Source organism: Rhodospirillales bacterium (assembly GCA_016710335.1).
Lineage (GTDB): Bacteria > Pseudomonadota > Alphaproteobacteria > Rhodospirillales > Defluviicoccaceae > JADJXQ01.
In genome coordinates, this window is record JADJXQ010000010.1 from 1 (window position 1) to 56598 (window position 56598).

Sequence of the window (56598 nt, forward strand, 5' to 3'; positions counted from 1 at the left end):
GGGCATCCGAACACTTGGCGCGTGGGGGCGCTTCGCAAAGGCGACATGCGGGCGGCGCGCGTTCGGCGACTGCGGTCGCGAGCGCGTGATGCCGCTTCTGCGTTCGGCGATCAGGGGAGAGGAACATGCCGTCACAAGGATACAAGACCGTCTGGGAATTCAACGCCAGCATCATTTCCGACGCCGAGAGGCAGGCGTTCAACGCGTTCGTGGCCGGGAAGGACAACCATCCTGAACACTTCGCGGTGCAGTTCGACTTCGATAATCCGGCGCACTGGCTTTGGCTTCACAACAATTACCAGCACCCGACGATCAACAAAGCTAAGGAGCTTGTGTTTCGCCTTGATGATGACGATTTAAACCTTCATTCGCAGAGCCAGTTGTGGGCCAACGATACGGGGGCCGGTATCTGGAATCAAAGCGCAGAGACCGGCTACCGCCAAAGCCTCTACGATCATTCGTACGAATTCAGTTTCAAGATGTTCCTCCCCCGCGGCGCCAATGCCTGGCTCGGCGATACCCAGTGGTTGAACGTCCTTCAAATGCACAGGCTCGAGAGTGGATACGCGGGCCCGCCGCCCGTCGGCGTCTATATCGACAAGGACAAACCGGGCGGCGAAGCCGGCAAGGCGTACTTCCATCTGGAGGCGCGGGACGAGAGTTGGACCAGCGGGGAACCGAGGCAGGCGGATGTCTGGGCCGGGGCCGCGATCGAGACCAACAAATGGTACACGCATACGGTCAAGTATACCCAGGCGGAACAAGGGTTCCTGTCATGGCAACTGGACGGCAAGACCCTGTTCACCGGCACGATCGACCTGGGTTTTCAGGGGCCGGGTGAGACTTCCAAGCTGATGTTGCCGTCGTTCGGCGTCTACAATCATTCCATACCCGGCGCCGAGTCGACTTCTCCGGATTCTCGCGTCATTAAGTTCAAGGATATGTGGCTCGCCGAGATGGCCGTCGACGGTGGCGGCGGCGGTGGCGGCGGCGGTGGTGGTGGCGGCGGCGGCGGCGGTGGTGCTGACCCAGGGGCAGACATCGTCGGCACCGGCCGTGCGGATCTGCTCATCGGCACCGGCTCCGGCGAGAAGATCTTCGGCGGCAACGGGAAGGACACCCTCAAGGGCGAGGGCGGAGACGATCAGCTGTTCGGCGACAACGGCATCGACCGCCTGGAAGGCGGCACCGGCGATGACACCCTCAACGGCGGCGTCGGCAGCGACGACCTCTATGGAGAGTTCGGCGACGACACGTTCGTGATCGATACCTTGCGGGGGGTCGACAGGATCCACGATCTTGAACGGGGCGCCGACACCATCCAGTTGAAAAATCTGAACGGCATAGAGCCCGGCAACCTCGCACAGGTGCTGCGGGCTGTCGAAGTGGGTTCGGAGATCGTCATCCAGTACGACAGCAACGGTGCAAAGAAGGGCGGCTACAAGGACTTGGTGCGGGTGATGGATGTCGATCCCAACGCAGACTGGTCGATCAATGCGTTGATCGACGACGGCAGCATCTGGGCGACGTGACTCGCACGATGTGCTAGCACCAAGTAGCGCCGCGCGGCGGCATACTGCCGGGGGGAACCTTGCGGGTCGACGTTCGTTGATCCTGGGTTCCGGCAACCCCGGCAGTATGAGGCCAACATGGACCAGAAGTTCCCCCCGCAGCATCAGGACCGCCAGCCCGGGCGCGAGCATGAGATGCGCCCGGAGCCGGAGGTCATCCGTACGGCATACCGCGGCAGCGGCAAGCTCGCGAACAAGGTTGCCATCGTCACGGGCGGCGACAGCGGCATCGGACGCGCCGTTGCCGTGCATTTTGCACGGGAAGGCGCGGATGTCGCCGTAGCCTATCTTGAAGAGGACAAGGACGCCGAGGAAACGCGGCGGATGGTCACGGACGAAGGCCGCCGATGCGCTCTGTTTCGCGGCGATCTTGGCGATCCGTCCGCCTGCGAGGCGTTGGTCAAGGAGGCAATGGGAACGTTCGAGCGCATCGACGTGCTGGTCAACAACGGGGCGGAGCAGCACGATGTCGACACGCTGGAGGAGATCACCCCGGAGCATTGGGACCGAACCTTCCGCACCAACATTCACGCCTATTTCTATCTGACCCGCGCTGCCCTGCCCCACATGGGCGAGGGATCGAGCATCATCAACACCACCTCCGTCAACGCCTACAAGGGGAACGCCCACCTCATCGCCTACACGTCGACCAAGGGAGCCATCGTCGCCTTCACGCGGTCTGCGGCGCTGACCCTGGTCGAGCGCGGCATCAGGGTCAACGGCGTCGCCCCCGGGCCGGTGTGGACGCCCCTGATCCCGGCGACGTTCCCGGAAAAGAAGGTGAGTACGTTTGGTGGCCAGGTGCCGATGGATCGGGCCGGCCAGCCGTCGGAAATCGCGCCCAGCTACGTCTTCCTGGCGAGTGCCGATGCGTCGTACATGACGGGGCAGATCCTTCACCCCAACGGCGGCTACATCGTCAACGGCTGACCGTTCCTTGTCTCGACTGCCCCCGCCGGCATCGGCGAGGCCAAAGCGCGGGCGGCGGCTTCGGGATCCAGAGAGCGGAAGGCGTCGTACTGGCTGAGGAACACTTTGCCGGTGAAGCGCTCGAAGAAGTCGCAACGGCGAAGCCGGTCCATGACCGGGCCCTTGACCTCCGACAGATGAAAGGCAACGCCCGCGGCGTGGAGACGGTCGTTGATGGCCTCCAGGCTGTCCAGGGCGCTCGAATCGATGAAGTTGACCGCCGGGCACATCAGGATGACGTGCCGGAGGTCCGGGCGGTCCGCCACGAAGTCAAGGATGTGATCCTCCAAGTAGCGGGCGTTGGCGAAGTAAAGGCTCTCGTCGACCCGAACCGTCATCACCTTCGCGCTGGTGACGACCGCGTGGCGGAGTACGTTGCGGAAGTGCTCGCTGCCCGGCACCTGCCCGACGATGGCCATGTGCGGACGGCTGGTCCGCCACAGGAACAGGAGCAGCGAGGACAGGACGCCGGCGACGACGCCAGCCTCCACGCCCACGGTCGACACCACGATGATCGTCACCGCCATAGCGGCGAAGTCGCTCTTCGAATATCCCCAGGTGCGACGGATCGCCGCTACATCGACCAGCGCCAGAACGGCGACGATGATGGTCGCAGCCAGCACCGCCGTCGGCAGATAATGGAACAGCGGCGTCAGAAACAGCGCGGTCAGCCCGATGCCGGCGGCAGTCAGAACGCCCGCAAGTGGCGTCTCGGCGCCCGCGTCGAAGTTGACGACCGAGCGCGCGAAGCCGCCGGTCACCGGGTAGCCGCCGCTCAGCGCTGCCGCCACGTTGGCCGCCCCGAGGCCGAGCAACTCCTGGTCCGGGTCGATGCGCTGGCGCCGCCGCGCGGCGAGCGTTTGGGCCACCGAAACCGACTCGACGAAGCCGATGACGCTGATCAGGACTGCGGCCGGCAGCAGATCGAGCCACAACTCGGCATCGAGCGGCGGCACGGCCAGCGGCGGCAACCCCGGCGGTATGGCGCCGACGACGTCTACTCCCGCCGTAACCGGGCCGAGGGCGGCGACCGCCACCGTCGAGACGGCGACCGCGGCGACCGGACCGGCCCGCGTCAGCACAGTCGCCAGACGCGGGCCGGCACCGAAACGCAGCATTAGAGGCTTGAGCCCGCTCCGCACCCAGAACAGGAAGGCCAGCGAGAGGACGCCGATGACCAGGGTGGCCAAGTCGGCGGAATCGACCTCTGCGAGCAGAGCCGAGACGATTTCCGGAAGGGTATGGCCGGAGGCGCTCACGCCCAGGATGTGCTTCAGTTGGCTGGCGGCAATCAGCACTCCGGACGCCGTGATGAATCCGGAGATCACCGGGTGGCTCAGCAGGTTGGCGAGAAAGCCGAGCCGCAATACACCCATCGCGAGGAGAAACAGCCCCGACAGCAGCGCCAGGGCGATCGCCGCTGTCAGGTACTCCGGGCTGCCGGGGGTGGCGACCCGGCTGACGGCCGCCGCTGTCATCAGCGAGACGACGGCGACTGGACCCACCGCCAGGACGCGGCTGGAGCCAAATATGGCATAGCCGAGCAGCGGCAGGATGCTCGCATAGAGACCGACCTGAGGCGGCAACCCGGCGAGCAGCGCATAGGCCAGGCTCTGCGGGATCAGCATGATGGTGACGATGACCGCCGCCATAAGGTCGCTGCTGAGCATAGCCGCCGTATAGCCGCGCCCCCAGTTCAGCGCCGGCAAATATCTTGTTGAAGACGCGAGGCGCATCGCCCAGCGTCCCAGCGGGCGGGGCTCATCCATCGGGCGTCGATCAGAACACGTTGAGCGGGATCTTGAGGTAGCGGGTGCCGTTGCTCTCGGGCGGCGGCCACCGGCCGGCCCGCATGTTGACCTGCACCGACGGCAGGATGAGGCGCGGCATGTCGAGGGTCGCGTCGCGCCCGGTACGCATGGCGACGAACGATTCCTCGTCGATGCCGTCCCGCACATGGACGTTGTGGCGGCGCTGCTCGCCGACGGTGGTCTCCCACCGGTACATGTCCCGCCCCGGCGCCTTGTAGTCGTGGCATAGGAACAGCCGCGTTTCATCCGGCAAGGCGAGGATGCGGCGGATCGAGCGGTACAGCTGGCGCGCATCACCGCCCGGAAAGTCGCAGCGGGCAGTGCCGTAGTCGGGCATGAACAGGGTATCGCCGACGAAGCCGGCGTCGCCGATCAGGTAGGTCATGCAGGCGGGCGTGTGTCCGGGCACATGCATGGCGCGCCCATCAAGGGAGCCGAGGCTGAACGTCTCGCCGTCGGAAAACAGGCGCTCGAACTGGCTGCCGTCGGCGGCAAACGCGGGCTCCGCGTTGAACAGTCTCGCGAAGGTTTCCTGCACCGTCTTGATGTTGGCGCCGATGGCGATGCGCCCGCCGACCGCCGCCTGGATATGAGGAGCGGCGGTGAGATGGTCGGCATGGACATGAGTCTCGAGAATCCACTCGACCGCGAGGCCGCGCTCGCGAATGTCGGCGATGATGACATCGGCGGAACCGGTGCGGGTGCGCCCCGAGGCCGGATCGTAATCCAGCACCGGGTCGACGACCGCGCACCGCAAGGTGGCCGGGTCGCTGACCACATAGCTGACGGTGTAAGTGGCCTCGTCGAAAAACCCCCGCACGTCCGGCCGTCCGCCCACAGCCGGGGCCGCAGCGGGTGAACTCGCATCGGTGCCGACGGACATGAGCGTTCTCCCCCGGATCAAGGTCGCGATGGAGCCGGACGCCGGAGATCGCCCCACCGGGCCCCGACCCGGTTGGTCATGATCATGGCGCCCGCCATGAACGCGACGAAGACGATGGTTTCCGCGGCGCCGCCGGCGAGGCCAGCCAGTGCCGGGCCGGGACAGTAGCCGGCCAGTCCCCAACCGGCGCCGAACACGGCGGCGCCGAAGATCAGCTTCGCGTCGATGTCGCGGCGCGTCGGCACATGGAAGCCGGAGTCGAACAGCGGCCGCCGGCGGCGGAACACCAGGCCATACCCCGTCGCGGTGACGGCGACGGCGCCCAGCATGACGAACGCGAGCGACGGGTCCCAGTCCCCTGCCACGTCGAGAAATGCCAGGACCTTGGCCGGGTTGATCATTTGCGAGATGGCGAGGCCGGCCCCGAACAGGATGCCGGCAATCAGGGCGGCAAGAACGCGGGCCATGCTTCAGTCTCCTGCCAGATGGCGGACAATATAGACGGTGGCCGCCGCCGCCGCCATGAACGTCGCCGTCGCCGCGAACGACCGCGGTGAAAGCCGCGCAAGGCCGCACACGCCGTGGCCACTGGTGCAGCCGTGGCCGACCCGGGTGCCGATGCCGACCAGCGCCCCGGCGACGGCGAACGCCGGCAGCCCGACCGTGAAGGTTATGGGCGGCGGCGCGGCCGAGAGTGCGGCCACCGTGAGGGCTCCCAGCGGCAGTCCGATCACGAACGCCGCGCGCCACGGCCAGTCGTTCGCGACTCCAGGCGGCAGCACCCCGGAAAAGATGCCGCTGACGCCGGCGATGCGCCCATTGGTCGCCATCAACACGACGGCTGCCAAGCCGATCAAGGCCCCGCCCAGCGTGGCGGAGAGTGGCGTGAATTCTGTCATGGTCGTTGCCTTCCGTTAGACGTATCGCCGGAAGATGCGGAGAGCCAGGAAAGCGGCTCGCGACATATTCTACTAGCTTAATATAAGAAGACGCACATGTGCGTCAAGCACCCTGCATTTCGGGTCGCGACGCGCCGTGCAGGGCCGTGCTGATGAGCACATGGACCTTGCGATGCCCGATCACATGCCTGCTCCCTGACCTCGTCCGCACCGGGGAATGGGATGCACGTCGACCGCAAGCGCCTTCAGCGGCGAGATGTAGAGGGTACGCAGACCGGCCGCGGGATGCGCCGCGACGTCGATCATCGACGGCAGGAAACCGGCCAACGCCTTGCCGCCGCCGGTTGCGGTGATCAGCAGCACGTGCCGGCCGCCCTCGGCCGCAGAACGGTTCCGGTAGCAAGCCGGTCATGCCGACATAGATATGTCGTATCGACCCGCCGTCAGGAGCCCGATCGCATGTCCGGTCGTCTCAAAGGTCCATGCTTCAAGCCGAAGCGCGATGAGTTGACCGTGGATTGCGTGCTGATGTGCGCCCAACGCGGTTACGGCGAACGCTCGTCGTTCCACTCGGACCGCCGCTTCGGTCCGGTGCGGGCGGTGGCTCCGGGACTGGTGCTTGACATCGCATTCCATTCCCTGCATCGCTCGACGCGCCACAAATCGGGGGTCGCGATGCGGTTTCCGCGGGTGCATCGTATCCCCCGGGACAAGCCGACCGCCGAAGCCGACGAGCTTGATCGGCTGACCCGCCTGATCGACGATGAGAACCGGCACGCTCCGACCAGGGCTTGGCCGGCCGAGCTCATGCAACCAGCGAGATGATCATGCCTGCGTTCGATGTCGACCCCGTGCTGCTGGCGCGCATTCAGTTCGCGTTCACCATTTCGTTCCACATCGTCTTTCCGGCGATCTCGATCGGGCTGGCGAGCTACCTCGCCGTCCTCGAGGGCCTGTGGTTGTTGACGGGGCGGGACGTGTACCTGCGCCTGTTCAAATACTGGCTGAAGATCTTCGCCCTGGCCTTCGGCATGGGCGTTGTCTCCGGCATCGTGATGAGCTACCAGTTCGGCACCAACTGGAGCGTGTTCTCGGACAAGACAGGACCGGTGCTGGGCCCGCTGATGGGCTACGAGGTGCTGACCGCGTTTTTCCTCGAGGCCGGGTTCCTGGGGGTGATGCTGTTCGGCATGCAGCGCGTCGGCCGCGGGCTCCACTTCTTCGCGACCCTGATGGTGGCGTTCGGCACGTTGTTATCGGCGTTCTGGATCCTGTCCGCCAACAGCTGGATGCACACCCCCGCCGGCTTTGCGATCAACGAGTTCGGGCAGTTCGTGCCGGCGGACTGGTGGGCGGTGATCTTCAATCCGTCGTTCCCCTACCGCCTGGTGCACATGGTGCTGGCGGCGTATCTCAGCACCGCGTTCATCGTCGGTGCGGTCGGCGCCTGGCATCTGATGCGCGATCGCTTCAGCCAGCCGGCGCGCACCATGTTCTCCATGGCGATGTGGATGGCGGCGCTGGTGGCGCCGCTGCAGATCGTCGCCGGCGACCTCCACGGAATCAATACGCTGGAGCACCAGCCCGCCAAGATCGCCGCCATGGAGGGGCTGTTCGAGACCACCGCCGGCGCGCCCCTCATCCTGTTCGGCATCCCGGACATGGAGGCGGAGGAGACGCGCTACGCCATCGAGATCCCGAAGCTCGGCAGCCTGATCCTGACCCATGATCTCGACGGCGAGGTCAAGGGGCTCAAGGACTGGGTGCCGGCCGATCGGCCGAACGCCGAGATCGTGTTCTGGACATTTCGCGTCATGGTCGGCCTCGGCGTGCTGATGGTCGCCATCGGCGTCGCCAGCCTGGTTTTGCGCTGGCGGGGAAGCCTGTACGCAACCTCCTGGCTGCACTGGTGGGCGCTGGCGATGGGTCCGTCCGGGATCCTTGCGATACTTGCCGGCTGGATCACCACCGAGGTCGGGCGCCAGCCGTTCACGGTCTACGGCATGCTGCGGACGGCGGAATCGGCCTCGCCGATCGGTGCGCCGGGTGTCGCCGCCTCCCTCGCCGCCTTCGTCGTGGTCTACGTCATCGTGTTCGGCGCCGGGGCGATCTACATGCTGCGGATGATGGCGACGCCGCCTGACGAAGGCGACGAGGCGCCGAAGCATGGCCGGCCGATCCGCTCGGCGGGCGTCACGCCGGCGCCGGCCATGGAGCATGAATCGTGACCGCGGCGATGGGAGGGCGTTGAAATGGAAGCGAGCCTGCCGTTCATCTGGGCGTGCCTGATCGCCTTCGCGATCCTCGCCTACGTCGTCCTCGACGGATTCGACCTCGGCCTCGGCATTCTCTTCCCGTTCATCAGAGGCGCCCGCGATCGGGACACCGTCGTGAACTCGGTGGCCCCGGTGTGGGACGGCAACGAGACGTGGCTGATCCTCGGCGGCGGCGGGCTGCTGGCCGCGTTCCCGCTGGCCTACTCCGTCGTCCTCACCGCCCTCTATGCGCCGATCATCGCGATGCTCATCGGCCTGATCTTCCGCGGCGTCGCCTTCGAGTTCCGGTTCCGATCGGTCGAGAACCGGGCATTCTGGGACTTCGGCTTTGCCGCCGGCTCCTACGTCGCCACCTTCTGCCAGGGCATCGCCCTTGGCGCTTTCGTCCAGGGCATCGCCGTCGAAGGCCGGCACTACGCGGGCGGGTGGTTCGACTGGCTGACGCCGTTCAGCCTGATGACAGGCGCGGCCCTGGTCGTCGGCTACGCGTTGCTCGGCGCGTGCTGGCTGATCATGAAAACCGAAGGCCCGCTGCAAGAGCGGATGTATCGCAGCGCCCTTCCGCTCGGGGTCGGCGTCGTGGCGCTGATCGCCGTCGTCAGCATCTGGACGCCCTTCCTCGACCCGGAGATCGCGGACCGCTGGTTCTCATGGCCCAGCATCGCGCTGGTGTCGCCGGTTCCGCTGCTGGTCGCCGGTCTGGCAGCGACGCTGGCCTGGTCGCTGATGCAGCGGCGAACGGTCCTCCCGTTCCTCACCGCCCTCGGCCTTTTCGTGCTGTCCTATGTCGGGCTGGGGATCAGCCTTTATCCCTACATCATCCCGCGCAGCTACACCATCTGGCGCGCCGCCGCGCCGCCCGAAAGCCTCGGCTTCATGCTGGTCGGCGCCGCGGTGCTGCTGCCGATCATCCTCGGCTACACGGCCTATGCGTACTGGGTGTTCCGCGGCAAGGTCGGCCACGACGAGGGTTATCACTGATGGCCGCGTCCGGCGCGAGCGGACGCTCCCTCGCCAGCCGCCTCGCCTGGTTCGTCGGCCTGTGGGCGGCCGGCGTCGCCGCCCTCGGCGTCATCGGCCTCCTGATCCGCACCGCCCTGGCGTCGTAGGGGCGTCCAAGCCGGCTAGCGTCCCCCTTCCCTTGGAAGAGGTTCGTCCGAGTCCCTTGTGGCGGTCGACCGACAGCGGCTAGGTTCCTCCGACATGACGGACGGAGTGGGTGAATGGCGGACATCGTGGTTCTCGGATCGGTGGCCCGCGACGAGATCGTCAAGCTGCACGAACCGCTGCGTGAAGGAACGCATCTTTCCGGCGCGTGGCGAGGCCCCCGGTTGGGCGGCGGCGCCGCCTGCACCGGGGTGCCTCTGGTTCGGGCGGGGCATCACGTGACCATCGTCGGCTCGATCGGCCAGGACGAACTTGGCCGGGATCTGATGGCGGCGCTCGTCGAATCCGGCCTCGACACCTCCCAGATGCGGCCCGTCGATCAATCCTCGACCCGCTCCATCATTCTGGTCGACGGCGACGGCGAGCGGACGGTCATCAACGTGATGCGGAGCCACGAGGAGGAGCCGCCGAGAAGGCTTCTCGATCTCCAGGCGGACTGTGTCTACGTGCGAAGCCGCCGCCGTGATCTGGCGCCGCTCCTTCGCGAGAAGGCCGAGTCCTCCCTGCTCATCGCGCACGTCCCGCCGAGCATGTCCGGAGCCCGTCCGGCCCACATTCTCGTGGCCTCTGCGTCCGACGTGACCGGCGAGTTGCTTGCGGACCCATGGGCGGCCGGCAAGGAGGTCGGCGGCGACCTGCTGCAATGGATGATCGTGACCCACGGCGCCGACGGGGTCGCCGCCTATGCGGAGGACCAGGTGTTGCGGGTGCCCGCCCAGCCGGTCGTGCCCATCGACACCACCGGCGCCGGCGACTCATTCGCGGCCGGCCTGGTGCATGCCCTGATGTCCGGCGCGACCATGCCCGACGCATTGGAAACCGCAGTCGCCTGGGGCGCCGAGGCGACCCAGTACGAGAGCTCCATCCTTCCGGAAGCGGCGATCGCCCAGTTGCTCAGTAGCGGGCGTGCGAGCTGAACAGCCACTCGGTGAGGTGATCCACGTCCACCTGCGCCCACTGGTAAAGGAACTCCAGCGCCTCCCGGCGCGCGACGATGCCGATCAGCTTGCCGTCGTCGACCACCGGCGCATGGCGAATACCGCGCTCCGCCAGTCCCTTCAGCACATCTTCCAGCACGTCGTCGGCGCGACAGGTGAAGACGTCCGTGGTCATCACCTCCTCGACCTGCATCTTTGCCGCAGCCTCTTCATGCAGGCCGAGGGCGTGGGCGATGTCGCCCAACGAGATGATGCCGAGCAGCCGCTCGCTATCGTCGACGACAACCGAAACCGAGAAGCGTTTGCCGCCGGTAGGATGGCCGAACCGGCGCGCAGCCTCTGCGACCGAGGTGTCCGGTTTCACCGTGAACACCGGTCCGCCGTATTTTCCGAGATAGCGTTCGACCTTCACGTCATTCTCCCCCGCCTGTCCACAAAGCAGAAGCGTTGTAACGGATGAGGAAAAACGATGCAATCGCCGCACCGCCGACCTCCGGGCATTGGCAATGCTACTTCGCCATCCGCTCCCAGGCCGCGACGGCGTCCGGCCAGCGGGCGTCGACCTTGGCGCGGTCGATGGCGGAGATGGGATCGGCATTGGTGCGGTAGCCGTCGACCGTCGCCAAATACTGAGCCAGGCGGGGGCGCGTCGCCTCCCACGCCGGGAGGCCCAGCCGGGCGTGGATGTCGGCGAGCACCGCGACAGGATCCCGGCACAGGCGCTCATAGCTGACCTCGACGAGGTGCCGGGCGGAGAGACACCCGCGTTCTGCCTCGAACGCGTCCATCAGGCGGGTGAAGGTGGTGAGAACGAAATCGTCGATGTCGATCTCCGCGAACGGCTGCAAAGCCAGCTTGGGCAACAGGGTCCGGTAGTAGCGCCGCGTGGAGACGAACACCTCGTACGGGTTGCGGCGGATATGGATGAATTGCGCGCCAGGCCAGATCCCGCACAGCCGCGCGAGGCGGCCGGTGTAGACCGGGTTCTTGATGACGATCCGCGACGCGCCCTGGTGAATCGCGACCTTGTCCGCGAACTCCTTCGCCAGCCGCGCCCATCGGGCGATCTGCGGCTCGCCGACCCCATCCAGGAACACGCCGCGGTCGATCAGCGCCTGGAAGTGTCGGGGGAAGTAGACGGCGTGAAAAACCGAGAGGTTCTGCAGGTTGGCGAGCGGGATCTCGTCCTCCTGCGGCGAGGTCGGCGTCACCGCCACCCGATCCACCTCCCGATCCTCCGGCAGGGCCCGTTCGAGCAGCGGCCGCAACCATGTGCCTAGGGTCAGGAGCTCGTCGGGCAGGCCGCTCGCGATCGGGGAGATGTGCCCGAACGCGGGGGAACAGCCCATCAGGCCGTGCAGATGCGTGGTGCCGGTGCGCCAGTGGCCGATGATGAACAGCGGCGGCTCCGGCGGCGATCGCGAACGCCTGAGGCGCGCAAACCTGGCCGCCTCCCACAGCCGGAACGGCGATCGGGCGGCGGCGCTCAGCACCATCATCGCGACCAGCCGCCGATGCTCCGGCGCGACCGGCCCATAATCGCGGAGGACGCGGAGCAACGTCGTGAGACGCGCCCCCATCAGCGGATGCCGCAGGCTCGGGCGCGGCACCGTTGCTGCAGCGTCAGCGCCGTGCGGCGATGGCATGTCCGGCCAGCGTGGTGCCGAGGCTCCAAATCGATCCCGGGACCTTGTGGCAGTCGGCGATGACGTCATCGAACGCCGCGACCGTCCACGCCACGTCGGCCTCGTCGATCACCAGCGGCGGCAGCAGCTTGATCACATGCATGCCGTGGCCGGCCACCTGGGCGAGGATGCGATGCTTCGCGAACAGCGGCACCAGCACCATCTGGCTGAACAGCGACTTGTCCGCCTTCTCCAGCATCGCCCACGAGGCGCGCAGCTTGAGGCTCTGCGGCGGCCCGAACTCGAGCGCGATCATCAGGCCCTTGCCGCGCACGTCCTTGACGAACTCGTAGCGCTCGACGAACGGCGCCATGGCAGCCATGAGCCGCTCCCCCATGGCCTTGGCGTGGCTCACCAGCCGCTCCTCCTTCAGGACATGCAGGGTGGCGAGGCCGGCGGCCATGGCGGCGTTGTTCTGGCCGAACGTGGAGCCGTGAATGACCGCCCGCTCCATGCGGTCGAACACCGCGTTGTAGATCCGCTTCCGGCTCAGCACCGCGCCCACCGGGATCTGCCCGCCCGACAGCGCCTTGGCGGTCACCAGCATGTCGGGCTCGACGCCCCAGTGCTCGACAGCCCACATCGCTCCGGTGCGGCCGAGGCCGGTCTGGATCTCGTCCGCGATGAACACCGTGCCGTAGCGTTCGCAGAGCCGCTTCGCTTCCGGGAGGTACGAGTCGGACGGGATGTTGACGCCCTTGCCCTGGATCGGCTCCACCACGAACGCCGCCGCCGTGCGCCGACGAAGTGCGGCCTCGAGCGCCTCCAGGTCGTCGAACGGCACCATGTGGCAGTCCGGCAGCAGCGGCCCGAAGCCGTTGCGGAACGTTGCGTCGCCGTTCAACGACAGCGAGCCCATGGTGAGCCCGTGGAACCCGTGGTCGCAATGGATAAGGCCGTCGCGGCGGGTGGCGTAGCGGGCGAGCTTGATCGCCGCTTCCACCGCCTCGGTCCCCGAGTTGGCGAACAGCACCTTTTCGAGGCCGTCGCCCGGCGCCGTCGCGAGCAGGGCTTCGGCAAGCAACCCGCTCAGCGGCGAGACGTCCATCTGCACCAGGTTGGGAAGCTCGGCCTCCATCACCTCCTGCAACGCGCCGTTGACCACCGGATGGTTGCGGCCGAGCGCCAGCGCCCCCCACCCGCTCAGCAGATCGAGATATCTATCGCCGTGCTCGTCGAACAGGTAGGGTCCCACCCCGCGCGTATAGTGCCGATCGAACCCGATGGTCTTCAGAACACGCACCATCTGCGTGTTCATCAACTGCTCGTGGAGCTTGAACTTCTCCCCGCCGCGCGAGCGCAGCAGGTCCTCGATGAACCGCGACATTCCGTACCTGCCCTTCGGGGATCGTTCCGCCGGTCATGGCGTCCCACGGCATCGCCTTCCAGCCCGGTGCGGCGCGATGCTACGAACTATATACCCCGCCCGTGCCCGAGGGTCAGCCACCAAACCCGCGCCAGCGACCCACTCACGGGCGGGTCCGATCCCCGCGTCAGGATCGCCTGCGGCAAAGGCGCTCATGCCGGCGAGGCAGCGGCCGCGGGACCGATAGCGGCCACGCCCGCTACATTGCCTCGTTCGACGACGGGAGAAGGTCGAGCGCAGAGGGGGCTCGGGATTCCCGAGCCCCCTCAAAAACCTTTTCCACGCGTTTATTTATGTCAGCTGCCGTTCGCGGCGAGAGAATGATATTTTTCAACGCGCTTTGTCACCTGGTTCGCTTTTGTCACTCAACACCATAATAAAGCTTTCCAGAGCGGCGTTCTCTTCCGGCGTCAGCTTTTCGATCGGTTCCGACCGGGCTGCAAAACGCATGGCTTCCTGCTTGAACCGAACATCTTTGGCAATGGCCAGTCCGGCCAGCTGCGAAAGCTTCGTGTTCGGAACATCAAACGCTCGTGCGAGCTGATAGACCGTTCTCGGCTCCGGTTTGTGGTGCGCGTCATCTTCTATGCTGACAAGTTCGCCAAGATCGACATCCGCCGTTGCTGCCAGCTCCTCCACGCTTAGCTCTTTCTTTCTCCGCATCAGCCGAACGAACCGGCCAAATGCAATCTGAGCTTCTTCTCCATGGTGTGGCGCGGGGCTTTCCGCATTAGTGTCCAAGGCGAGAAGGCCAGCCCCGATCTCAGAATCTCCCTCGATCTGAGCCCTGGCCATGCACCACTCCTTTGTCACCTCCAGTTTCATGTGCTCCTTCCTTTCTCTTCTCCTGTCTCAATGAATGACCGTGCCTGTTTGGGGGTCATCTCAAAGTAGCGGAGGCCTTGATAGGCAGCATCCGGACCAAGATCCGTCATGCCGCATTTCCTTCCGTAAAAGTTGTTAGCCTGCGGCAGCGAGTGAAGACCGATCCGTCCCTGAAACTCTTCCTGCAGGCTCAGCTCGATCGCCGCTCTTATCAGCATACTTCCGACGCCCCGGTAACGGGCGGGGTTATAAAGCTCCGGCCTGTTCCACGGGGCATTCTCTAGGTAATCGACATAAACCAGTGGCTTCGCCCTTTGGCTTTCGATCCGGGACGTCCGTGTCAAATCAACCTGCATCATGCCCTGCGTTATCCCGTCACACACAATGCAGAAGGTCTGATGCGCAAGAAGGCCCCGGATGCGTTCCATTTTGGTTTGCCAGTTCCAGTGGGCGCTTTGTGGCCTTACTTGCCGCACCCCTTCGGCATCAAGCCGCAACAGCGCAATCCACAAAGCCGGTTGCCAATGGTCTTCCCAATCTCGGAGCTGGTCCTCCGATATCGCGTCACGCAGCTTTGCTTCTACGGCATATCCACTCTCTACTTCTAACAAATAGACAGTCGATGATTCTATCGTCACAGCAGCATAACCTCCGCTTTTTCCTTGGTCGTCTCGTTCTCGAAGAAGAACCTTTCTCCCGCCTCAACCCGAGTCTCGATGAGCTGGTAGAGCCTCAGGGCTTGGCGCAACACGGCCGTCTTGCTGAGGTCCTTTTTCGCCGACAAGTCTTCCAGAGCCCTCATTTCTGGCTCTGTCAGGTTGAGCGTCATGGTCCGTTTGCCATTCATGCGAGCCTCCTTATCCATGCTCAACATAGCAGCCGGATCGGAAAATGTCAACAAATAATAGCTATCGAATAGCTATTATTTAGCCACGCAATATTTATCATCGGGCGATATCAACATCATTGAGGATGTTATGTCTGGACGAAACCGACACGGGCCTTGCGGTCTAGCCCGAGCGCGGTCGATGGGCTTCGTCGGTGCGTGCAACGGCCAGTGTCCTACAGGCAGTGTCCGACCTATGGCCTGAAGTGCGTGAAGGGACGACGTTGGGCTGGGAGCCCGCCACATTCTTCCGGGAAGGAGTGATACGCCATGACCGGGGATATCGTTGTTGAGCCTCCCTCGAATTGGTGGCTGCCTTGCCGGGCTCCTTGGGGAGCAGGAAGGCGCTTGGTGACGAGATCGCGTCGGAGTTTCACGGCGACCGCTAAAACCCGTGACAGTCAGCCCCTTGGACTATTGCACGAGCTCCAGGCGGATCTCGGTGCTGCCCACATTGTTCGCATAGAACCGGTCGCGCGAGCTCCAGGGATTGATCGCGTCGTTGACATACAGAAAGACGGCGCCGGAGCGGGCCGCTTCGAACTCCGCGACGTAGACCAGATCGTGAGGATCGACGCGCTCGACCTCGAGTGCTTGACTATGGCTGAACAGCGTCCAGTCCGGCACGACCTTGACGATCGGCTGGAGCCAACGGTGCGCCGGCGAGCGGCGCAAGAAGGCGGCCGGCCGCAGGTACCAGGGCAATTTCTCGGATTCGAAACCAACGGGATCCGCCGCGATGCCTTCGTCCCGCCAAGCATCCCTGACAGTGAGTGTGACCCGGTACCGGAGTCCCTCGGTCACCGCGAGCCCGGTGGACCAGCAGCGGTCGCTGATGGTGAACAGCTCCGGCACGGTGACCGGCGCGGCAACGGGCTCCGCCGGGCCGAGCGTGCAGAATAGTTCCGATCTTTCGCCAACAGCGATCGAAACCCGGTGCGTCACGGTGAAGGGCACCGCCAGCAACAGAACCACTCCCATGCCCAGCACGAGCAAGCCAAACAAGAATGGAACCAGCCGCCATTTCAGGTACCGGAAAAATCTCTGGTAGACCGGATTCGCCCGAACCCGATAGGCGGCGCTCCGGCAGGGGTCACCCCGCGGCGCCGGCGGCATGCCGGGCCGCCCAAGGGATTTTGCCCAGAGCGCGCGCATCCGGTCGTGGATGCGCGTCTGCAGCCGCGTGCTGGTGGACAGCAGCAGCAATATGGCGATCACCAGCACCGCGAAGAGGCCGGGCCTTGCCGTGAAAGCCTCGATCCATATTTGGACGAAGCCGGGCAAAATCGTTCCGGCGGCCGAAATCACCGGAACCAGGAGGCATTGTGGACCCGCGCAAGCCGACGGCGGCAATACCGCGTTGATTACCGGCATAAGAGCGAGCAACAGGGACATGCTCACGGTCGTGAAATAGCTGATCCGTCTGCGCCAGACGACGTTCCACACCCATTCCTGCTGTCGGGCCCGTTCCCCGGCGTCGGTCTCGGGCGCGGGGACGATCCCGCCGTCGGCAAGGGCGACGCTATAAGCTTCAGGCAGAACGATGGGGGCATACGCGTCCGTCCCGGATCGGATCCGGTTGACCACGCTCTCGTGGACCACCACCGACTTGAGCTGCGCGCGCTGATCCCGAACCGGATCGACCATGATCAACGAGGTCGGGTCGGGCAGATCCTTGCGGGCCCGGATCTTGCGCGGCTGATACCGGTAATAGCTGGCGAGGCCGCGGCGGGAATCGTGCAACGGCCCGAACTCGTTGAGCGCCCCCTGGACCTCCATGACGGCTTCGGGCCTGAGGCGCAGGCCGGCTCCGGCCTCCTTCATCATCCAGTTCAGCGAGACGAACGCCAGCGCGTCGTCCGGATAGCCCCCCCCGACGTTCGAGTGCATGCCCGCGAACCAGACTTGGCGCATGCGGCCGGGCTGGATTTCGCCCGCGTCCTCAAGCCTCTCCTCCTCCTCTTCGTCCCAGAGCAGCGGATGAAAGGTGTCGCGCTCGTCATCCAGTGCCAGCGCATGACGCGCCTTCTGGACTTTCGGGGACAGCTTATAGTTCGGCATCGACAGCGGCCAGACCCAGCGATCGATGCCGCGGGACATCTCGGTGATCGGCAAGCCATAAGCCGCCACGGTGTCCCAGAGGCCGACAAACGCAATTTTCCCGATGGGGATATTGTTCTCCCTCGAGTAGAGCGGTTTGCCGGTCAGATTGCGCCAAAGCCGGAGGATCGCGTCGCGGAGCCAGCGCAAACTGCGGAGGAAGAGCAACCTTAGGAACTGAGATCCCGGTGGATTGAAGCGCTTGCGGTAGGCACGATAGGCGTCGCGAGCATCGCGCTGGAGTTGCGCCTCGCCCGAGTACGGGACGAGTCCTTGCTGGACAACGATCCCGATCACCAGGCGAATGGTGAATGCGCCGCGACTGAACCCGAAGGCATATATGTCGTCGCCCTCCCGGTAATTTCGGCAGAGAAACGTGTAGAGGTCGAGGACATTGCGCTTCAAACCGACGCCAAAAACACCGCCGAGGAGCATCAGAGGGCGGAACGTCGACGTGCCGACGCCGTTGTCGTAATGGGCGATCTGCTCCGCCTCTCCCGCGGCCGCTTGGTCCGCGGTCACCGGATCCGTGTCGAGCGCCTTGTAGAGACGCCAGACATTCGTCTTGAACAGCTTGCCCGAACTGTTACCCGTGCCATCGGAAAAGATCGCGATGACCCGCCGACCCCGTTCGCCCGGGACTACAGCCGGTTCGTGTGCCCCGCCTTTTGCCATTGCCTTCCCCGTTCAAGGCCAGTCGGGAGGGGCGCCGGGCCGGAGGTGTCGGGCCGACGGACTTCTCGCCGATGCCTTTCGGGGCATCACCGCCACCTGGCAAAATAAAGCAAAGATACAAACGACGTCCCGAACTGTCTGGCCACCAGCGCCTCCCCGCCAAACCGGCTGGCTACGTTCTTTGCGAGGGCAGTTCTTGTTTATTATTCTCCCCCCTACTACCCCATACTACTGCGTCTGAGGCGCGCCAACAAGGGCCGGGAAGAGAAGTGGAAAGAAGATTATTGGTCCCGGAGCCGGTTTCACGAAACATGGTGGGAAACATGGCGGGAAACATGGTGGAGAGCCGAGTTGCCCGCAGATCGCGACATTCGGAGGAGGCGCGTACGAGGCGCCCTGATAGCGACGGACGTGGAACTTGACGCCGCTCTTCGCGTTGCTCCTTGCACACGATGAAGGAGAAACTCGATGGATGAAGACCGCACCAAAGGAAAAGCCAAGGACGTTATCGGCTCGGCCAAAGAAACGGTCGGCAAGGCGACCGGCGACAAGGAGACGCAGCGCAGCGGCAAGGCCGATCAGACCGAGGGCAAGGTCCAGAAAGGCGTAGGCAAGGCCAAGGACGCCCTCCGCGGCAAGAAGTGAGGGATCGGGATGCTCAAGTTCATTGGTGGCACCATTGGTGTTATCTTTCTGATCGGTCTGCTCGTCGTTATTGGCCTGCTCGTGCTTATTTTCTGAGCCGACCACATCTCACGGGCAAGAACGTCGCGACATTACCGACGACGCCCGCGCGGTCCTGAGCCACCCAGGGCTGTCCCCACGTCTGGAACAAGACTTCGACCAGCGCGATGACGGCGCGATGGCTGTGGCGGCTTCGGAAACGCGGATCAGAAGTCTGCGCTCACGATGACGAAGGCGCGCACATCCTTGTTGCCCTGATCGAAAACCGGGCGTGTGAGCGGCTTGGCGACGAGGATGTCGGTGCGCAGTCCGGGAAGGAGCGTGAAGCGGACGCCCGCTCCCGCGGAAGCGAGCGAGTCCCGTATCGTGCCCGCGCCGCGCACCTCGTTCCAGACCGCGCCGAAATCGTAGTACCCGTACACCTGGAAGGCCTCGAGCCAGGGTTCGCCGACGTCACGTCCGTACCTGAGTTCGACCGCTGCGGCCACGCCATGCTCGCCTGCGATTTCCGAGAAGTTGTAAGCACGGCCGAAACGGCTGCCACCCACCGCGAACTGCTCCGGGAAAAGCAGGGGGTGAAGGGAAATTTGGCCCGCAGCATCGAATTGCAGGCCGAAGTTCTCGCTTAACCCCTGTTGCCGCGTGACGCCGAAGTTGAACTTCGTGAAGTCGGGCCGACCACCCGCGCGGGATCGCAGCGCGGCATCCACCTCGCCGGCCCCCAGAATGCCGACCCCCTGACTGACCTGGGTCGTGAGAAACGTCGCGCCGCCAAACGAATCGACAAGATTGTAGTCTGCTCTCGCACTAAGAACCCGAACACGATCCTTGAGCACTGTCGCACCGTTCAGTTCCTGCTCCGAGTTGAGCAGGTCGAAATTCCCCGATAGCCACAGGTTTTGCCGCCGGGAGCGAATCAGCGGGTGCCAGATCCGGAACGACAGCAGCACCGCCCGGCTTTGCGGATCCGGCTGCAGTGCCGCGCTTTCGTTGACGTCGCTCAGGTACCCGAACAGCGAGAGGTTTGTCCCGTTGAAACCGACCGGCTTCTCGATCGACAGCGACCCGTACTTGAGTTCCCTAGGGTTGTCGGGCACGGTGAGTACCGTCGCTTGCAGCCTCTCGCGACGTCCGAGCACCGTATTGAGCCCGCCGCCGAACCAGGCTTGCAGTGGACCGACGCCTTCCGTCCCGCGATTGTCGAAGGAGGCGAATGCATCGACGGCGTCGTATTCGGTGGACAGGATCAGTTCGTAGATCCCGCGCGCCTCGTCCTTCGGCCTCAATCTCGCCGAGACCGTGATGCCGCCGATGTCATTGATCAGCAGAATGGCCCGTTCAAGGGCATCGAGGCGTAGGGGACGTTCTCTGACGATCCGCTCGGCATAGGGGCCGAGGAGGGCGTTTTCGCCGGCGCCTCCCTCGAACACCACGCTCTCCACATAGCCTTCGATAGCGACGATGCGCAGAATCCCCGCTTGCAGGTCCTGCGGAGGGGCCACCGCTCGCGACAAAAAATAGCCCTTCTCCCGGTAGAGCCCGGTCATTCGATCGAGGATTCCACTGACGTCCGCCGTGGTGACGCGGCGGCTCAAGAACTCGTCGTAAAGGGGCGCAAAATCTTCCGCCGTGAACACCGTTGCCCCCTCGATCGACACGGCCGCGAGAACAAATTCGATCGTCTCGAGTTCCTCCACGACGGCTGTAGGAGGAGATGGCAACTCGGGCTCGGGAGGCGGGACCGGCGCCTCCCGCTCGTTGATGCGCCGCACGATGTCGGCGGCATTCTCCGTGCGGAGCAACGGCGCGCTGATTTCTTGGCCAAAGCCGGAAACGCAACCAATCATCACCAGAAGCACAGAAACGCCGAGCCTTGTCGCACTCAGCCGGGCCATTTCGCCGGTTCTCACAAATCACCTGTCGTCATCACACAACACGAGCGATGCCGGCCTCACGGCATCTACGTTGATCAATTTCGTGTCAGGCAGGGCGTAGCCGTCGGGGGCCCGACTTTGGTGACCACGCCCAGAGCATCCGCGGAGGCGATGCCTAATATACCCCAAATGGGTTAATCAATGCCCGCATTCAACAAGAGCGTATCCGTGAGCGCGTGTCCGAAGCCTGGCCGTAAAGCGAACTGGCTCTATCGACCGATAGCGAAAAAAGACAGTTGCCACGTGTTTCGGCGATAATTTCAAGTAAACGCTTACAAATATCGAACGTATCATCAGCGATCTACAGAAGTCACCAGCTTGTAGCAGAATATGATCTTATAACAAAGCAATTTTAGCCAATTTTTTTGCAGTTTTCGTGCGTGTATATAAACGTTTATTTAAGTTCATGTGATGGCTGTCACAGAATTATACCCCCGACTGGTGGTATACCTTGACCGTGGAAGCTGCGTGCATCGGCGATGCGACTGCGATGGCCAAACCCAACCAGGGCGCACACGAGCCGGCTGTCAGCAGCGGGTTACGGAAAACAGGAGCCCCTCATGTCTCTGAAAATTCGGACCAAAGCGTCTTTGGTCTTCCTGGCGTTCGCAGCGACTGCCTTCGCGAGCGGAAGCGATCGCGCCAACGCCGGCCAATCCGATCCATGGGTCGTCTTGGACGTGCAGGGACAAGTGAGCGTCGAGCGTGCGCTGGAAAGATCCGGGTACCTCAGGAAAGGAGACCGAGTGGAACCCGGAAGCCGTCTCAGTTCCGGCCCGTCGGGGAGGGCAAAGTTTGCGAACAATGGGAGCACCGTGACGCTTGCGCCGGACAGCAGCATGGAGGTGCCGGTCAGCGGCAACGATGGTGCGCGGACGACCATCGTCCAAAGTCTCGGCGCCCTTTTCTTGAAAGTGGACAAGCGGCGGACCGAACACTTCGAGGTGCGAACGCCTTATCTCGCCGCAGTCGTCAAGGGTACGACGTTCAACGTCAGTGTCCGGGACGGCGCTGCTTCGGTGCATCTGGTCGAGGGCGCCGTGCGCGTCAGCGACTTCGCCAGCAATCAATCTCGACTCCTCCGGCCTGGCGAGACGGCCTTGGTATCGCCGCGTAAAGGCTCCGGCGTATCGATCGTCGGCGGGTCGCGCCAAACTTCGGACCAATCGGTGCCGAACGACAACCCCAGGGACACCGGCATCAACGAGGCGCAGAACAACGGCCAACAGACGCAGAAACCGCAAGCGGTCGGCAACGCCAAGGTATGGAAGCTGACGCGGACCCTCGGCGGAGCCGCCGTCGATGTCGCCGAACTCACGGACGGGCTTGTTCGCGACGCACGACCCGGCAGGTCGAGCGGGCGGATGGCGAACAAAGGCGACCGCGCCGGGTACGGCGTCGGTTTGGGCGCCGGCGGCAACCCGGGCAGCGGCAGCAACGGCCGGGGCTGGGGCGCGGGCGGCAACCCGGGCGGCAGCAACGGCCGGGGCTGGGGCGTCGGCGGCAACCCGAGCAGCGGCAGCAACGGTCGGGGCTGGGGCGCCGGCGGCAACCCGGCCAGCAACGGCCACGGCATCGTCAGGAGCCCCGGGGGCAATCCGCACAGCAACGGCAACGGCCAGGCCTACGGACCGAACGACAACCCCGGGAAAGGCAATGGCAAGGGCAATGGCAAGGGCAACGGCAAGGGGTAAGGGAAAGGGGGCCTGAAAAGCCCGTGGATGGCCGCGTCAGGCGCCTCGGACCGCGAACGGTCTGAGGCCTTGACGGGTTGAGCATCGAGTCTCGGAATTGCGCCGCAGCCCCGATCAGAACGTCGCAGCGCCCTGTCCTCTTCTCCGGAGTCCTCGTCTCCCAAGTCCGGTTCGGCATGAAGGGTCCCGGACTGGTCCGTGAGACCCGCACATTTGTGGCAACGGAGGCTCGCCTCGTGTTTTCACGGCGTCAGAGGCAAGCCGGTCGCCGCCGCGGGCAAGGCGAAGCGTCCACCGCGGCCAGCGGTGCGGCCCGTAACCGGGACGTGTCGGTCCTTGATCAGGATGGTACTGCTTCAACAGCAGGCGCGGCCGCGCGGCCAAAGCCCCAGGGAGAGTCCCGAAGCCAACATTGCAGTTGGTCCGCCGGAAGCGGTCGGCTGAACAGATAGCCTTGGCCGATGTCACAGCCGAGCGCCTGCAGCATTTGCACGTGCTCCCGTGTTTCGACACCTTCGGCGACCACCTTGAGCCCCAGGTTGTGAGCAAGATCGACGGTCGAACGCACGATCGTGGCATCGCCCTGGTCTTCGTGCATGTTCATGACGAACCCCTTGTCGATCTTCAACTCGTCCAATGGCAGGCGCTTCAGGTATGAAAGCGATGAATAGCCGGTGCCGAAGTCGTCGATCGAAAGCCGGACCCCGACGTCGCGAAGACCGTTGATGATGCGAAGCCGGTCTTCCGGATCATCCATCAAGAAGCTCTCGGTGATTTCCAGGGTCAGTCGACGCGCGTCCAGGCGCCCCGTTCGAATGCTGTCGGCGACCATCTGTGGCAGGGCATCATCCTGCAACACGCGAGGCGAGAAGTTGACCGCGAGGTCGAGCGCAAACCCTGCTTGCTGCAACGCGGACATCTCTCTCATTGCCGTCGCCAGCACCCACTCCGTGATCGGTCCAATCAGGCCGCTTACCTCTGCGTGTGGGATGAACTCGTCGGGCGGGATGGAGCCGTGCGTCGGATGCCGCCAGCGCGACAACACTTCCACGCCGCGAACGCGCTGCGTTTTCAGGTCGATCTTCGGCTGATAGACCAACGAAAGTTGCCCGTTATGGATCGCCCGGCGAAGTTCGCCGGTCAGCGTCAGGTTCCGGATGGTGTTCGCGTCTTGCTGGGCATCGTACACGGCGCTCCCGAGCTGTCGCCGCTTGGCCATGAACATGGCAACGTCCGCACACTGAAGGAGGCGCGCCGGCTCGGTGGCATGATCCGGAAACAAGGCGACACCGATGCTGACCCCGACTTCGAGCGAAAGGTCGGAAAGCTGGAACGGAGCCTTGAATGACTCCTGTATTCTGTTGCACACGGCCAGGGTGCCGGGCATGTCCATCACCGCCGGCAACAAGATGGCGAACTCGTTACTTCCCAGCCGCGCCACCGTGTCCGCCCGCCGGAGCGGCGCACACAATCGCTTCCCGACCTCGCAAAGAAGCTCATCACCCACATCGTGTCCCAGCGTGTCATTGATCGTCTTGAACCGGTTCAGATCCAACAAGAGCAATGACAGAGGTTTCCCGTCTCTGACGGCGGCATCCATCGCAAGGCGGAGGCGATCCATCAACAAGGTCCGGTTGGGAAGTCCGGTCAAGCCGTCGTGAAGGGCCTGGTGCCTGATCTGCGCCTCGTATGCCTTTCGCTTCGTGATGTCGCGCACCAGAACGACCCAGAACTGCTCTTCCCCCGCCCGCATCTCGCTGGTTGCCAATTCCACCGGGAAGGTCGTCCCGTCCGGCCGCCTCGCGCGAAACTCATGCACACCCACCTGCAACTCCGGAATATCGAGGTGAGACCGATCCTGCCCGACAAGATCCGGGATGAGCCGTCCGACACGGAGGTTCGTAAGCTCGTGGCCGGGAACCCCGAAGATCGCCGTTGCGGCAGGATTGGCCATCTCCATCGAGCCGTCGCGACGAATGATCAGAATGCCGTCGAAGGTGTTGTCGACGATGGTCTGCATCATGGCGCTCGTGCGCCGCAGCTGCAGCCCTTGGAAGAGGATGCGAACGGCTTGCTGGTCGATGCGTTTGATCAGCTCGATCGGAAACAGAAGCGCCAGAAATGCGATGGTCGGCATGACTTCCGGGATCAACGGTGCGGCCAACTGCAGCACGCTCGCCGCGGCGATGACGAGAAAGACGGCAGCGGCCGTGAAGAGCGCCGTGAAAGCCCAGGAGCGTCTTGCCAAATGCTGGCCGAAGCGGAGGGCAATGACTCCGATCGCGAGGGTCAACGGCAGGCCGCTGACGAACTGGAGCGTCCGTCCCTGCGTCAACGACTGATAGGCAAGGCTGTGAATGAAGACGCCGCTTATGGAACCGTGAACAGGGACTGGAAGTTGATCGCCCATCTCGATGGCGGTCGCCCCGACGATGATACGCTTGCCCCGAACCCGCTCCGCATCGAACCGCCCTGCCAGCACATCCGAATACGACAGCACCGGCATCGAAAGAGGATCGAAGGCGTAGTCGATGTAGAACCACGGCGGCGCTGAAGAATCTGCGCCGGCGAGGCTGGCGGAGATCGTCGGCAATCTTTCTCCGCGCCAGGTGTCGGAGGTCGGCATCTGTCGAATCACGCCGTCGTCATCGGGATAGACATTGGCGCTCGCCAGGTTGACGTAAGGCCTGAACGAGGCCAGCGGCTCCGTATGGACGAGTTCGACCCCGTCGCCCGTGCGGACGAGCTGCTTGTGGACGGTCAGGGTGACGCGTCCACTGGCTGAACGGAATGCTTCCTCCAGGATCTCGTCATCCCCGGGTGCTGAAGACGAGCTGAAATCGATGTCGAAAGCGATCTGTTCGGCGCCTGCAGCCAGGAGCTGTTCGATGATCTCGGCGTGGTAGCGGCGCGGCCATGGCCACACGTCCAACTCGCGCAGACTCTGCGGATCGATTGCGACGACGACGAGATCCCGATCGGCCGGTTGCGCAAACAACTTGAAGCGCAGGTCGATGAGCTCGCGCTCGACAAAATCTGACCAGCCCGTGACCGAAATGGCGATGGCAGCAACCAGCGCCAGAACGTGTAGCGCGCGCCAGGACAGGAGCGACCGGGTTTGGCGTGGTTCCGATAATGTTTGCACCGCCAATCGATCCCCTGCTCCGCTTTCCGGCATGTCATCTCGCGCCGGACGGCCGGGCGACCGGTCACCGGGAGTGTCTGCGATCTCGGTTTCTGTTGTATGAACCCCATCGGGCGCGGCGGCGCGGCCGCATGAAGGGGAAAGGGCTGGGCGCCTTCCTGCTCATGGATGCCCTGAACCGCATCCTGCTCGCGACGCAAACACTCGCGGTCCACGCGGTGATTGTCGATGCGAAAGACGATGCCGCCGCCGCGTTCCATCGCAAGTACGGGCTAATCCCGTTCGCGGGTGCGGGCCGGCGGCTGTTCCTGCCGATGGCGACGATCCGAGGGCCGGCGGAAGGGATGCATGGCGGATGACGCAACGAGGGGGGAGGCAGGCGCTTCATCCGCCACGATCGAGACTCTCTACTCCGGCTATGATTCCGTCGATTTCGCGGATACGCTCGTCGAAGTGCAGTCGATATTGCTCCTGACCCGTCTGCATCAAAAAATCGAAAACGGCGTTCACGAGGCGTCGCCCCTCCTTCACTCTTTCGACGTCTTTGTCGTGCTCTCCGAGAATGACGAGCGCATTGCCCAGGTTGTTCTGGGTCATCGCCCAGTCCTGCGGAAGCTGCTCGCGGGTTCTGACCTCGAGCGCGGCGCGGTACGCCGTCACCGCCTCCGCCAGAAGCGCCGCACCCTCCGCGCCCCCGGTCCGCGTGCCCTGCTCGGCAAGCGCGATGCCCAGGTTGTTCTGGGTCATCGCCCAGTCCTGCGGAAGCTGCTCGCGGGTTCTGACCTCAAGCGCGGCGCGGTACGCCGTCACCGCCTCCGCCAGAAGCGCCGCACCCTCCGCGCCCCCGGTCCGCGTGCCCTGCTCGGCAAGCGCGGCGCCCAGGTTGTTCTGGGTCATCGCCCACTGCTGCGGAAGCTGCTCGCGGGTTCTGACCTCGAGCGCGGCGCGGTACGCCGTCACCGCCTCCGCCAGAAGCGCCGCACCCTCCGCGCCCCCGGTCCGCGTGCCCTGGTTCCGAAGCGCGATGCCCAGGTTGTTCTGGGTCATCGCCCAGTCCTGCGGAAGCTGCTCGCGGGTGTAGACCTCGAGCGCGGCGCGGTACGCCGTCACCGCATCCGCCAGAAGCGCCGCACCCTCCGCGCCACCGGTCCGCGTGCCCTGCTCGGCAAGCGCGATGCCCAGGTTGTTCTGGGTCATCGCCCAGTCCTGCGGAAGCTGCTCGCGGGTTCTGACCTCGAGCGCGGCGCGGTACGCCGTCACCGCCTCCGCCAGAAGCGCCGCACCGTCCCCGCCCCCGGTCCGCGTGCCCTGGTTCCGGAGCGCGGCGCCCAGGTTGTTCTGGGTCATCGCCCAGTCCTGCGGAAGCTGTTCGCGGGTTCTGACCTCGAGCGCGGCGCGGTACGCCGTCACCGCCTCCGCCAAAAGCGCCGCACCCTCCCCGCCCCCGGTCCGCGTGCCCTGCTCGGCAAGCGCGGCGCCCAGGTTGTTCTGGGTCGCGGCCCACTGCTGCGGAAGATGTTCGCGGGTTCTGACCTCGAGCGCGGCGCGGTACCCGCCCCTGGTCCGCGTGCCCTGCTCGGCAAGCGCGATGCCCAGGTTGTTCTGGGTCATCGCCCAGTCCTGCGGAAGCTGCTCGCGGGACACCTCGCTGAGGGCTCGTCGTAAAATCGCGATCGAGTCTTGCAGGGCCGTTCCGTCTTTCTCGACTCCATGGCGTCGGAGCGCCCCGGCACACCGGTTGAGGTAATTCACCCGCGCCACACGAAGTGACGCTCCGATCACTTCGCTTGCTTTCTCGAAATGTTCGGCAGCCTGAAGGTAGCCTCGTTGCGCCAGCGCCAGTTCGCCGCGTTCAGCAAGGATCTCCGCGGCACTGTGGCGGCGGCGGCTGGCGGCGTCGCGGGCCTGACGTTCCAGTTCCTCAGCCTGATGGATCGCACCGAGTTCGAGCGCTTCTGCCTCTGCGAGAAACTGGTCGGCCCGATCATAATCGCCGCGGCCAATGGCCGACCGAGCCGCAAGCACGCGCTCGCGCGCCGCTTCATCCTCTGGATTCAGGACAGCCAGTCGCTGCAACAGCGCCTTGTGCCGTTCGGCAATATCGGCCAATGCGTCCAGGAGCTTGCCGGAAGGAACGTCTTCGGTGCCGAGAATCCGGAAGAAGTTTCGTGTCGCACTCTGCGTGGTGCCGAGATCGCGGCTGATCTCGGCAAGTTTCTCCACGAGGGGCCCTTCCTCGCTCCACCACGCACGAACAAGAGCGGCGATCTCCGCTTCGCTCAGCCCCCGTTTGATAATGATGTCCCGGACTTGCGAGTCTTTGATCCGCAGCATCGCAGAATCGGAAGCAGGTTCGCTGCCTGTTTCTACTTCCGCTCGGGTTTTCCCGGCGGCTGCCCTCCAGCCGAGACGTCTTCTGCTTCGATGTCGCCCTCGAATTTCGATCTCTTGATCGAGATCCCGGTTCCACTGGATGTGATGCGCTTCAGGCGAACGTTAACCGCCTCGACATCTTCCAGGGAGATGCCCGTCGCTGAACCCACGGAACCGCTTTCCTTCAGCGCTTCAACAAGGTGTTCCGCCAAACGGGCCAGTTCAGGGTCGTCCGCTTTGTTGGCCCCATCAAGCTCTTCCGCGACGATTCCCTTGCGAGCCGCGGAGTTCGGGTTCTCCTCCAGTTTCTCGACATCCCCCGATGAAACCACATGCGCCACCGCTTTCCTGAGCGCCAGATACGCATCCTTTCCCGCTTCACTCAGTGCGCCCTTTGCCAAGGCAGCGGCGCCAAGACTGAAGGCTGCCACGATTGCGCTCACATCCGTCCCCCTGTTACCCACCACAGCGCGTGAAAGAAACAGTATAAGCTGAACGAGTCATCAGCGGCATATTTTCGGCGGCGCGGAGAACCTCGGAAAGACGTGGCGCACGTCATCCAGGTCTGGAAAAAAAACTGGCCGTGCTCATAATCTTATGGCGCTGGCTGCAACGCGTCCGGGTGGTCGGCGAACGCTGCGGCACGGCGGGACTGCCGCCGGGAAAAGGCCATTTATTTCAAAAGCTTATCGGCGGCGTTGCATACATCGGAGTACATCCGCATACATTTCGGGCGCGGATTCGGACACAAAACGCGCAATATCAGTACGTTAGCGTCGTTCTGTGTGGCCGGATTCGCGCGCAACCGGGCCGGAATGGAGGCGAACCGCAATTACCGCAGGCGGCGGATGAGGCTCGACGTATCCCAGCGGCCGCCGCCCCGGTTCTGGATGTCCGCGTAGAACTGGTCGACCAGCGCCGCGACCGGCAGGAGCGCCCCGTTGGCGCGGGCCTCCTCCAGGCAGATGGCGAGGTCCTTCCGCATCCAGTTGACCGCAAAGCCGAAGTCGAAGGTGTCGTCGATCATGGTGCGGGCGCGGTTGTCCATCTGCCATGATTGCGCCGCGCCCTTGGAGATGACGTCGACCACCTTGTGGGCGTCGAGACCGGCGCGATCGGCGAACGCCAGCGCTTCGCTCAGGCCCTGCACCAGGCCGGCGATGGCGATCTGGTTGACCATCTTGGTGAGCTGGCCGCTGCCGGCAGGGCCCATCAGGGTCACCGCCCGCGCATAGGTGTCGATGACCGGCCGGGCGCGGGCGAAGTGGTCCTCGTGCCCGCCGACCATGACTGTCAACTGGCCGTTCTCCGCGCCGGCCTGGCCGCCCGACACCGGCGCATCCAGGAACCCGGCGCCGGCCTCGTCGGCGGCCTCGGCCAGTTCACGCGCAACCTTGGCGGAAGCGGTGGTGTGGTCGATCAGTATCGCGCCCGCGGAGACCCCGGCCAGGGCGCCGGTCTCTCCCAGCACGACGCTGCGGAGATCGTCGTCGTTGCCGACGCAGACGAACACCAGGTCCTGGTCGCGGGCGGCCGCGGCCGGCGTCTCCGCCGCTCTGCCGCCATGCTGTCCCACCCAATCATCGGCGCGCGACCGGGTGCGATTGTAGACCGTGACCTGATGTCCGGCGCCGGCCAGATGGCCGGCCATCGGATAGCCCATCACGCCGAGGCCGATGAACGCCGTTCGCAGATTGGACATGCCGCATCTCCCTTCGCTGCACTGGTTCCGCTCCGGTTCCCCTCAAGGGACACCGACTTGCGCCGCCTCGGCAAGCACGTCATGCAGCGCCGCCCAGCTTGCCGGGTCCGGCGCCATCAACAGTGTGTGGGGGACGATCCCGTCGCCGGCCCGGTAGGGCGCCCCCGTCTGCACGAGGCGGCTGACGCCGCCCGCCTCGGCATGGATCAGCACGCCGGCGGCATGATCCCACGGTTTGAGGCGCGTGTATTGGGCGAAATCGAGGATGCCCTGCCCCAGGTCCATGTAGTCGCGGCCGGTGCTGCCGCTGCGGACGGTGCGGAGCGGCGCCCTCCCCTTGAAACGCTCGCGGTGCGTCTTGAGGCGCTTGGCGAGGCGGTAGCCGACGGTTCCCGTCATCCCGGTCACCGCCTGGGTCGCGGCAGCGCGAACCGCCGCCGTCGCGCCGCCATTGTCGCGCCAGGCGCCGCCGCCGCGCACCGCCCAGACGACGCTTCCGCCGAGGGGGTCGAGAATCCAGCCGGCCAGCGTCTCGCCGCCGACGCAGTACGCGACGATGGTGGCGAAGCACGGCTTGCCGTGCGCGAAGTTGTTGGTGCCGTCGACGGGGTCGAGCAGCCACACGGGGGCGTCGCCGGCGAGCGCGCCGAGCCGCGCCGGTTCGGCCTCGACCCCCTCCTCCCCCACCACGGCGCTGCCGGGCGCAAGGTCGGTCAGCCGCTCCGTCAGGCGCTGTTCCGCCGCCAGGTCGGCCGTGGTCACCAGATCTGAGGGATGGCTCTTGGCGGAGATGTCGTCAGCGGCGAGCCGCCCGAATCGCGGGAGGATCTCGATCGCCGCGACCTCGCGCATGATGCGGATGACGCTGTCGCTATCGGGGACGATGTCCGGAGGCATGCATCACGTTGTGGCGGAAAGAGCGCTTCGCACAAACAAAAAAACGAAGACACGCGCCACGCCGCCCGTGTCATGGGTTCGATGTCATGGGTTCAGGGAGCGTAGAGATCGCGGTCGCGGTGATAGCTGACCGCGAAGTCCTCCAGCATCCGCGCCGCTTCCGGGCTGTAGGCGGCGCGCTGCATGAGTCCACGGGCGACGAAGCACGCGAACGCCACCGCTTCGCCTTTGCCGCGCAGGCGGTAGGCCCGCGCCAGTTCGTCAAGCGTGTCATGGGCATTGCGCCGCGCCATGACATTGAGCTGGCTTTTCAACAGGCGGTTCTTGTCGCGCCAGCGCTTCTGGGAGCGTGTTGTCGTCATGGCGCCTATTCTACTAGTAGAATAGGCGCTTGTCACCGCGGGCGATCGGGGCGGTCACCTTGCTGCTGCCATTGCGCGAAGCGCGCGGCGTTGGCGGGCCACATGCGCACCTTGAGTCGCACGGTCGCTTCTGCCTCGGTGCGCTCGAACACGTCGCCGTGGTCGTACAGCCACGCCAGTGCGGCGCCATCCTGATGGGGCAGAGTCACGTCGACCACGGTCATCGCCGCCGCAAGATGCTGATCGAGCATTTGGCAGAGACGCTCGCAGCCCTCGCCGGTCTTCGCCGACACGAGGACCGTCGGCCCGTCGCTGCGCTCCACCTGGTTCGCCAGCAGCGCCCGCTCCTCATTCGGCAGCAGGTCGATCTTGTTGAGCACTTCGACGTGCCCGGCGTCCAGCGCCTCCGACAGCCCGATCTGAGCAAGCACGCCAATCACATCCGCCTTCTGCTGCTCCCGATCCGGGTGCACGGCATCGCGAACGTGAACGACGATGTCGGCCTCCATAACTTCCTCGAGAGTGGCATGGAACGCCTCCACCAGTTCGTGCGGAAGGTCGGAAATGAACCCTACGGTGTCGGAAACGATGATCTTGTGCCCGGAAGGAAGGCGCAGTGCGCGCATGGTCGGATCGAGGGTGGCGAACAACTGGTCCTCGGCGGCGACCTCGGCCGCCGTCAGCCGGTTGAACAGGGTCGACTTGCCGGCGTTGGTGTAGCCGACGAGGGCGACGATCGGATAGGGCACCCGCCGCCTCGCGGTGCGGTGCAGGCCGCGGGTGCGCTTCACGTCCTTCAACTCGCGGCGCAGCCGGGCGATCCGCTCGCCGATCAGCCGCCGGTCGGCCTCCAACTGGGATTCGCCGGGGCCGCCGAGGAAGCCGAAGCCGCCGCGCTGGCGTTCCAGATGGGTCCAACTGCGAACCAGCCGGCTGCGCTGATAGGTGAGCGCTGCGAGTTCGACCTGCAACCGGCCTTCGGAGGTCCGCGCCCGCGCTCCGAAGATTTCCAGGATCAGGCCGGTGCGGTCGATGACCTTGCACTTCCAGGCCCGTTCCAGATTGCGCTGCTGAACCGGCGTCAGCGCGCCGTCGACGAGGGCGACCATCGGCGTTGCGCCGGCGCCGTCTGCGTCTGCGTGATCCGCCGCTGCGCGAATCGCCTCGCCGATACGCTCGACGTTACCCGCGCCGAACAGCGTCGCAGGACGTCCGCGAGCAACGTTCACCACCTCCGCATGGTCGATTCTGAGCCCGACCGCCTTGGCGAGGCCGACCGCCTCCAGCAAGCGCGCCTCCGGCGAACGCGCACCCTCCTCGTCGCGCCGCGGACGGTGCGGGTGCAGCACGAAGCACAGCGTCGTCTGCCGGTCCGCCCCGCCGTCCGCTGCGGAGACCGCGGATACGGTGCTCAACCTTCCGCAGCCGCTTCCTTGTCAGGCTCGAAAAGCTGCACCTGCACGGACGGCATCACGGTGGAGATCGCATGCTTGTAAACGAGCTGCGTGTGGCCGTCGCGCCGCAGAAGAAGCGAGAACTGATCGAACCACGTGACGATGCCCTGCAGTTTGACGCCGTTGACGAGAAAAACCGTCACCGGCGTCTTGTTCTTGCGGATGTGATTGAGGAAGACATCCTGTACATTCTGCGATTTCTCAGCAGCCATTTTTTTCTTTCCCCTTGATTATTGGCGGCTCTGCTTCCCCTGCCCCGCAAGCCGGTGTTACAGTGGCGCGCCGGCCACGACGAACAGTCTGACTCCGTGCGTGGAGTACCTCCCCCCCGACTGGGTCACACTGGTCTCGCAAGCTTATAGGCTTCTCAGCAACTTTAAAAGCGATAAGCAGTCACTGACGTGCGCCGCCGGCGGATGCGCCGCGAACTCCTCCGGCCCCGGCGCCTCGCGGCGCACCAGGATCGGCGTACATCCCGTGTTGCGCGCGCATTCCATGTCGATGTCGGCATCCCCCACGAACCACACCGACGCCGCGCATCCTGCGCTGCCGGCCAAAGCCATGGCTACCGGCTCGACGGCGGGCTTGTCGCGCGGCGCGTCGAAGGCGCCGACGATGCGGCCGAAGAAGCGGGAAAAATTCAGATGGTCGGCTTCGGCGCGAAGATAATCGCCCTGCTTGTTGCTGACCACACAGAGATAGATCCCTTCGGCGCGAAGCCCTTCGAGCAGCGCTTCGGCGCCCGACAGCGGCGACAGGTTGTCCATGTGCCGCGCCCGGAAGCGGGCGTAGAACACCTCGCCCGCCTCGCGCCAGCGGTCCCCGAACAGCTGGGGAAAGGTGTCGCGCATCGAGCCGCGCACGCGCTTCCGCGTCTCCTCCAAGGTCCATGTGGGCATGCCATAGTGGGCGAGGACGTAGTTCTGGGCGTCATGGATGGCGGCCCAGCTGTCAATCAGCGTGTTGTCCCAGTCGAACACGATGGCTTCCGGGCGCGTCAGTCGAGGTGGAGCTTGGGCGCTCATGCGTCGTCGGCTACGCCCAGATGACGCAGATATGCCTGAAGCAGACGATCCGTCACCGGCCCGATCCTGCCATCGCCGATCACGTGGTCGTCGATGCGGACCACCGGCTTGCACGTCGATGTGGTGCTGGTGAGGAAGGCTTCGGCGGCGGCGCGCGCCTCATCGACGGAGAAGGCGCGCTCGACCAGCGTGAGACGCCGGTCCGCTACGATCTCCAGAACGACGCGGCGGGTCACGCCGGCGAGGATCGACATGTCCGCCTGGCGGGTCACCACCTCCCTGTCGTTGGTCACGATCCAGGCGTTGGAGGCGGTGCCCTCCGTCACGCGCCCATCCCCATCCACCAGCCACGCCTCCTCGGCGCTGGCCTCGACAGCCTGTTGCCGGGCGAGCACGTTCGGCAGCAGCCCCGTCGATTTGATGTCGACCCGCCGCCAGCGCTGGTCCGGGAGGGTGACCACGGCGACGCCTCGTCGCAACGCCGCCACGTCGAGCGGCGGCAGCGTGCGCGCCGTCACCACTAGCGACGGAACGACTCCGGTCGGAAAGCGGTGATCACGGAGAGCGACCCCGCGGGTCACCTGCAGATAAAGCGAGCCTCGCTCGCGGATACGGTTGAGCGCCACGACCCGCCGCAGCACGATCTCGAGGGCACGCCGCGACACAGGCCACGCCATGCGGACCGCCGCCAGGGAACGATCGAGACGGTCAAGGTGCGCCCCTTCGTCGATCAGACAGCCGTCGAAGATGGCCATCACCTCGTAGACGCCGTCGGCGAACTGGTAGCCGCGATCCTCCACGTGCACCCCAGCCCGGGCGTGCGCCACGTAGCGTCCATTGACGTAGGCAATGCGGCTCATGAGGCGGGTTGTTTCCCTAGTGCAGCAATGGCGAATTCAAGGAATGCACCGCTGCACGTAACCTTCTGATCTCTCGTGCACACCATGCCACATCAACTGAATCATTCGAATGGGTCCGTTCTCTAGAAATACTCCAGGCGGACCGAGAACAGCTTTTCGACGCGCCGCACGTTTTCCGGCGGCGCGAAAAGAACCACCCGATCCTTGGCGGCGATGACCGTGTCGCCGCGCGGCGAGATCGCCCGGCCGTCGCGGACGATGGCGCCGAGCATGACCCCGTCCGGCAGATTGGTCTCGCGCAAGGGTACGCCGACCAGGCCGGACGTTTCCAGCGCTTCGGCCTCGATCAGCTCGCCGAAGCCCTCCCGCAGCGTGTGCACCGAATGGATGCGCCCGCGGCGCACGTGCTGCAGGATGGTGGAGACGGTAATGTTGCGGGGGCTGACGACCACATCGATTCCGAGACTGCCGATCAGCGGCTCGAAGGTTCCCCGGTTGAGCAGCGTGATGGCGCGCTTGGCGCCGTAGCGTTTGGCGAGCATCGCCGACAGGATGTTGGTTTCGTCATCGTCGGTGAGCGCGACCACGGTGTCGGTGTCGACGACGTCGGCCTCCTCGAGAATTTCGGTATCGAGCACGTCGCCGTGCAGCACCACTGTGCGGCCGAGCATGCTGGCCACCACCGCCGCCCGCTCGGCGTTGGCCTCGATGATCTTGGCGCGGACCCATGGGTACTCCCGCTCGATTTCCTGCGCCAGCAATAGGGCGATGTTGCCGCCGCCCAGCATCATCAGGCGGCGGACCTGTGGCTCGTCGTGACCGAACGCCGTCATCGCCCGCTCGACCTGATCCGTCTGGACGACGAAGTAGACGTCGTCGCCGGCCGCCATGACATCTTCGCCTGAAACGTGCACCGGCTTGTCGTCGTGAATAAGCCCGACGACCACCATGTTGAGCTCCGGAAACAGCTGCGCCAACTGCTTGATGGGCGTGTTCAGCACCGGACAGTTGTCCTCGCAGCGCACCCCCAACAGCCGCACCTTGTCATTGACCAGCGGGATCATCTCGAAGGCGCCCGGCACTTTGAGCCGCCGGCTGATTGCGCGCGCCACTTCGATTTCCGGCGAGATGATGACGTCGATCGGCAGATGCTCGCGTGAGAACAGGGGCGCCCACGCCGGATCCAGGTAGCTCTGGTGGCGGATGCGGGCGATCTTGGTGGGCACGCGGAACAAGGAATGCGCCACCTGACAGGCCACCATGTTGATCTCGTCGGTCAGGGTGACGGCGATGATCATGTCGGCGTCGTCGGCGCCGGCGCGCTTGAGATCGTCTGGCCGGGAGCCATGACCGACGACTCCTTGGGCATCCAGGTTGTCGTTGACCCGGCGCACCAACTCCGGCGACTGGTCGATGACCGTCACGGCGTTGTTCTCGAGGGCGAGGTGACGGGCAATCGTGAACCCGACCTGACCAGCGCCGCAGATGATGATGTTCATGGCGAACGAAGTCCGAAGGGCATAGACAACAGTATCGTGGAGCGCCGCACGTCAGGCGCCCGGCCCACGCACTTTTTCGTCCGTCTGGATGCCGAGGGATTTCAGCTTGCGGTGCAGCGCCGAACGTTCCATCCCGACGAATGCCGCGGTTCGCGAGATATTGCCGCCAAAGCGGGTCACCTGCGCAAGAAGGTACTCCCGCTCGAAGATCTCGCGGGCGTCCCGGAGCGGCAGGCCCATGATCTCGCGGTTCCCCTCCGGGTGGCGAGCGGCGGCGAAATGCTCGCCCAGTTCCGACGGCAACATGTCCGCGCGAATGGGATCGTCGGCGTTGCCCGGCGCCATGATCAGGAGTCTCTCGATGACGTTGCGCAGTTCGCGGACGTTGCCGGGCCATTCGTGCGATTGCAGCGCCGCCATGGCATCGTCGCTGATCGGCCGCGGGCGATCGCCGCTCGCTTCCGCGGCCCGCTCCATGAAATGCAGCGCCAACAGCGGGATGTCCTCGCGCCGCTCGCGGAGCGCCGGCGCCCGGACAGGCACGACGTTCAGGCGGTAAAACAGGTCCTCTCGGAACCGGCCGGCACGAATCTCCTCCGTCAGTTCGCGCGTGGTGGCGGCGATCAGGCGCACATCGACCTGCACCCGGGTGCGTCCGCCGACCCGTTCGAACACCTGTTCCTGCAGCACCCGGACGATCTTGCCTTGGGTCTCCAGCGGCATGTCCGCCACTTCGTCCAGAAACAGCGTGCCGTTGTGGGCGGCCTCGAAGGTGCCGATCTTGCGCGGTTCGCCGGCGCCGTCCATCTGCGCTTCGACGCCAAAAAGCTCGACCTCGACCCGATCCGGCGCCATGGCGGCACAGTTGAGCACGACGAACGAACCTGCCGATCGCTGCGAGCGAAGATGCAGCATCCGCGCAATGACCTCCTTGCCGGATCCGGCCGGGCCGGTGATCAACACCCGGCTGTTGGTCGGCGCCACCCGGTCGATCACCTGGCGTAGCTGGCCCATGACCTGTGACCGGCCGATCAAGTCCGTCGTCGCTCCGGCCCGCAACCGCAGCTCCGCGTTTTCCCGCTTGAGGCGGGCCGCCTCGATGGCCCGCTGGATCGCGAGGATCAGGCGGTCGGCCTTGAACGGCTTCTCGATGAAGTCGTAGGCGCCGAGTTTGATTGCCTGCACCGCCGTCTCGACGGTGCCATGGCCGCTCATGATCACCACCGGAACCGTCGGGTGGCTCTGCTGGAGAAGGCCGAGCAGGCCAATGCCGTCGAGCCGGCTGCCTTGAAGCCAGATGTCCAACAGGACGAGGCTCGGCAGCCGCGCCTCGATGGCGGCGAGTGCTGCGTCGCTGTCGTGGGCGTCACGCGCGTCGTAGCCCTCGTCGTCGAGTATGCCGGCAACCAGCGCACAGATGTCGGCTTCGTCATCGACGATGAGGATGTCTTCACTCTTGTAGCGTTTGTTCTTGCTCATGCTAACCGTCTGTCGCGCCGACCGCCCCACCGACCGACCATTGGCCACGATGACCCTCCGCTGCGTAGTCGCGGGGGTCGCCTTCCGATTCGTCGCCGCCGGCGGAGTGCTCCAATCCGGTCTCGGACGCCGAAGGACCGAAGACTATCCGAACACGGGCGCCTCCGCCCTTCCGATCTTCAAGCAGCAGGTCCGCGCCATGATCCTCCATGATTTTCTTGACGATCGCCAGTCCCAGTCCGGTGCCCCCGGCCCGGGTCGTGACGTAGGGTTCTGTCAGCCGGTCCCGCTGGTCCACGGGCAAGCCCTTGCCATTGTCTTCGACAATCACTTCGACCGTTCTGCCTACCGTCGACGACACTGTCTCGGTCACGCTCACCCGAATGTGCCCCGGCTCCGCCGCGCTATCGCGGCTGCGCTCGGCGATCGCCTCCGCGGCGTTCTTGACGATGTTGGTCAACGCTTGGCCGATCTGGCGACTGTCGCAGCGCAATTCGACGCGCTTGTCGGGCAACGCCATGGAGAACCGGATGTCCGGGCTGCGGTTGCGTTCGAGGAACACCGCTTCCCGCACCAGATGACACAGGTTCTCCGGCCTGAAATCGGGGCGCGGCATGCGCGCGAAGGCGGAAAACTCGTCGACCATCTTGCGGATGTCCTCGACTCGCCGCACGATGGTCTCGGTGCAGCCGGCGAAGGTCTCGCGGTCGGTCTCGATCTGATTCTGGTACTTGCGCTGCAGACGTTCGGCGGCGAGCTGGATGGGGGTGAGCGGATTCTTGATTTCGTGGGCGATTCGCCGCGCCACGTCCGCCCATGCAGCCTTCCTCTGCGCCGCGACCAGGGCGCTGATGTCGTCGAAGGTCAGGACATAGCCGACGATCTCGCCCCGTACGCGCTCCGCCGTGATGCGCGCGAACAGGGTGCGCGGAACGGCGTTCCTCACCATCCGGATCTCGGCTTCCCAAGGGCGGTCGGTGCGCCGGCCAAGGGCGTTATCCACCAGGTCCGCCATCTCCGGCACGACCTCCTTGACCGGCAGCCCCATGGCCGCATCCAGCGGGGTCTCGAGGAGTTCCGACGCCGATCTGTTGGGCAGATGGATATTGCCTTCGATGTCCAGCCCGACGACCCCCGCTGAGACCCCGCTCAGCACCGTCTCGGTGAAGCGCCGGCGCTCGTCCAATTGGCGGTTGGCGACGATCAGGCTTTCGCGCTGCCCCTCGAGCTGGCTGGTCATGCGGTTGAAGGCGCGACTGAGGGAGTCGATCTCCTCGATGGACTCGACGATATCGACGCGGGCGGTGAGGTCGCCTTTGCGGACCCGCTCGGCCGCGACGAACAAGCGGCTTATCGGCTTCGAGATCTGCGTCGCCAGCACGAACCCGGTCCATACCGCCGCCAGAAGCAGCAGCAATGCGACGATGATGAAAATCAGAACGAAGGTGATCAGAATCCCCTGGCGGCGTTCCTTGAGACGCTCGTATTGGGCAACCGCGAGGGTGGTGCGCTCGATGTTTTCGAGCACCTCAGGCTCGATGAAGCGGCCGACGATCAGATAAGCGTCAAGGAAGCGTCGCAGCTTGACCACCGCCCGGACCCGGTTGTCGCCGGCGTTGCTCAGCACCACGATGTCGCCGCGGGCGGCCTGCTCGATGGCGGCGGCGGGCACCAGATCCAGTTCCAGCGTCAGACTGAGCGGCGTGCGCGCCAGCACCTGCGCGTTGCCGTCGACCACCAGCGCCTCCGGCAATGAGCGGAGATAGGCCTGCGCGGTCAGCTCGCGATCGAACATCTGCGGACTGCGCATCAATGCCGACGCCTGCTGATCCAGGTCGGTGGCCATGGCGATGGCCTCGGCGCGGATGCCATTGCGATGCTCCTCAAGGTACGCCTTGGCGACAGCATCCGACGCCTCCACCGCCGTCCGCACCCGCTCGCTGAACCACGACTGGATGCCGAAATCAAGAAACAGCGCGGAGAACACGGCGACCAGAATGGCCGGCGTCACCGCAACCAGGCTGAACATCAGCACTATGCGGACATGCAGGCCGGACCCCGCCAGACCGCGCCTGCGCTCTGCCCACACCCGCACCAGCTGCCGCGCCACCACTACCCCCAGGATCAGCAGCAGCACGCCGTCCAGGACGAGGAGATACAGAACAGACGCGGGCTGCGGTCCCGACTGCGGCGATCCTGTCCACGACAGCACCGTCGCCACCCCGGAGATGACCGCCGCCAGGGTCAGCGCGAACGCCAGCTTGCGGTGCAGCCCGACGCGCGCCGCCCATCGCCGCAGTCTGTTCCAGGTCCGCCGCGTCCCCTCCGGGACGGCGGCCGCGGATGCAGTCATCGCCCCCCTCCCCGCACGACCGGAATGCCGAGCTCCCTGATCTTTTTCCTGAGCGTGTTGCGGTTGAGGCCGAGGATCTCCGCCGCCCGGATCTGGTTGCCGCCGGTTGCCTCCATGGTGAGCGCGATGAGCGGCCGCTCCACCTCGCGCAGCACCCGATCGAACAGACCGGGAGCCGGAAGCGCCGGACCATGCGCATCGAAGTACGATTTGATGTGGCGCTCCACCGACTGCCCCAGGCCGTCGCTACTTGTGGGCTCGATGTCCGGCGGCGTGGTGTCGGCCAACTCGCTTTCAATGATGTCTACACCGATGACGTCCTCCGAGTAGAGGGCCGCCAGCCGCCGGACGAGGTTTTCCAACTCGCGCACATTGCCCGGCCACCGGCACGACTTCAGCCGCTCCATGGCGGCGGTCTCCAGGATCTTCGGCGGTAACCCCTCTGCCGCCCCCTTGGTCATGAAATGGCGGACGAGCTCCGGGATGTCGGCGCTCCGTTCCCTGAGCGGCGGCAGACGGATCGGCACCACGTTGAGACGGAAGTACAGGTCTTCGCGAAAGATGCCCTGGCGGATCAGATGGCGCAGATCCCGGTGGGTGGCGGCGATGATGCGGAGGTTGGCGCGGATCGGTGTGCGCCCGCCGACGGTGGTGTACTCGCCCTCCTGGAGGACGCGCAGCAGCCGGGTCTGCGCCTCGGTCGGCATGTCGCCGATTTCGTCAAGGAACAACGTGCCGCCCTCGGCCTGCTCGAACCGGCCGACGCCGCGGGTGTTGGCGCCGGTAAAGGAGCCTTTCTCGTGCCCGAACAGCTCGCTCTCGATCAGCTCGCGCGGAATGGCCGCCATGTTGATGGCGACGAACGGCCCATCGCGCCGCTTGCCGTAGCGATGCAGGGCGCGCGCCACAAGTTCCTTGCCGGTGCCGGATTCGCCGACGATCAGCACCGTCAGGTCGGTGCCCATCAGCCGCGCCAAGGTCCTGTAGATTTCCTGCATCGCCGGCGAGCGGCCGATCAGCGGCGAGTCCTCGTCCTGGAACTCCGGCTCCGGATGGGCGGACGCCGCTGTCCGGTTCGGCACCTCCAGCGCCCGTCGCACGATGCCGATGAGTTCGTTCAGGTCGAACGGTTTCGGCAGGTACTCGAAAGCGCCGCGCTCCGTCGCCTTGACGGCCGTCAGCAGCGTGTTCTGCGCGCTCATCACCACGATCTTGAGCTCGGGGCGGATCTTGCGGATGCGCGGGACCAGGTCGAGGCCGTTTTCGTCCGGCATCAGGACGTCGGTGATGACCACGTCCCCTTGCCCGTCGCTGACCCACTGCCACAACGTGGCGGCGTGCCCTGTGACCCGCACCTGGAAGCCGCTCCGCTCCAAGGCTTGGCTGACCACTGTACGTATGCCCGGATCGTCGTCCGCAACCAGCACCGTCGCCACCGTCATCGCCCCTCGTTCGTCGCCGCCATCGGCAGGCGGACGCGGACTTCGGTGCGGCCGGGCTGGCTGTCCACTTCGATCACGCCGCCGTGCTCGCCGATGATCTTGGCCACCAGCGCCAGCCCGAGGCCGCTGCCTCCGCGCTTGGTGGTGACGAACGGATCGAAGATATGGGGTTTTATGTCGTCCGGGACGCCCTCGCCGTTGTCGTGAATACTTATCATCAAGGGCAGATGCACCCGCGCGTGGCTGCCGGGCACGGCAAAGCGAACGCCGTGCCCGTAGCGCGTGGTGATCGTGACCTTGCCGCCCGCGGACGGCAAGGCTTCGGCGGCGTTCTTGACGAGGTTGAGGAATACCTGCGTCAGCTGGTCACGATGACCATAGACCGCCGGCAACGACGGATCGTAGTTTTCGGCGATCGACAACGCGCCGCCGGCGCCGCTCTCCACCAGCATGCGCACCCTGTTCAACACCTGGTGGATGTTGACGGGTTCCCTCGCCTGCGGGCCTCCGTCGCTGAACACCTCCATGCGATCGACCAGGGCGCACACCCGGTCCGTTTCGTCGCGGATCAGCCGGGTGAGCGCGCGATCCTCGGCGGAGACATTCTGTTCCAGCAACTGCGCGGCGCCGCGAATGCCGGCAAGAGGGTTCTTGACTTCGTGCGCCAGCATCGCCGCCAGCGCACTGACTGATCGGGCGGCGCCGCGGTGGCTCAACTGGCGCTCGATCTTGGCCGCGATCGACTGCTCCTGCATGGAGACGACGATGGCGTCGGGCACATCTGCCAGCGGCGACGCCCAGATGTTGACGACGTGGCGGCCGATCTTCGGGTTCTCCAGCGCGACATCGTATTCCGCCGCCGGGCACCCGCCAGCGCGCGCTTGCCGGATCAGCGTAAACAGCGGGCTGTCGACCGGCATCAGGTGGTCGAGGCTCTGTCCCGCCAGGTGCTTGGCGCTGCTGCAGAAGAAATGCTCCCCGGCGCTGTTGACGTAGAGAATCCGCGCGTCGGCATCGACGACGACGATCACCGACCGCAGGCTGTTCAGAACTGCGTCCGGCGACAGGGTGCCGGTCTGCACGCTGCGGCGGGTGTCGAGCATGATCTGGTCCATCGGTGTCCCGCTTCAAGCCGCCGCCTGCCGATCGCTCGCGGCGACGTAATAGTCCCGCACCATGCCCTTGACGGCCTCGGGGTCGGTCTCCTGCATGATGCGTGCGCGGAACGCGGCCGAGTCGGCGAGGCCCTTCGAGTACCAGCCGATGTGCTTGCGGGCGATCCGCATTCCCGCATCATGGCCATAATGCGCCAGCATCTCCTCGTAGTGCCGCAGCACCGTCGCACGCTGCTCGGCCAATGCCGGCGGCGCCGGCCGGCGCCCGGTCGAGAGAAATTCGGCAACGTCCGCCAGGAGCCATGGCCGGCCATAGGCGCCGCGGCCGATCATCACCGCGTCGGCGCCGGATTCCTCCAGGAGACTGAGCGCCGCGTCCTCGTCGGTGACGTCGCCGTTGCCGATGACCGGGATGGCGACCGCCTCCTTGACCCTCCTGATGTAGGACCAGTCGGCGCGGCCGTTGTAGAACTGGTTGCGGGTGCGGCCGTGGATGGTGATGGCCTGCACGCCGACGCCCTCGGCAATACGCGCCAGCGCGACGGCATTGCGGCTGCCGTCGTCCCAGCCGGTGCGCATCTTGACGGTCACCGGCACGTCGACGGCCTTGACGACGGCGGCCATGATCCGCGTCGCCAGCGCCTCCTCCCGCATCAAGGCGGCGCCGGCGTCGCCATTCACCACCTTCTTCACGGGACACCCCATGTTGATGTCGATGAGCGCCGCGCCCAAGTCGCGACAGATCCGCGCCGCGTCGGCCATCACCGTCGGCTCGCATCCGGCAAGCTGTACAGCCGCCGGCTGCTCATCGAGCGCCGCTTTGGAGCGTTTCAAGGTTTTTCGCGAGGCATACACCACCGCCTGGCTGGCGATCATCTCGGAAACCACCAGTCCCGCCCCGAAGCGCTTGACGAGGCGCCGGAACGGCGGATCGGTGACGCCGGACATCGGCGCCAGAATGACGCGTGACGTAAGCGTCACGTTGCCGATGCACAAGGGCTGAGCGGGTGCGGTCATTTGATGATTAGATAGGCACATGCGCGGAATTGCAAGGAGATGCCTTGCATCCGTCCGCACCACCGCAACCGCCGACGGCGGCTCCCCGATCAGCCGATCAGGACGTCGGTGACGAATTTCAACCCCGGATATCCGAGCGTCAACAGGAGATAGGCGAGCAGCACCAGGCGCGCCGCACGCCGCCCGCGCACGCCGCTGATGTAGTGCGCGGCAAGCAGGCCGGCGACCACCAGAAACGCCGTGATGGTCAGGATCGTCTTGTGGTCAAAGACCAACAACGCGCCGGTTTCATGATATTGCACCGCCATCCCGGTCGCCAAGCCGAGGGCCAGAAGGACCTCCCCTATCAGCAGCAGGCGCACCACCAGGGTTTCGCAACTGGCGATCGGCGGCAGCATTCGCGTCAACGCCGTCGGCTGCTTCTGCTTCAGCGCCCGCTCCTGCAGGAACGCGGCGAGAGCGGCAATGGCGGCAACAGTCACGATGCCGTAGGTGACCACCGAGAGGACAATGTGCACGGCGGTCCAACCGGTCGTGGCCGCTCCGGAATCCAGAGGCTGACCGGGCGTCTGTTGCCAAACGGACGCGATGCCGCCGAGCAGGATCATGTAACCGCAGACGACCGGCGCCAAACGCCAAGCCTGTGGCGCCACCGCCGCCGTCACGGCATAGATCGCGAGCGTGGCGGCCACGGTCAGCCACAGTGCCGCGGCCAGGCTGGTTTCCCATGCCCCGGCCAGTTGCCAGCCGGCGCGGGCGAACGCCGCCGCCGCCGCCAGCCCGACCACGCCCCAGAACAGAGCGTCGCGGGAAGGCAGACGTCGCAGCACCTGCAGTGAAGCGGGCACGAACGCGGCAATTGCGGACGCATTGATGAGGACGGTGTCGATCAGCGCTTCGCTCTTTCGTGCTCGGGAAACGACCGGGATGAAGTCCAGGGTTGCCTTTGGTAATCGAGTTTACAACAGTAGCGCGGGGCGAACACCCCGCCGAATAAGGCCTTAATGGGAAAACCCATGACCACCCGCATTGGAACCTGCGTTGCCCTGATCGTCGCCGGCGGACGCGGCGACCGATTCGGCGCGGACATCCCGAAGCAGTATTGCCGGATCGCGGGCGAGCCGGTGTTGCGGCGCACCGTCAAGGCGTTCGTCGGCCATGGCCGCGTCGCAACTGTTCGGGTGGTGATCCGCCCCGGCGACGAAGACCTTTACGCGGCCGCGACCGCAGGTCTTGCCGTCATGGACCCGACCCACGGCGGCGCCAGCCGGCAGGAATCGGTGCGGCGCGGGTTGGAAAGCCTCGCGGCAGAAGCACCCGACGTGGTGCTCATCCACGACGCCGCGCGCCCGTTCGTGTCGAACGCGGTGGTCTCGCGGGTCCTGGACGCCCTCGACGCCGCGGTGGGTGCGATCCCGGCAATGCCGGTCGTCGACACACTGAAGCGCGCAAGCGGTGCGGGCGATCGGGTGGCCGCGACTATCGAGCGCCGCGGTCTATGGCGGGCACAGACGCCGCAAGGATTTCGGTTCGCGCCGATCCTGGACGCCCACCGGCGCTTTGCCGGCACTGACCTCACCGACGACGCCGCGGTTGCCGCACAGGCTGGTTTAGACGTAGCGCTGGTCGAAGGGGACGAGGAGAACGTGAAGATCACCACCCGCGAAGACCTTCAGCGTGCCGAACACTGGTGCGCCCAGGGTGGCGAAACCCGCACTGGCTTCGGTTTCGACGTCCATCGCTTCGGTCCCGGCGATCATGTGACCCTCTGTGGCGTCCGCATCCCGTTCCGCGCCGGCCTCGCCGGCCATTCGGATGCCGACGTGGGACTGCACGCGATCACCGATGCGCTGCTGGGAGCGATCGGCGGCGGCGATATCGGCGCGCATTTTCCGCCGGGCGACAAACGCTGGAAGAACGCGTCGTCGGAGATCTTCCTCCGCCACGCCGGTACCATGGTCGCAGACGCCGCCGGCCGCATCGTCAACATCGACGTGACCCTCGTCTGCGAGCGACCGCGCATCGGCCCGCACCGAGCAGCGATGATCGCGACCATTGCCACCGTGCTCGGCGTTCCGCCGGAGCGCATCAGCGTCAAGGCGACGACGACCGAGCGCCTCGGCTTCACCGGCCGCGAGGAGGGCATTGCCGCGCAGGCCGTCGCCACGGTGGTGCTGCCGCCTCCGGCCGATGCCCAAAGGCCAGTCAAACGGCCGTAAGTTCACCGACGCCCGCTCAAGGTGAGCAGCGGCGTCAGGACGCCTAGTGCAGCAGCGTATTCAAAGAATGCGCCATAGCTGCACGCGAGTTCTTGATTCTCGTGCACACTATGACCCATTCGACTGAATCAATCGAATGGGTCTGTGCACTAGTCCTCCTCCGGTTGATCGGTTTCCGCAGCGATCCAGGCAATATAGTCGGGGTTGCCGCCGACGATCGGCAGGGCGACGACGCAGGGACACGTATAATCGTGCAACTCCATCACTCGCTGGGTGACGCGGTCGACGAGATCGCTACGGGTCTTCAGCACCAGGGCGACCTCGGTCTCCTCCTGAACCTCTCCGTCCCACCTGTAGACGGAGGTGATATCGCCGAGAACATTGGCACAAGCGACCAAGCGCTCCTCTACCAGGGTGGCGCCGATGCTCAACGCTTCATCCTGGGACGCTGCGGTGACGTAGATCATCGTGGCGGCGACGGTCATCGTTACAGCCTCACGGGCCGGTGCGGACAAGGGTACCGGTGACGTATTTGAGATGAAGTCCTTCACGGATGCGCGAGAACTCCAGATGCAGCCCCTCGTCGGTCAGGGTCCGATCGTAGGTCTGAAGCTCGTACCCGGCATCCTCCATGATGAGAAGGGCGTAGACCGTGAGTGTCTTGCCGCGGAGCGCCGCCCACACGAAAGGATCGCCCTTGAACGGATCGAGCGGCACCGGATTGCCGAACAGGTCCTTGCGCATGGCGGATGCGAACACACCCTCCCGGCCAGAACGCGTAAAGTCTATGGAGTACGTCTTGCGCGCGGGGCCCCTATCCGTTTCCCGCGTCGAGGTTGACCAGGTGACGTTGAAGCCATTGTTCGTAGGCCTGATAACGACCCCTAGGTCGCGCCGGCTCGCATCCGCCGCATCGTCAGCAGCGGTTGCGCCTTCGTAGGATCCGTAGAAATCCGCAATCTGCGCTTGTTGTTCATCGGCACTCGCGCCACTCGCGCCGTAGACGCCAATGGCGAGGACGATGAGCAATGCGCACCGGCAGATGGTCCTCATCGCGACCCGCTTCACCGCCCCGCTATCGCTCGCCCGTCCATGTGGTCGGAGCGGCCGGATTCGAACCGGCGACCCCTACACCCCCAGTGTAGTGCGCTACCAGGCTGCGCCACGCTCCGCCATCACGTTCGACTATATCCCGCTGCCGCAGAGCCACGCAACCGGCACGGCCGGCGCGCGGCGGCTCCTTCGCCCCGACATCACTTCAACAGCCCGCGGCAGGCCAGCAACTCATCGAGAATTCCCTTGAGTTCGGCCCGGAGCGCGTCGTCGCCGTCGTCATGGACCTCCGCTGCAGGCTCCAGCATCGCCTCCGGCTCGTCCGGCGACACTTCTGGACCAGGCTTGTCGGAGGCGGGAGTCTTTTGACGTAGCAGCTTCTGGGCGCCGCGGATGGTGTATCCCTCGTCGTGGAGCAGGGATCGAATCCGGCGCAGAAGTACAATGTCTTCAGGTCGATAATAGCGGCGGCCGCCGCCACGCTTGAGCGGGCGGATTTGCGGAAACTTGCTCTCCCAGAAGCGCAGCACGTGCTGAGGAAGGTCCAGTTCGTCGGAGACCTCGGCAATCGTCCGGAATGCGGCAGGCGACTTCGCGCCGGGTGCCCGCGATCCATGGTTGGTGCTGTTGATCTCAGCCGGTTCCGCCATGTCAATATCCCGGCGGCGGCTCACGATCCTGGTTGATGCGGCCCTTCAGCACCTGCGAGGCGCGAAAGGCCAGAACCCGGCGGGGATGGATGGGCACTTCTTCGCCGGTCTTGGGGTTGCGGCCGATGCGCTGCCCCTTTTGGCGGACGGAGAAGGTTCCGAACGACGAGATCTTGACGATTTCGCCCCGCGCCAGGGCGTCGGATATCTCGTCCAGCACCGTCTCGACCAGCTTCGCCGATTCGTTTCGAGAGAGGCCGACTTCCTGGTACACCGCTTCGCTGAGGTACGCCCTTGTGATGGTTCGCTCAGACATCCGTCCCGCCCCTGCATAGAATTCGGACGAGCAGCGTATCCTTCCAAGAGAATCGCGTCAATATCAGAGGGATGGGAAGATTGTTTCGAGTGATTCCTGGTTGCGGCAGTCCTTCGAGCGAGGAACGCGGTTAACCGTCACCAGCGGACGAGGCTGGCGCCCCACGCGAGACCGCCGCCGATCCCTTCCATGAGCACTATGTCGCCCCGCTTGATCCGCCCGTCGTGGACGGCTTCATCGAGAGCGAGCGGAATGGAGGCGGCGGAGGTGTTGGCGTGTCGGTCGATGGTCGTCACGATCCGCTCCTGTGGCACGTTGAGCTTGCGCGACAACCCCTCGATGATGCGGAGGTTGGCCTGATGGGGAACGAGCCAGTCGATGTCGCCGAGGCTCATGCCATTGACCGCGACAATCTGCTCCGCGGCGGAGGCCAAGTTCTTGACCGCGTGGCGAAACACCTCCTTGCCGGACATGCGCAGGTGGCCGACGGTCTGCGTCGCCGATGGTCCGCCGTCGACATAGAGGATATCGCGGTGGCGCCCGTCCGAATACAGGCGCGACGACAGAATGCCACGTGCGTCGCCCCATCCTGCCGCGCCGGGTTCACCCACGTCACTCTCGCCGGCGCGGAGCACCACGGCCCCGGCGCCGTCACCGAACAGGACGCAAGTGGCGCGGTCTTCCCAATCGAGGATGCGGGAATAGGTTTCGGCGCCGATCACCAGGGCGGTGCGCGCCTGCCCCAGCCGTATGAAATTGTCGGCCACCGCGAGCGCGAACACGAAGCCCGAGCATACTGCCTGAACGTCGAAGGCGAACGCGTTGACCAGCTTCATCTTGGCCTGCACGCGGGTCGCGGTGGCGGGAAACGTATCGTCCGGCGTCGTGGTGGCGACGATGACCGCATCCACCTCCGCGGGTTCCACCCCGGCATCGGCCAGCGACGCGGCGCCCGCTCTGACGCCGAGATCGGACGTGACTTCGCCGTCGGCGGCGATATGGCGTTGGGTGATGCCGGTGCGAGCGACGATCCAGTCGTCGCTGGTGTCCATGCGCTCCGCCAGTTCCGCATTGGTCACGATCCGCTCGGGCAGGTGCGAACCGCACCCGATGATCTGCGATCGAATGCCGGTCATGATCCGGCGACCATTTTCAGGCCGTCGTCCGGGTTCGGCCGGATGTGTGCCAGATCCTCCTTGATGCCCTCGTTGACGCCGTCTGCGATCAGGTCAACGGCGGCACCGATGGCGTTGGCGAAGCTGACCGCATCGGCGCCGCCGTGGCTCTTCACGCACACGCCGTTGAGGCCGAGGAACATGGCGCCGTTGTAGAGGCGCGGATCGAAGCGCCTGCGAACCTTGCTCAACGCGGGCCAAGCCAGCGCGGCGCCGATGCGCGCCAGCAGCGAGCTGTTGAGAGCCTCGCGCACCGCCCGTGAATAGAGGCGCGCCGCTCCTTCCATGCTCTTGAGGGCAACGTTGCCTGTAAATCCGTCGATGACGATCACGTCCACCGTACCTTCCAGAATATCGTTACCTTCCACAAAGCCATGAAAATCGATGGCCAGCGGGCTTGCCTGCAAGATCGCGGCGGCCTTCTGGACCGACTCGTTGCCCTTCAAATGCTCTTCGCCGATGTTCAGCAGCCCGACCTTCGGCTCTTCCAGGCGCAACACCCGCTTCGCGAACACCTCTCCCATCAGGGCAAACTGTACCAGGTTGTCGGCGGTGCATTCGACGTTGGCGCCGAGATCCAGCATGACGAATCGGCCGCGCATGGTCGGGCCGAGACCGGCGATGGCGGGGCGGTCGATGCCCGGCAATGTCCTCAGAACGACTTTGGCCATAGCCATCAGGGCGCCGGTGTTACCGGCAGAGACGATGCCCTGCGCCTCGCCGGACGCCACCGCGTCGATGGCCTTGCGCATGCTGCTGCCGCGGCCGGTCCTCAGCGCTACGGTCGGCTTTTCGTCATTGGCAATGACAGCCTCGGTGTGGCGGATGTCGACATGTTGACCAAGAGCGTGGTGCTTGCGCAGCAGATCCTGAAGCGCGGGTTCGTCCCCGAACAGCAGGAAGCGCGCCTCCCTGCGGCTTCTTAGAAAGTGTTCCAGGCCGGCCACCACCATCTGCGGCGCATCGTCGCCACCCATAGCGTCGATCGAGATGGTGATGCGGCCCGACATCGAACGCTCTGCCTCAACCGCGTTCGCGGTCATGACACACCTGCCGCGCAAGTACGCCCATGCAGTCCTGCCTCTCCCACTGCTGTGTTTTCCGGATGAGACGGAGCGACGCGGCTCCTTCAAGCTCTTCTGGTATGATCATTTTCGGAGTTTTCAAGTCGTGTGCACGGACACCGGTGGCCGACGCTCTCCTGGACACCGCTCGCCGACTGCGCGGCCCAGCCAGACGAAGCGCAGTCGACACGATCCGACACCGTGCAGCGTCGGGTCTTGTTACAAAAGTTTGAGCGCCAGGGCAACCCGTTTACGATCCGTCCGGCAGTTTGTTCTTCAGCGCCTTCAACGCCTTGAACGGGCTTCCGGCTTCTCTATCGTTTTCCGCGTCTCGATGATCATTCTCGGGCGCATCCGGATAGCCTCTGAACTCGACGCCAACCGCCCGCGGAAATGGATCCAGTTCAAGCGCCAATTGCTCCGCAACGACCTCGCCCGCGTCGATTGCGTCCTCGACCATAGGCTCCACGAACGCTTCACCATCCGCGGCCAGCACCACCTCGACCGAGGAATCCGCCACGTCTGTCCATTCGTCCTCGACCCCGGAGCCGAATCGGCGGAGGATGGCGGCGTCGATCGATGCGGCGACCGGTGCCAGGGTGACGACACAGGTTTGGGTCACCTCTGCCTGCAGCCGCCCTTCCAGGCGATAGATGCCGCCAGGCTCCGGCGTGATCCGGCCGACCGCCGCCAAATGCTCCAGGCCAGCGAGCGAAAACCGCCGGCAGAGCGCTCGCCGTTCCGCCTCCGTCGCGGCGACGCGGAACTCCATGCCCTCGGCTGGAAGTTTGGCGACCGCAAAGCGGCGAGAGAATTCGGGCGAGCCGCTCATCCGACGCCAGCCCCATTCGAGGTTTCACGACTGCCGCCGCCGCTCGCGGCTGGCGGTGCACCGAATGCGATTTCCCCCGCCAACAGGGCGTCTGTGGGCTGCGCCGCGAGTCCGGCTGCCTCAGCGCGCATGTAGTTCGCCATCGCGGTCACCGCCTCTGCCGGCGGCACTGTCTTGCGGTAGAGATTGCGGCGCAAGGCCGCCTCCAGAGCCTCACCTTCCTGCGCATCCAAACCCGCATCATAGGCCGCCAGCCGCCCGTAGAACCCTTTGGCCATCGCCTTGATACGTTTGCCGACCGACATGTCGCCGACGCCCAGTTCGCGCAGGTTCTGGTCCATGTCGGCGAACATCAGATCAAACAACGCCTGCGCCAGCCGCTCCGTCCGTTGATGATCGCATCTCAGGCGCCGCAGGATAAGGACGACGTGGAGCGTGATCATGTCGAAGCGGCCGTCCGGCGTGTCTTCGACGGCCTGATTCAGGTAGAACTCGGGGCGCCGAGCCTGCTCCACCGCGTGTCGGTAGAGGCGACCGGCATTAACGTCTGTGGGCGTTTCCGCCGTCTTGAAAAAGTGTGTCAGTTTCACGGAGCCATCTTCGCGTCGCAACAACCGGGCCTGTCCCGCGATTGACAAAGCGCGCCGCCGATGTCACCAATTCAGGCGCTTGCTCGCAATGACATACGCGTTGGGACACAACATATGCAGGTTCATAGCCCGCTGGTTCAAGAAGGATGACGATGTCTGGATGTACGTCAACATTGGATATGCGCGCTGAAGCGCTTGGTGATGATATGCGCGCTGAAGCGCTTGGTGATGATATGGGCGCTGAAGCGCTTGGTGATGATATGGGCGCTGAAGCGCCCGGGCGTCAATGCCGCAGGTGGATGCCCGTTCGCCTCGGCGTCATCAGGTTGGCGGCAGGGGCGCTGCTGCTGGGGTCGGTAGGCGCCTGTGCGCCGCGCGTCGACACCCATGGCAACACTCCTGACCCCGAGCGCCTGGCGGCAGTCACGCCGGGCGTTCATACCCGTGGCGACGTGCAACAGGTTCTGGGATCCCCGTCCAGCGTCGCGCTGTTCGATGGCGAGACTTGGTACTACATCGGCAACCGGACCGAAACGACAGCGTTCTTCGCGCCGGATGTGATCGAACGTCAGGTTCTGGCCGTCCACTTCAACCGCGCAGGCGTCGTCGATTCCATTCAATCCCTGGGCCTGGAGCAGGGCCAGGAGGTCAATCTGGTGGAGCGCGAGACGCCAACGTCCGGCAACGAGCTAACCTTCATCCAACAGATCGTCGGCAACGTTGGCCGCTTCGAAGGCGCCAACTAGCATAGACTGCAAGTAGCACAGACTGCTGACAAGCCCCGGAAACGGCGCTTCCGGGGCTCATTCACGCACCCATGAAGATAGAGACGATCGAAGTTTTCCGACCGATCTCGCCGGCCTGCGGGCAGATCCATCCGCAGGCCGGTGGATCGTTCGTTGCCGCTACTAGTGTGCCAGCACCGCCAGGATCAACAGCGCGACGATGTTGGTGATCTTGATCATCGGGTTGACGGCCGGGCCGGCGGTGTCCTTGTAGGGATCGCCGACCGTATCGCCGGTCACCGCGGCCTTGTGCGCGTCGGATCCCTTGCCGCCGAGATTGCCGTCTTCGATGTACTTCTTGGCGTTGTCCCAGGCACCGCCGCCGGCCGTCATCGAGATGGCGACGAACAGACCGGTGACGATGACGCCCAACAACATCGCACCCAGCGCCGCGAACGCCGCCGACTTGCCGGCGATGAGGGCGATGACGACGAAGAGGACGATCGGCGACAGCACCGGCAACAACGACGGGATGACCATCTCCTTGATCGCGGCCTTGGTCAGCATGTCAACGCAGCGGCCGTAATCGGGCTTACCGGTGCCTTCCATGATGCCGGCAATTTCCCTGAACTGCCGGCGGACTTCGACGACTACCGCACCGGCCGCGCGACCGACCGCCATCATGCCGAGGGCGCCGAAGAGATACGGCAGCAGGCCGCCGACGAGGAGCCCGACCACCACGTACGGGTTAGATAGAGAGAAGTCGACGGCGACGCCTTCGAAGTAGGTGAACTGGTCGACATTTTCGCTGAAGTACCTGAGATCCTGGGTATAGGCGGCGAAAAGGACCAGGGCGCCGAGACCGGCAGAGCCGATGGCGTAACCCTTGGTCACCGCCTTGGTGGTGTTGCCGACGGCGTCGAGGGCATCGGTGGTCTTGCGCACGTCTTGTTCCAGGTCCGCCATCTCGGCGATGCCGCCGGCGTTGTCGGTGACCGGCCCATAGGCGTCGAGCGCGACGACCATGCCGGCAAGCGCCAGCATTGCGGTGACCGCAAACGCGATGCCAAGCAGCCCGGCGATCAGGTTGGTGACGATGATGGCCGCACAGATCAACAGCGCCGGAATCGCCGTCGCCTCCATCGAGACGGCCAGACCCTGGATGATGTTGGTGGCGTGGCCGGTCTTAGAGGCTTCCGCGATGACCCTCACCGGGCGGTACTGGGAGCCGGTGTAGTACTCGGTCACCCAGATGAGCAGGCCCGTGAGCACCAAACCGACGATGCCGCAGAAGAACAGGCCCCATCCGTTGAAGGTGACCCCGGCCGCGGTGTACTCGGTGTTGAGCCCGATCACGATCGCCGTCGTCGGCAGCAGCAGCGCCGCTGAAATCAGGGCCGTGACGACGAAGCCCTTGTAAAGGGCGCCCATTATGTTGTTGCTGGGGCCGAGGCGGACGAAGAAGGTGCCAATCACCGAGGCGATGATGCAGACCCCGCCGATCGCCAACGGATACAGCATGAAGTCGCGCATCGTTTCCGTGCCGGCAAAGAAGATCGAGCCCAGCACCATGGTTGCGACCACGGTCACGCAGTAGGTCTCGAACAGGTCGGCGGCCATGCCGGCACAGTCGCCGACGTTGTCGCCCACGTTGTCTGCGATCACCGCCGGGTTGCGTGGGTCGTCTTCCGGGATGCCGGCTTCGACCTTGCCGACCAGATCGGCGCCGACGTCGGCGCCTTTCGTAAAGATGCCGCCGCCGAGCCGGGCGAAAATGGAGATCAGCGAGGCCCCGAAACCGAGACCGACCAGCGGATCGATCAGCGCCCGACCGCTGGCACCGGTCCACAACAGAATTCCGTAATAGATGGCGATCGCCAGCAGCGCCAGGCCGGCCACCAGCATGCCGGTGACCGCGCCCGCCTTGAAGGCGACGCCCAATCCTTCGGCGAGCCCTTTCCGTGCCGCGTCGGCGACGCGCACGTTGGCGCGCACGGAAATGTTCATGCCGATGTAGCCGGCGGCGCCCGAGAGGGTCGCGCCGATCACGAACCCGAGCGCCACCATCAGCCCGAGAACGATCCACAGAATGATCGTGACAACGATGCCGACGACGCCGATCGTCAGGTACTGGCGATTGAGGTAGGCAGCCGCCCCTTCCTGAACAGCACCTGAGATCTCCTGCATCCGAGCGGTGCCGGCGCTGGCGCCGAGCACACTACGGCTCGCCCACACGCCGTACCCCAGGGCCAGAAGGCCGCAAAGGATCACAACGACATACATGGATTTTCTCCCCTTATTTGTAGCAGCGCCCCTTGCACCGGCGGAGTACGCTTCCTTCCGCAGCACGCGCTATTGCATCGAAATTGATCTAACGTCCTGATAAATGACAGATAGAATTCGTTCGCGCAACCGGCGTTTGCTGCAATGCAAAATCCGCAGGCCCTGCGTCGCAACTCCGACGCGGAGGCAGCCGCGGTCAGGACGAAGCGCGCTCAAAAATGACGATACCCAGTTGAAGACACGGCCATGTCCCGCCCGTCAGCACCGACAATCCGAACGCCCACTGGTTGTTCCGATGTCGCCGCCGCGACGCGACCGATGGGTGACAGTGGCGTGCCGGCGGCCGCAGCCACCGCTAGCAGCGCCGATTCTGAATCCGGCGACGCGGTGATAACGAGTTCATAGTCATCGCCGCCGCTAACGACCGTCATCCAGTGCTGCGGATAGCTTGCAAGGACTGCCTGCGCCGCCGCCGACACCGGAACGCGCTCGGCATCGATCGTGGCTGTGACCCGGGACGCAATGCAGATGTGGCCTAAGTCGGCAATCAGTCCGTCAGAGACGTCCGCGACACCGTGAGCCAGCCCAGCGAGGTGCATGCCGAGAGCGAGACGCGGCTGCGGCCGGCGAAACCGCTCCACCAGCACCGCCTGCAGGTTCTCGGGGATCGCCGGCAGCTCGCCGGCAATGACCTTCAAGCCGAGCGCCGCATCGCCGATGGAGCCCGACACCCAGACCACGTCGCCGGGCTCGGCGGCGGATCTGCGCAGCTCCTGGCCCGTCGCGACGGTGCCGAGAACGGTCAACGAGATCCACAACGGCCCCGTTGTCGCCACCGTGTCGCCGCCGACCAGCGCCACCGCAAGCTCCGCCTGGCGCCGGTGCAAAGCGGCTGCAAAGGCGCCGAGCCATTGCTCGCGCCGGTCCTCGTTCCAGCCCTGAGGCAGCGCCAGAGCCATCGTATAGCCCGCCGGCCGGGCCCCCATCGCGGCAAGGTCGGAAAGCGCGGCGCCAAGGCCCCGGCACGCCGCTGTCTCCGCGTCCTCGTCATCCGGGAAATGCACGCCGGCGACAAGGGCGTCGGTGCTTACCACCAACCGCCGCCCGGCGCCGACCTCGATCACCGCGGCGTCGTCGAGGAGTCCCAGCGCTCCGGGCTCGGACGCCGCCAGCGGCGCGAAATGGCGGGCGATCAAATCGAATTCGCCGGACGTGGCGAAGGTGCTGCTAGAGCTCACCGCTGCCGGCGTCCTCGCCGCGCACCTGACGCGCCAGGCGGTCGAGCACCGCGTTCACCAACCCCGGTTCCTTGCCGGCATAAAACGCGTGGGCGACGTCGACATATTCGTTGATGGCGACTTTTGCAGGGATATCGGGACGAAAGGCCAGTTCATAGGCGCCGGCGCGCAGCACGACGCGCAGTAGGATTTCCATCCGAGCCAGATCCCGATTTTCGGGAAGCAGGGGAGATATAAGGGCGTCAAGATCCTCTCGCCCGGCGCTGACGCCCCGCACCAGCACCGACAGAAAGGCCGGGTCCGGCGCCTGGTTCACGAAGCCGGCTTCCGGCGCCGACCAGCGTTCCGACATGAAGGCCTCGAGAACCGGATCGGTCGCCGCTCCCGACACCTCCATCTCGTAGAGCGCCTGGACGCAGGCGAGACGGGCGGCGCTCCGCCGGCGCTTGTCCGCCCCCTGCCCCGCCCCGGTTCTGCGACTACCGGCCATCACGTCGCCAGACCGAAGGTGCGCTTCAGTTCGATCATCCGCAGGCAGGCGAGCGCCGCGTCGGCTCCCTTGTTCTTGCGGCCCGGGTCGGCGCGCACCCGCGCCTGCTCCATCGTTTCGCAGGTGAGGATGCCGAACCCGAACGGCATCTCGTGAGCGACCGCAAGATCCATGAGCGCGCGGCTCGTCTCCCGGCAAATGTGATCGTAGTGATCGGTCTCGCCGCGGATGACGCAGCCAAGGGCGACGATGCCGGCGAACCGCGGAGCGTTGCCGGTTTCCATCGCCCTGTGTGCGAACCGCACCGCCGCCGGCACTTCGAAAACGCCCGGTACCGCGCAGCGGTCAATGGTCATGTCGGCCCGCTCCAGGACCGCCACCGCGCCCCGCACCAAGTCGTCGGCGATATTGTCGTAGAACCGCGCTTCGACGATGAGCAGGTGGGCGCGCCCGCTGGTCATTTTGTTGTCCCTGCTGAGCGTGTCGGGATCGGGCGCCGCTCCGAGATCGCCAGTCCATAGCCCTGCAGGCCGATGATGGTGCGCTCCGTGTTGGACAACAGGATCATGTCCTTCACGCCGAGGTCGAGCAGGATCTGCGCACCGACGCCGTAGTCGCGCAACTGCGGCGCCTTGCTGTCGTCACCGGATGCCCGCGCGAGCACCCGCTCCGACAGCAGCGACTTGTGCGGCTCGCGGATCAAGACGACAACGCCGCGCCCGGCGTCGCCGATCATCCGCATCGCCTGGTGCAATTGTTGGGCGTTGCCGCTGCCGTTGTCGCCCAGCACGTCCTCAAGCACGTTGAGGGCGTGCATGCGCACCGGCACCGGACCGTCGGCGGCAATGTCGCCCTTGACCAACGCGATGTGCTCGGC

At 65.2% G+C, this 56598-nt stretch carries 55 protein-coding genes and 1 tRNA gene (1 of these 56 only partly in view); 12 read left to right on the top strand and 44 right to left on the bottom strand.

Features of this window, described 5'->3' with window-relative positions; translation table 11 throughout:
* The first annotated feature begins 125 nt into the window (after window positions 1-125).
* Together IPM60_13640 and IPM60_13645 are read left to right on the top strand one after the other, a co-directional pair.
* A complete protein-coding gene (locus tag IPM60_13640; GenBank protein MBK8908898.1) occupies window positions 126-1532 on the top strand; it encodes a calcium-binding protein in 1407 nt (468 codons plus the stop codon).
* Window positions 1533-1649: 117 nt separating this feature from the next.
* Window positions 1650-2501 (top strand): SDR family oxidoreductase, encoded by an 852-nt coding sequence (locus IPM60_13645; GenBank protein MBK8908899.1) that lies wholly within the window; start codon window positions 1650-1652, stop codon window positions 2499-2501.
* Here IPM60_13645 and sulP read toward each other — a convergent pair.
* The 5 genes from sulP to IPM60_13670 form a co-directional block, all read right to left on the bottom strand.
* Entirely contained in the window at window positions 2483-4276 is a 1794-nt protein-coding gene (gene sulP, locus IPM60_13650; protein ID MBK8908900.1) for a sulfate permease, read from the bottom strand. The two genes, IPM60_13645 and sulP, sit on opposite strands and share 19 nt — an antisense overlap.
* A gap of 43 nt (window positions 4277-4319) precedes the next feature.
* A complete protein-coding gene (locus IPM60_13655; protein ID MBK8908901.1) occupies window positions 4320-5234 on the bottom strand; it encodes an MBL fold metallo-hydrolase in 915 nt (304 codons plus the stop codon).
* Between the two features lie 17 nt (window positions 5235-5251).
* A complete protein-coding gene (locus IPM60_13660) occupies window positions 5252-5701 on the bottom strand; it encodes a YeeE/YedE family protein (GenBank protein MBK8908902.1) in 450 nt (149 codons plus the stop codon).
* Window positions 5702-5704: 3 nt separating this feature from the next.
* The gene (locus tag IPM60_13665) at window positions 5705-6133 is read right to left on the bottom strand and encodes a YeeE/YedE family protein (protein MBK8908903.1); all 429 of its coding nucleotides are present in this window, start codon (window positions 6131-6133) and stop codon (window positions 5705-5707) included.
* Window positions 6134-6313: 180 nt separating this feature from the next.
* A complete protein-coding gene (locus IPM60_13670) occupies window positions 6314-6496 on the bottom strand; it encodes a hypothetical protein (protein MBK8908904.1) in 183 nt (60 codons plus the stop codon).
* A 96-nt stretch (window positions 6497-6592) separates the two neighbouring features.
* Here IPM60_13670 and IPM60_13675 point away from each other — a divergent pair, with 96 nt between their 5' ends.
* The 5 genes from IPM60_13675 to IPM60_13695 all read left to right on the top strand — a co-directional run bounded on the left by IPM60_13675 (window position 6593) and on the right by IPM60_13695 (window position 10493).
* Window positions 6593-6958, top strand: coding sequence for a hypothetical protein (locus IPM60_13675; GenBank protein MBK8908905.1), 366 nt, complete (start codon window positions 6593-6595; stop codon window positions 6956-6958).
* 2 nt (window positions 6959-6960) lie between these two features.
* Window positions 6961-8361: a cytochrome ubiquinol oxidase subunit I gene (locus tag IPM60_13680; GenBank protein MBK8908906.1), complete on the top strand. Its 1401-nt coding sequence runs from the start codon at window positions 6961-6963 to the stop codon at window positions 8359-8361.
* A gap of 24 nt (window positions 8362-8385) precedes the next feature.
* Entirely contained in the window at window positions 8386-9390 is a 1005-nt protein-coding gene (gene cydB, locus IPM60_13685; protein MBK8908907.1) for a cytochrome d ubiquinol oxidase subunit II, read from the top strand.
* Window positions 9390-9518, top strand: coding sequence for a DUF2474 family protein (locus IPM60_13690; GenBank protein MBK8908908.1), 129 nt, complete (start codon window positions 9390-9392; stop codon window positions 9516-9518). The genes cydB and IPM60_13690 overlap by 1 nt, the downstream gene beginning before the upstream one ends.
* Before the next feature lie 114 nt (window positions 9519-9632).
* Complete coding sequence (locus tag IPM60_13695; protein MBK8908909.1) at window positions 9633-10493, top strand: carbohydrate kinase; 861 nt, start codon at window positions 9633-9635, stop codon at window positions 10491-10493.
* Here IPM60_13695 and IPM60_13700 read toward each other — a convergent pair.
* The 7 genes from IPM60_13700 to IPM60_13730 form a co-directional block, all read right to left on the bottom strand.
* A complete protein-coding gene (locus tag IPM60_13700) occupies window positions 10471-10926 on the bottom strand; it encodes a CBS domain-containing protein (protein ID MBK8908910.1) in 456 nt (151 codons plus the stop codon). The two genes, IPM60_13695 and IPM60_13700, sit on opposite strands and share 23 nt — an antisense overlap.
* Window positions 10927-11023: 97 nt before the next feature.
* On the bottom strand, window positions 11024-12160 hold the full coding sequence (locus IPM60_13705; GenBank protein MBK8908911.1) for a sulfotransferase: 1137 nt from the start codon (window positions 12158-12160) through the stop codon (window positions 11024-11026).
* On the bottom strand, window positions 12138-13526 hold the full coding sequence (locus IPM60_13710) for an aspartate aminotransferase family protein (protein ID MBK8908912.1): 1389 nt from the start codon (window positions 13524-13526) through the stop codon (window positions 12138-12140). The genes IPM60_13705 and IPM60_13710 overlap by 23 nt, the downstream gene beginning before the upstream one ends.
* A 369-nt stretch (window positions 13527-13895) precedes the next feature.
* Window positions 13896-14360 carry a helix-turn-helix transcriptional regulator gene (locus IPM60_13715; protein ID MBK8908913.1) on the bottom strand — a complete coding sequence of 155 codons (465 nt, stop codon included), beginning with the start codon at window positions 14358-14360 and terminating at the stop codon, window positions 13896-13898.
* A gap of 26 nt (window positions 14361-14386) precedes the next feature.
* Entirely contained in the window at window positions 14387-15028 is a 642-nt protein-coding gene (locus IPM60_13720; GenBank protein ID MBK8908914.1) for a GNAT family N-acetyltransferase, read from the bottom strand.
* Window positions 15025-15237: a transcriptional regulator gene (locus tag IPM60_13725; GenBank protein MBK8908915.1), complete on the bottom strand. Its 213-nt coding sequence runs from the start codon at window positions 15235-15237 to the stop codon at window positions 15025-15027. The genes IPM60_13720 and IPM60_13725 overlap by 4 nt, the downstream gene beginning before the upstream one ends.
* A 453-nt stretch (window positions 15238-15690) precedes the next feature.
* Window positions 15691-18051: a DUF2235 domain-containing protein gene (locus IPM60_13730; GenBank protein ID MBK8908916.1), complete on the bottom strand. Its 2361-nt coding sequence runs from the start codon at window positions 18049-18051 to the stop codon at window positions 15691-15693.
* Between the two features lie 468 nt (window positions 18052-18519).
* On the opposite strand from IPM60_13730, the gene IPM60_13735 reads away from it, so the two are divergent.
* A complete protein-coding gene (locus IPM60_13735) occupies window positions 18520-18696 on the top strand; it encodes a CsbD family protein (protein ID MBK8908917.1) in 177 nt (58 codons plus the stop codon).
* Between the two features lie 245 nt (window positions 18697-18941).
* Here the strand turns inward: IPM60_13735 and IPM60_13740 are convergent, their stop codons facing one another.
* Window positions 18942-20630 (bottom strand): ShlB/FhaC/HecB family hemolysin secretion/activation protein, encoded by a 1689-nt coding sequence (locus IPM60_13740; protein MBK8908918.1) that lies wholly within the window; start codon window positions 20628-20630, stop codon window positions 18942-18944.
* A gap of 599 nt (window positions 20631-21229) precedes the next feature.
* On the opposite strand from IPM60_13740, the gene IPM60_13745 reads away from it, so the two are divergent.
* The gene (locus IPM60_13745) at window positions 21230-22363 is read left to right on the top strand and encodes a FecR domain-containing protein (GenBank protein ID MBK8908919.1); all 1134 of its coding nucleotides are present in this window, start codon (window positions 21230-21232) and stop codon (window positions 22361-22363) included.
* A gap of 340 nt (window positions 22364-22703) precedes the next feature.
* On the opposite strand, the gene IPM60_13750 is transcribed toward IPM60_13745, so the two are convergent.
* Window positions 22704-25508, bottom strand: coding sequence for an EAL domain-containing protein (locus IPM60_13750; protein ID MBK8908920.1), 2805 nt, complete (start codon window positions 25506-25508; stop codon window positions 22704-22706).
* 131 nt (window positions 25509-25639) lie between these two features.
* Between IPM60_13750 and IPM60_13755 the strand changes: the two genes are divergently transcribed.
* Complete coding sequence (locus IPM60_13755) at window positions 25640-25867, top strand: hypothetical protein (GenBank protein ID MBK8908921.1); 228 nt, start codon at window positions 25640-25642, stop codon at window positions 25865-25867.
* Window positions 25868-25892: 25 nt separating this feature from the next.
* Here the strand turns inward: IPM60_13755 and IPM60_13760 are convergent, their stop codons facing one another.
* From IPM60_13760 to ccsA, 16 genes are all read right to left on the bottom strand, one after another.
* Complete coding sequence (locus tag IPM60_13760; GenBank protein ID MBK8908922.1) at window positions 25893-27842, bottom strand: tetratricopeptide repeat protein; 1950 nt, start codon at window positions 27840-27842, stop codon at window positions 25893-25895.
* Window positions 27843-27874: 32 nt separating this feature from the next.
* The gene (locus IPM60_13765; protein ID MBK8908923.1) at window positions 27875-28312 is read right to left on the bottom strand and encodes a hypothetical protein; all 438 of its coding nucleotides are present in this window, start codon (window positions 28310-28312) and stop codon (window positions 27875-27877) included.
* A 401-nt stretch (window positions 28313-28713) separates the two neighbouring features.
* On the bottom strand, window positions 28714-29583 hold the full coding sequence (locus IPM60_13770) for an NAD(P)-dependent oxidoreductase (GenBank protein MBK8908924.1): 870 nt from the start codon (window positions 29581-29583) through the stop codon (window positions 28714-28716).
* Between the two features lie 42 nt (window positions 29584-29625).
* Window positions 29626-30480 (bottom strand): inositol monophosphatase, encoded by an 855-nt coding sequence (locus tag IPM60_13775; protein ID MBK8908925.1) that lies wholly within the window; start codon window positions 30478-30480, stop codon window positions 29626-29628.
* Window positions 30481-30572: 92 nt separating this feature from the next.
* A complete protein-coding gene (locus IPM60_13780; GenBank protein ID MBK8908926.1) occupies window positions 30573-30842 on the bottom strand; it encodes a hypothetical protein in 270 nt (89 codons plus the stop codon).
* A gap of 32 nt (window positions 30843-30874) precedes the next feature.
* Entirely contained in the window at window positions 30875-32200 is a 1326-nt protein-coding gene (gene hflX, locus IPM60_13785; GenBank protein MBK8908927.1) for a GTPase HflX, read from the bottom strand.
* Window positions 32201-32253: 53 nt separating this feature from the next.
* The gene (hfq, locus tag IPM60_13790; protein ID MBK8908928.1) at window positions 32254-32508 is read right to left on the bottom strand and encodes an RNA chaperone Hfq; all 255 of its coding nucleotides are present in this window, start codon (window positions 32506-32508) and stop codon (window positions 32254-32256) included.
* Between the two features lie 144 nt (window positions 32509-32652).
* Window positions 32653-33321, bottom strand: a complete 669-nt coding sequence (locus IPM60_13795; protein MBK8908929.1) for an HAD family hydrolase — start codon at window positions 33319-33321, stop codon at window positions 32653-32655.
* On the bottom strand, window positions 33318-34181 hold the full coding sequence (locus IPM60_13800; GenBank protein ID MBK8908930.1) for a D-amino-acid transaminase: 864 nt from the start codon (window positions 34179-34181) through the stop codon (window positions 33318-33320). Before IPM60_13800 ends, IPM60_13795 begins: the two co-directional genes overlap by 4 nt.
* A gap of 122 nt (window positions 34182-34303) precedes the next feature.
* The gene (gene trkA / locus IPM60_13805) at window positions 34304-35680 is read right to left on the bottom strand and encodes a Trk system potassium transporter TrkA (protein MBK8908931.1); all 1377 of its coding nucleotides are present in this window, start codon (window positions 35678-35680) and stop codon (window positions 34304-34306) included.
* Between the two features lie 51 nt (window positions 35681-35731).
* Window positions 35732-37159, bottom strand: coding sequence for a sigma-54-dependent Fis family transcriptional regulator (locus IPM60_13810; protein ID MBK8908932.1), 1428 nt, complete (start codon window positions 37157-37159; stop codon window positions 35732-35734).
* A gap of 1 nt (window position 37160) precedes the next feature.
* On the bottom strand, window positions 37161-39512 hold the full coding sequence (locus tag IPM60_13815) for a PAS domain-containing sensor histidine kinase (GenBank protein MBK8908933.1): 2352 nt from the start codon (window positions 39510-39512) through the stop codon (window positions 37161-37163).
* A complete protein-coding gene (gene ntrC, locus IPM60_13820; GenBank protein MBK8908934.1) occupies window positions 39509-40954 on the bottom strand; it encodes a nitrogen regulation protein NR(I) in 1446 nt (481 codons plus the stop codon). The genes IPM60_13815 and ntrC overlap by 4 nt, the downstream gene beginning before the upstream one ends.
* On the bottom strand, window positions 40951-42057 hold the full coding sequence (locus tag IPM60_13825) for a PAS domain-containing protein (protein ID MBK8908935.1): 1107 nt from the start codon (window positions 42055-42057) through the stop codon (window positions 40951-40953). Before IPM60_13825 ends, ntrC begins: the two co-directional genes overlap by 4 nt.
* 24 nt (window positions 42058-42081) lie before the next feature.
* Window positions 42082-43086 carry a tRNA dihydrouridine synthase DusB gene (dusB, locus tag IPM60_13830; protein ID MBK8908936.1) on the bottom strand — a complete coding sequence of 335 codons (1005 nt, stop codon included), beginning with the start codon at window positions 43084-43086 and terminating at the stop codon, window positions 42082-42084.
* Between the two features lie 89 nt (window positions 43087-43175).
* On the bottom strand, window positions 43176-43979 hold the full coding sequence (ccsA, locus tag IPM60_13835; GenBank protein ID MBK8908937.1) for a cytochrome c biogenesis protein CcsA: 804 nt from the start codon (window positions 43977-43979) through the stop codon (window positions 43176-43178).
* A gap of 123 nt (window positions 43980-44102) precedes the next feature.
* Between ccsA and IPM60_13840 the strand changes: the two genes are divergently transcribed.
* Complete coding sequence (locus IPM60_13840) at window positions 44103-45305, top strand: bifunctional 2-C-methyl-D-erythritol 4-phosphate cytidylyltransferase/2-C-methyl-D-erythritol 2,4-cyclodiphosphate synthase (GenBank protein MBK8908938.1); 1203 nt, start codon at window positions 44103-44105, stop codon at window positions 45303-45305.
* A gap of 149 nt (window positions 45306-45454) precedes the next feature.
* Here the strand turns inward: IPM60_13840 and IPM60_13845 are convergent, their stop codons facing one another.
* The 9 genes from IPM60_13845 to IPM60_13885 form a co-directional block, all read right to left on the bottom strand.
* Complete coding sequence (locus IPM60_13845; GenBank protein MBK8908939.1) at window positions 45455-45772, bottom strand: divalent-cation tolerance protein CutA; 318 nt, start codon at window positions 45770-45772, stop codon at window positions 45455-45457.
* 28 nt (window positions 45773-45800) lie between these two features.
* Entirely contained in the window at window positions 45801-46358 is a 558-nt protein-coding gene (locus IPM60_13850) for a hypothetical protein (GenBank protein MBK8908940.1), read from the bottom strand.
* 42 nt (window positions 46359-46400) lie between these two features.
* Window positions 46401-46477 (bottom strand) — tRNA-Pro (locus IPM60_13855).
* Window positions 46478-46558: 81 nt separating this feature from the next.
* Window positions 46559-47008 (bottom strand): MerR family transcriptional regulator, encoded by a 450-nt coding sequence (locus IPM60_13860; protein MBK8908941.1) that lies wholly within the window; start codon window positions 47006-47008, stop codon window positions 46559-46561.
* Between the two features lies 1 nt (window position 47009).
* Complete coding sequence (locus IPM60_13865) at window positions 47010-47324, bottom strand: integration host factor subunit alpha (GenBank protein ID MBK8908942.1); 315 nt, start codon at window positions 47322-47324, stop codon at window positions 47010-47012.
* Between the two features lie 137 nt (window positions 47325-47461).
* Window positions 47462-48460 carry a ketoacyl-ACP synthase III gene (locus IPM60_13870; protein MBK8908943.1) on the bottom strand — a complete coding sequence of 333 codons (999 nt, stop codon included), beginning with the start codon at window positions 48458-48460 and terminating at the stop codon, window positions 47462-47464.
* Window positions 48457-49509 carry a phosphate acyltransferase PlsX gene (plsX, locus tag IPM60_13875; protein MBK8908944.1) on the bottom strand — a complete coding sequence of 351 codons (1053 nt, stop codon included), beginning with the start codon at window positions 49507-49509 and terminating at the stop codon, window positions 48457-48459. The genes IPM60_13870 and plsX overlap by 4 nt, the downstream gene beginning before the upstream one ends.
* 304 nt (window positions 49510-49813) lie before the next feature.
* Window positions 49814-50395 (bottom strand): DUF177 domain-containing protein, encoded by a 582-nt coding sequence (locus tag IPM60_13880; GenBank protein MBK8908945.1) that lies wholly within the window; start codon window positions 50393-50395, stop codon window positions 49814-49816.
* Entirely contained in the window at window positions 50392-50838 is a 447-nt protein-coding gene (locus IPM60_13885; protein MBK8908946.1) for a ubiquinol-cytochrome C chaperone family protein, read from the bottom strand. Before IPM60_13885 ends, IPM60_13880 begins: the two co-directional genes overlap by 4 nt.
* Before the next feature lie 446 nt (window positions 50839-51284).
* Here IPM60_13885 and IPM60_13890 point away from each other — a divergent pair, with 446 nt between their 5' ends.
* Window positions 51285-51731, top strand: a complete 447-nt coding sequence (locus IPM60_13890; protein ID MBK8908947.1) for an outer membrane protein assembly factor BamE — start codon at window positions 51285-51287, stop codon at window positions 51729-51731.
* A gap of 162 nt (window positions 51732-51893) precedes the next feature.
* Here IPM60_13890 and IPM60_13895 read toward each other — a convergent pair whose 3' ends face one another.
* From IPM60_13895 to ribB, 5 genes are all read right to left on the bottom strand, one after another.
* Entirely contained in the window at window positions 51894-53993 is a 2100-nt protein-coding gene (locus IPM60_13895) for a sodium-translocating pyrophosphatase (GenBank protein ID MBK8908948.1), read from the bottom strand.
* A 212-nt stretch (window positions 53994-54205) separates the two neighbouring features.
* Window positions 54206-55231: a thiamine-phosphate kinase gene (thiL, locus tag IPM60_13900; protein ID MBK8908949.1), complete on the bottom strand. Its 1026-nt coding sequence runs from the start codon at window positions 55229-55231 to the stop codon at window positions 54206-54208.
* A complete protein-coding gene (gene nusB / locus IPM60_13905; GenBank protein ID MBK8908950.1) occupies window positions 55221-55721 on the bottom strand; it encodes a transcription antitermination factor NusB in 501 nt (166 codons plus the stop codon). Before nusB ends, thiL begins: the two co-directional genes overlap by 11 nt.
* Window positions 55721-56182, bottom strand: coding sequence for a 6,7-dimethyl-8-ribityllumazine synthase (gene ribH, locus IPM60_13910; protein ID MBK8908951.1), 462 nt, complete (start codon window positions 56180-56182; stop codon window positions 55721-55723). The genes nusB and ribH overlap by 1 nt, the downstream gene beginning before the upstream one ends.
* A protein-coding gene (ribB, locus tag IPM60_13915) for a 3,4-dihydroxy-2-butanone-4-phosphate synthase (GenBank protein ID MBK8908952.1) crosses the window boundary here: on the bottom strand, window positions 56179-56598 show its 3' portion. It continues 765 nt past the right edge of the window; 420 of the gene's 1185 nt are visible here — the last part of the coding sequence; the start codon falls outside the window, past its right edge; it ends in the stop codon at window positions 56179-56181. The genes ribH and ribB overlap by 4 nt, the downstream gene beginning before the upstream one ends.

Coding starts and splice junctions, on each gene's coding strand:
- IPM60_13770 (MBK8908924.1), bottom strand. CDS start 29,583: ATGTCCAATCTGCGAACGGCGTTCATCGGCCTCGGCGTGATGGGCTAT.
- IPM60_13640 (MBK8908898.1), top strand. CDS start 126: ATGCCGTCACAAGGATACAAGACCGTCTGGGAATTCAACGCCAGCATC.
- IPM60_13870 (MBK8908943.1), bottom strand. CDS start 48,460: ATGACCGGCATTCGATCGCAGATCATCGGGTGCGGTTCGCACCTGCCC.
- IPM60_13695 (MBK8908909.1), top strand. CDS start 9,633: ATGGCGGACATCGTGGTTCTCGGATCGGTGGCCCGCGACGAGATCGTC.
- IPM60_13655 (MBK8908901.1), bottom strand. CDS start 5,234: ATGTCCGTCGGCACCGATGCGAGTTCACCCGCTGCGGCCCCGGCTGTG.
- IPM60_13860 (MBK8908941.1), bottom strand. CDS start 47,008: ATGGCGGAACCGGCTGAGATCAACAGCACCAACCATGGATCGCGGGCA.
- trkA (MBK8908931.1), bottom strand. CDS start 35,680: ATGAACATCATCATCTGCGGCGCTGGTCAGGTCGGGTTCACGATTGCC.
- IPM60_13760 (MBK8908922.1), bottom strand. CDS start 27,842: ATGCTGCGGATCAAAGACTCGCAAGTCCGGGACATCATTATCAAACGG.
- IPM60_13645 (MBK8908899.1), top strand. CDS start 1,650: ATGGACCAGAAGTTCCCCCCGCAGCATCAGGACCGCCAGCCCGGGCGC.
- IPM60_13715 (MBK8908913.1), bottom strand. CDS start 14,360: ATGGCCAGGGCTCAGATCGAGGGAGATTCTGAGATCGGGGCTGGCCTT.
- IPM60_13780 (MBK8908926.1), bottom strand. CDS start 30,842: ATGACGACAACACGCTCCCAGAAGCGCTGGCGCGACAAGAACCGCCTG.
- IPM60_13890 (MBK8908947.1), top strand. CDS start 51,285: ATGCCCGTTCGCCTCGGCGTCATCAGGTTGGCGGCAGGGGCGCTGCTG.
- IPM60_13755 (MBK8908921.1), top strand. CDS start 25,640: ATGAAGGGGAAAGGGCTGGGCGCCTTCCTGCTCATGGATGCCCTGAAC.
- ntrC (MBK8908934.1), bottom strand. CDS start 40,954: ATGACGGTGGCGACGGTGCTGGTTGCGGACGACGATCCGGGCATACGT.
- IPM60_13745 (MBK8908919.1), top strand. CDS start 21,230: ATGTCTCTGAAAATTCGGACCAAAGCGTCTTTGGTCTTCCTGGCGTTC.
- dusB (MBK8908936.1), bottom strand. CDS start 43,086: ATGACCGCACCCGCTCAGCCCTTGTGCATCGGCAACGTGACGCTTACG.
- IPM60_13730 (MBK8908916.1), bottom strand. CDS start 18,051: ATGGCAAAAGGCGGGGCACACGAACCGGCTGTAGTCCCGGGCGAACGG.
- IPM60_13800 (MBK8908930.1), bottom strand. CDS start 34,181: ATGAGCCGCATTGCCTACGTCAATGGACGCTACGTGGCGCACGCCCGG.
- IPM60_13895 (MBK8908948.1), bottom strand. CDS start 53,993: ATGTATGTCGTTGTGATCCTTTGCGGCCTTCTGGCCCTGGGGTACGGC.
- IPM60_13825 (MBK8908935.1), bottom strand. CDS start 42,057: ATGCTCGACACCCGCCGCAGCGTGCAGACCGGCACCCTGTCGCCGGAC.
- IPM60_13815 (MBK8908933.1), bottom strand. CDS start 39,512: ATGACTGCATCCGCGGCCGCCGTCCCGGAGGGGACGCGGCGGACCTGG.
- ribH (MBK8908951.1), bottom strand. CDS start 56,182: ATGACCAGCGGGCGCGCCCACCTGCTCATCGTCGAAGCGCGGTTCTAC.
- IPM60_13845 (MBK8908939.1), bottom strand. CDS start 45,772: ATGATCTACGTCACCGCAGCGTCCCAGGATGAAGCGTTGAGCATCGGC.
- IPM60_13710 (MBK8908912.1), bottom strand. CDS start 13,526: ATGTCGCGGTTCATCGAGGACCTGCTGCGCTCGCGCGGCGGGGAGAAG.
- cydB (MBK8908907.1), top strand. CDS start 8,386: ATGGAAGCGAGCCTGCCGTTCATCTGGGCGTGCCTGATCGCCTTCGCG.
- IPM60_13740 (MBK8908918.1), bottom strand. CDS start 20,630: ATGGCCCGGCTGAGTGCGACAAGGCTCGGCGTTTCTGTGCTTCTGGTG.
- nusB (MBK8908950.1), bottom strand. CDS start 55,721: ATGGCCGGTAGTCGCAGAACCGGGGCGGGGCAGGGGGCGGACAAGCGC.
- IPM60_13810 (MBK8908932.1), bottom strand. CDS start 37,159: ATGAGCAAGAACAAACGCTACAAGAGTGAAGACATCCTCATCGTCGAT.
- IPM60_13850 (MBK8908940.1), bottom strand. CDS start 46,358: ATGAGGACCATCTGCCGGTGCGCATTGCTCATCGTCCTCGCCATTGGC.
- IPM60_13705 (MBK8908911.1), bottom strand. CDS start 12,160: ATGCCATCGCCGCACGGCGCTGACGCTGCAGCAACGGTGCCGCGCCCG.
- IPM60_13660 (MBK8908902.1), bottom strand. CDS start 5,701: ATGGCCCGCGTTCTTGCCGCCCTGATTGCCGGCATCCTGTTCGGGGCC.
- IPM60_13840 (MBK8908938.1), top strand. CDS start 44,103: ATGACCACCCGCATTGGAACCTGCGTTGCCCTGATCGTCGCCGGCGGA.
- IPM60_13725 (MBK8908915.1), bottom strand. CDS start 15,237: ATGAATGGCAAACGGACCATGACGCTCAACCTGACAGAGCCAGAAATG.
- IPM60_13665 (MBK8908903.1), bottom strand. CDS start 6,133: ATGACAGAATTCACGCCACTCTCCGCCACGCTGGGCGGGGCCTTGATC.
- IPM60_13675 (MBK8908905.1), top strand. CDS start 6,593: ATGTCCGGTCGTCTCAAAGGTCCATGCTTCAAGCCGAAGCGCGATGAG.
- IPM60_13880 (MBK8908945.1), bottom strand. CDS start 50,395: ATGAGCGGCTCGCCCGAATTCTCTCGCCGCTTTGCGGTCGCCAAACTT.
- IPM60_13795 (MBK8908929.1), bottom strand. CDS start 33,321: ATGAGCGCCCAAGCTCCACCTCGACTGACGCGCCCGGAAGCCATCGTG.
- sulP (MBK8908900.1), bottom strand. CDS start 4,276: ATGCGCCTCGCGTCTTCAACAAGATATTTGCCGGCGCTGAACTGGGGG.
- IPM60_13690 (MBK8908908.1), top strand. CDS start 9,390: ATGGCCGCGTCCGGCGCGAGCGGACGCTCCCTCGCCAGCCGCCTCGCC.
- IPM60_13775 (MBK8908925.1), bottom strand. CDS start 30,480: ATGCCTCCGGACATCGTCCCCGATAGCGACAGCGTCATCCGCATCATG.
- IPM60_13865 (MBK8908942.1), bottom strand. CDS start 47,324: ATGTCTGAGCGAACCATCACAAGGGCGTACCTCAGCGAAGCGGTGTAC.
- hfq (MBK8908928.1), bottom strand. CDS start 32,508: ATGGCTGCTGAGAAATCGCAGAATGTACAGGATGTCTTCCTCAATCAC.
- plsX (MBK8908944.1), bottom strand. CDS start 49,509: ATGTCGGGCCGCATCACCATCTCGATCGACGCTATGGGTGGCGACGAT.
- IPM60_13680 (MBK8908906.1), top strand. CDS start 6,961: ATGCCTGCGTTCGATGTCGACCCCGTGCTGCTGGCGCGCATTCAGTTC.
- IPM60_13885 (MBK8908946.1), bottom strand. CDS start 50,838: ATGATCACGCTCCACGTCGTCCTTATCCTGCGGCGCCTGAGATGCGAT.
- IPM60_13735 (MBK8908917.1), top strand. CDS start 18,520: ATGGATGAAGACCGCACCAAAGGAAAAGCCAAGGACGTTATCGGCTCG.